This is a genomic window from Saccharothrix tamanrassetensis (assembly GCF_014203665.1).
GTDB classification, from domain to species: Bacteria; Actinomycetota; Actinomycetes; order Mycobacteriales; family Pseudonocardiaceae; genus Actinosynnema; species Actinosynnema tamanrassetense.
This window is the reverse complement of record NZ_JACHJN010000002.1, coordinates 795,719-850,857: the sequence shown is the minus strand read 5'-3', so window position 1 is coordinate 850,857 and position 55,139 is coordinate 795,719. Positions and strand designations below refer to the sequence as shown.

The 55,139-nt window shown below is 71.3% G+C and carries 58 protein-coding genes (2 of these 58 running past the window's edge); 20 read left to right on the top strand and 38 right to left on the bottom strand.

The genetic code is table 11. The annotated features are described in order from the left end of the window. Both FHS29_RS08930 and FHS29_RS08925 read left to right on the top strand, forming a co-directional pair. A protein-coding gene (locus tag FHS29_RS08930) for a multifunctional oxoglutarate decarboxylase/oxoglutarate dehydrogenase thiamine pyrophosphate-binding subunit/dihydrolipoyllysine-residue succinyltransferase subunit (protein WP_184689904.1) crosses the window boundary here: on the top strand, positions 1–1,454 show its 3' end. It extends 2,233 nt beyond the left edge of the window; only the last 1,454 of its 3,687 coding nucleotides appear in the window; its start codon lies beyond the left edge, outside the window; it ends in the stop codon at positions 1,452–1,454. A 3-nt stretch (positions 1,455–1,457) separates the two neighbouring features. Then, a complete protein-coding gene (locus FHS29_RS08925) occupies positions 1,458–1,640 on the top strand; it encodes a DUF6104 family protein (RefSeq protein WP_121009100.1) in 183 nt (60 codons plus the stop codon). Between the two features lie 103 nt (positions 1,641–1,743). On the opposite strand, the gene FHS29_RS08920 is transcribed toward FHS29_RS08925, so the two are convergent. The 10 genes from FHS29_RS08920 to FHS29_RS08875 all read right to left on the bottom strand — a co-directional run bounded on the left by FHS29_RS08920 (position 1,744) and on the right by FHS29_RS08875 (position 12,022). Continuing rightward, a complete protein-coding gene (locus FHS29_RS08920) occupies positions 1,744–2,283 on the bottom strand; it encodes an AAA family ATPase (RefSeq protein ID WP_221455507.1) in 540 nt (179 codons plus the stop codon). Between the two features lie 99 nt (positions 2,284–2,382). Then, positions 2,383–2,904: an RICIN domain-containing protein gene (locus FHS29_RS08915; protein WP_184689901.1), complete on the bottom strand. Its 522-nt coding sequence runs from the start codon at positions 2,902–2,904 to the stop codon at positions 2,383–2,385. Between the two features lie 118 nt (positions 2,905–3,022). Beyond that, positions 3,023–3,679, bottom strand: coding sequence for a maleylpyruvate isomerase N-terminal domain-containing protein (locus tag FHS29_RS08910; RefSeq protein ID WP_184689899.1), 657 nt, complete (start codon positions 3,677–3,679; stop codon positions 3,023–3,025). An 89-nt stretch (positions 3,680–3,768) separates the two neighbouring features. Beyond that, a complete protein-coding gene (gene hutI / locus FHS29_RS08905) occupies positions 3,769–4,914 on the bottom strand; it encodes an imidazolonepropionase (RefSeq protein WP_184689897.1) in 1,146 nt (381 codons plus the stop codon). Further along, positions 4,911–6,179, bottom strand: a complete 1,269-nt coding sequence (locus FHS29_RS08900) for a formimidoylglutamate deiminase (protein ID WP_184689895.1) — start codon at positions 6,177–6,179, stop codon at positions 4,911–4,913. The genes hutI and FHS29_RS08900 overlap by 4 nt, the downstream gene beginning before the upstream one ends. Further along, a complete protein-coding gene (locus FHS29_RS08895) occupies positions 6,176–7,351 on the bottom strand; it encodes an allantoate amidohydrolase (RefSeq protein WP_184689893.1) in 1,176 nt (391 codons plus the stop codon). Before FHS29_RS08895 ends, FHS29_RS08900 begins: the two co-directional genes overlap by 4 nt. After that, positions 7,344–8,987 carry a urocanate hydratase gene (gene hutU / locus FHS29_RS08890; RefSeq protein WP_184689890.1) on the bottom strand — a complete coding sequence of 548 codons (1,644 nt, stop codon included), beginning with the start codon at positions 8,985–8,987 and terminating at the stop codon, positions 7,344–7,346. The genes FHS29_RS08895 and hutU overlap by 8 nt, the downstream gene beginning before the upstream one ends. After that, positions 8,987–10,492, bottom strand: a complete 1,506-nt coding sequence (gene hutH, locus FHS29_RS08885; protein ID WP_184689888.1) for a histidine ammonia-lyase — start codon at positions 10,490–10,492, stop codon at positions 8,987–8,989. The genes hutU and hutH overlap by 1 nt, the downstream gene beginning before the upstream one ends. Positions 10,493–10,556: 64 nt before the next feature. Continuing rightward, positions 10,557–11,546, bottom strand: a complete 990-nt coding sequence (locus FHS29_RS08880) for a hypothetical protein (RefSeq protein WP_184689886.1) — start codon at positions 11,544–11,546, stop codon at positions 10,557–10,559. Then, the gene (locus FHS29_RS08875) at positions 11,543–12,022 is read right to left on the bottom strand and encodes a SigE family RNA polymerase sigma factor (RefSeq protein WP_184689884.1); all 480 of its coding nucleotides are present in this window, start codon (positions 12,020–12,022) and stop codon (positions 11,543–11,545) included. Before FHS29_RS08875 ends, FHS29_RS08880 begins: the two co-directional genes overlap by 4 nt. Before the next feature lie 44 nt (positions 12,023–12,066). Here FHS29_RS08875 and FHS29_RS08870 point away from each other — a divergent pair, with 44 nt between their 5' ends. Next, positions 12,067–12,855: an IclR family transcriptional regulator gene (locus FHS29_RS08870; RefSeq protein WP_184689882.1), complete on the top strand. Its 789-nt coding sequence runs from the start codon at positions 12,067–12,069 to the stop codon at positions 12,853–12,855. A 307-nt stretch (positions 12,856–13,162) separates the two neighbouring features. Here the strand turns inward: FHS29_RS08870 and FHS29_RS08865 are convergent, their stop codons facing one another. From FHS29_RS08865 to FHS29_RS08850, 4 genes are all read right to left on the bottom strand, one after another. Continuing rightward, on the bottom strand, positions 13,163–14,047 hold the full coding sequence (locus tag FHS29_RS08865; RefSeq protein ID WP_184689880.1) for an ABC transporter substrate-binding protein: 885 nt from the start codon (positions 14,045–14,047) through the stop codon (positions 13,163–13,165). Positions 14,048–14,192: 145 nt separating this feature from the next. Further along, the gene (locus tag FHS29_RS08860; RefSeq protein WP_184689879.1) at positions 14,193–14,915 is read right to left on the bottom strand and encodes an ABC transporter permease; all 723 of its coding nucleotides are present in this window, start codon (positions 14,913–14,915) and stop codon (positions 14,193–14,195) included. Next, complete coding sequence (locus tag FHS29_RS08855; RefSeq protein WP_184690120.1) at positions 14,912–15,514, bottom strand: ABC transporter permease; 603 nt, start codon at positions 15,512–15,514, stop codon at positions 14,912–14,914. Before FHS29_RS08855 ends, FHS29_RS08860 begins: the two co-directional genes overlap by 4 nt. Before the next feature lie 49 nt (positions 15,515–15,563). Next, positions 15,564–16,604, bottom strand: a complete 1,041-nt coding sequence (locus FHS29_RS08850; RefSeq protein ID WP_184689877.1) for an ABC transporter ATP-binding protein — start codon at positions 16,602–16,604, stop codon at positions 15,564–15,566. Between the two features lie 104 nt (positions 16,605–16,708). Here FHS29_RS08850 and FHS29_RS08845 point away from each other — a divergent pair, with 104 nt between their 5' ends. Continuing rightward, positions 16,709–18,286, top strand: coding sequence for a bis-aminopropyl spermidine synthase family protein (locus FHS29_RS08845; protein ID WP_184689875.1), 1,578 nt, complete (start codon positions 16,709–16,711; stop codon positions 18,284–18,286). Positions 18,287–18,460: 174 nt separating this feature from the next. Here the strand turns inward: FHS29_RS08845 and FHS29_RS08840 are convergent, their stop codons facing one another. Both FHS29_RS08840 and FHS29_RS08835 read right to left on the bottom strand, forming a co-directional pair. After that, positions 18,461–21,640: a sensor domain-containing protein gene (locus FHS29_RS08840; RefSeq protein WP_184689873.1), complete on the bottom strand. Its 3,180-nt coding sequence runs from the start codon at positions 21,638–21,640 to the stop codon at positions 18,461–18,463. Positions 21,641–21,863: 223 nt separating this feature from the next. Further along, on the bottom strand, positions 21,864–23,012 hold the full coding sequence (locus FHS29_RS08835; protein WP_184690119.1) for an NAD(P)-dependent malic enzyme: 1,149 nt from the start codon (positions 23,010–23,012) through the stop codon (positions 21,864–21,866). Positions 23,013–23,382: 370 nt separating this feature from the next. Between FHS29_RS08835 and FHS29_RS08830 the strand changes: the two genes are divergently transcribed. Beyond that, a complete protein-coding gene (locus FHS29_RS08830) occupies positions 23,383–23,976 on the top strand; it encodes a dTDP-4-dehydrorhamnose 3,5-epimerase family protein (RefSeq protein WP_184689872.1) in 594 nt (197 codons plus the stop codon). A gap of 62 nt (positions 23,977–24,038) precedes the next feature. Here FHS29_RS08830 and FHS29_RS08825 read toward each other — a convergent pair whose 3' ends face one another. Next, on the bottom strand, positions 24,039–24,353 hold the full coding sequence (locus tag FHS29_RS08825) for a S24 family peptidase (protein ID WP_281391542.1): 315 nt from the start codon (positions 24,351–24,353) through the stop codon (positions 24,039–24,041). 78 nt (positions 24,354–24,431) lie between these two features. Between FHS29_RS08825 and sodN the strand changes: the two genes are divergently transcribed. Beyond that, entirely contained in the window at positions 24,432–24,845 is a 414-nt protein-coding gene (gene sodN, locus FHS29_RS08820) for a superoxide dismutase, Ni (RefSeq protein WP_184689870.1), read from the top strand. Positions 24,846–25,102: 257 nt separating this feature from the next. Further along, positions 25,103–25,645 carry a hypothetical protein gene (locus tag FHS29_RS08815; protein WP_184689868.1) on the top strand — a complete coding sequence of 181 codons (543 nt, stop codon included), beginning with the start codon at positions 25,103–25,105 and terminating at the stop codon, positions 25,643–25,645. A gap of 55 nt (positions 25,646–25,700) precedes the next feature. Here the strand turns inward: FHS29_RS08815 and FHS29_RS08810 are convergent, their stop codons facing one another. Beyond that, on the bottom strand, positions 25,701–26,564 hold the full coding sequence (locus FHS29_RS08810; RefSeq protein ID WP_312864828.1) for an aminoglycoside phosphotransferase family protein: 864 nt from the start codon (positions 26,562–26,564) through the stop codon (positions 25,701–25,703). Positions 26,565–26,693: 129 nt separating this feature from the next. Here FHS29_RS08810 and FHS29_RS08805 point away from each other — a divergent pair, with 129 nt between their 5' ends. From FHS29_RS08805 to FHS29_RS08795, 3 genes are all read left to right on the top strand, one after another. Next, positions 26,694–27,296, top strand: a complete 603-nt coding sequence (locus FHS29_RS08805) for a histidine phosphatase family protein (RefSeq protein WP_184689866.1) — start codon at positions 26,694–26,696, stop codon at positions 27,294–27,296. Continuing rightward, positions 27,289–27,777 carry a GNAT family N-acetyltransferase gene (locus FHS29_RS08800; protein ID WP_184689864.1) on the top strand — a complete coding sequence of 163 codons (489 nt, stop codon included), beginning with the start codon at positions 27,289–27,291 and terminating at the stop codon, positions 27,775–27,777. Before FHS29_RS08805 ends, FHS29_RS08800 begins: the two co-directional genes overlap by 8 nt. Positions 27,778–27,917: 140 nt before the next feature. Continuing rightward, the gene (locus tag FHS29_RS08795; RefSeq protein WP_312864827.1) at positions 27,918–28,283 is read left to right on the top strand and encodes a DUF5684 domain-containing protein; all 366 of its coding nucleotides are present in this window, start codon (positions 27,918–27,920) and stop codon (positions 28,281–28,283) included. Here FHS29_RS08795 and FHS29_RS08790 read toward each other — a convergent pair. Beyond that, positions 28,259–28,780 carry a hypothetical protein gene (locus tag FHS29_RS08790; RefSeq protein ID WP_184689862.1) on the bottom strand — a complete coding sequence of 174 codons (522 nt, stop codon included), beginning with the start codon at positions 28,778–28,780 and terminating at the stop codon, positions 28,259–28,261. The genes FHS29_RS08795 and FHS29_RS08790 overlap by 25 nt on opposite strands. Positions 28,781–28,847: 67 nt before the next feature. On the opposite strand from FHS29_RS08790, the gene FHS29_RS08785 reads away from it, so the two are divergent. Further along, the gene (locus FHS29_RS08785; protein ID WP_184689861.1) at positions 28,848–29,288 is read left to right on the top strand and encodes a MarR family transcriptional regulator; all 441 of its coding nucleotides are present in this window, start codon (positions 28,848–28,850) and stop codon (positions 29,286–29,288) included. Between the two features lie 67 nt (positions 29,289–29,355). Here FHS29_RS08785 and FHS29_RS08780 read toward each other — a convergent pair whose 3' ends face one another. From FHS29_RS08780 to FHS29_RS08770, 3 genes are all read right to left on the bottom strand, one after another. Further along, on the bottom strand, positions 29,356–30,156 hold the full coding sequence (locus FHS29_RS08780; RefSeq protein WP_312864826.1) for an SAM-dependent methyltransferase: 801 nt from the start codon (positions 30,154–30,156) through the stop codon (positions 29,356–29,358). Between the two features lie 204 nt (positions 30,157–30,360). Beyond that, on the bottom strand, positions 30,361–31,107 hold the full coding sequence (locus FHS29_RS08775) for a S1 family peptidase (RefSeq protein ID WP_184689857.1): 747 nt from the start codon (positions 31,105–31,107) through the stop codon (positions 30,361–30,363). 190 nt (positions 31,108–31,297) lie between these two features. Then, on the bottom strand, positions 31,298–31,696 hold the full coding sequence (locus FHS29_RS08770; protein WP_312864825.1) for a hypothetical protein: 399 nt from the start codon (positions 31,694–31,696) through the stop codon (positions 31,298–31,300). 255 nt (positions 31,697–31,951) lie between these two features. On the opposite strand from FHS29_RS08770, the gene FHS29_RS08765 reads away from it, so the two are divergent. Both FHS29_RS08765 and FHS29_RS08760 read left to right on the top strand, forming a co-directional pair. Then, positions 31,952–32,896: a diacylglycerol/lipid kinase family protein gene (locus tag FHS29_RS08765; protein ID WP_184689854.1), complete on the top strand. Its 945-nt coding sequence runs from the start codon at positions 31,952–31,954 to the stop codon at positions 32,894–32,896. Positions 32,897–33,259: 363 nt separating this feature from the next. Next, positions 33,260–33,514: a WhiB family transcriptional regulator gene (locus FHS29_RS08760; protein WP_015104912.1), complete on the top strand. Its 255-nt coding sequence runs from the start codon at positions 33,260–33,262 to the stop codon at positions 33,512–33,514. 131 nt (positions 33,515–33,645) lie between these two features. Here the strand turns inward: FHS29_RS08760 and FHS29_RS08755 are convergent, their stop codons facing one another. Both FHS29_RS08755 and FHS29_RS08750 read right to left on the bottom strand, forming a co-directional pair. Then, on the bottom strand, positions 33,646–35,142 hold the full coding sequence (locus FHS29_RS08755) for a PAS domain-containing sensor histidine kinase (protein WP_184690115.1): 1,497 nt from the start codon (positions 35,140–35,142) through the stop codon (positions 33,646–33,648). Further along, positions 35,143–35,358 (bottom strand): biotin/lipoyl-binding carrier protein, encoded by a 216-nt coding sequence (locus FHS29_RS08750; RefSeq protein WP_184689853.1) that lies wholly within the window; start codon positions 35,356–35,358, stop codon positions 35,143–35,145. Between the two features lie 166 nt (positions 35,359–35,524). Here FHS29_RS08750 and FHS29_RS38450 point away from each other — a divergent pair, with 166 nt between their 5' ends. Then, positions 35,525–35,599 (top strand): 50S ribosomal protein bL37, encoded by a 75-nt coding sequence (locus tag FHS29_RS38450; protein WP_096498094.1) that lies wholly within the window; start codon positions 35,525–35,527, stop codon positions 35,597–35,599. Between the two features lie 444 nt (positions 35,600–36,043). On the opposite strand, the gene rsrA is transcribed toward FHS29_RS38450, so the two are convergent. After that, positions 36,044–36,352 (bottom strand): mycothiol system anti-sigma-R factor, encoded by a 309-nt coding sequence (rsrA, locus tag FHS29_RS08745; RefSeq protein ID WP_184689851.1) that lies wholly within the window; start codon positions 36,350–36,352, stop codon positions 36,044–36,046. After that, positions 36,349–36,951, bottom strand: a complete 603-nt coding sequence (locus FHS29_RS08740) for a sigma-70 family RNA polymerase sigma factor (protein ID WP_184690114.1) — start codon at positions 36,949–36,951, stop codon at positions 36,349–36,351. Before FHS29_RS08740 ends, rsrA begins: the two co-directional genes overlap by 4 nt. A 260-nt stretch (positions 36,952–37,211) precedes the next feature. Here FHS29_RS08740 and ybaK point away from each other — a divergent pair, with 260 nt between their 5' ends. After that, a complete protein-coding gene (gene ybaK, locus FHS29_RS08735; RefSeq protein ID WP_184689849.1) occupies positions 37,212–37,691 on the top strand; it encodes a Cys-tRNA(Pro) deacylase in 480 nt (159 codons plus the stop codon). Positions 37,692–37,750: 59 nt separating this feature from the next. On the opposite strand, the gene FHS29_RS08730 is transcribed toward ybaK, so the two are convergent. Further along, a complete protein-coding gene (locus FHS29_RS08730) occupies positions 37,751–38,362 on the bottom strand; it encodes an alpha/beta hydrolase family protein (protein WP_184689847.1) in 612 nt (203 codons plus the stop codon). After that, complete coding sequence (locus FHS29_RS08725) at positions 38,359–39,120, bottom strand: SOS response-associated peptidase (protein WP_184689846.1); 762 nt, start codon at positions 39,118–39,120, stop codon at positions 38,359–38,361. The genes FHS29_RS08730 and FHS29_RS08725 overlap by 4 nt, the downstream gene beginning before the upstream one ends. Positions 39,121–39,204: 84 nt before the next feature. Here FHS29_RS08725 and aroA point away from each other — a divergent pair, with 84 nt between their 5' ends. Beyond that, on the top strand, positions 39,205–40,470 hold the full coding sequence (gene aroA / locus FHS29_RS08720; RefSeq protein ID WP_184689845.1) for a 3-phosphoshikimate 1-carboxyvinyltransferase: 1,266 nt from the start codon (positions 39,205–39,207) through the stop codon (positions 40,468–40,470). A 2-nt stretch (positions 40,471–40,472) separates the two neighbouring features. Next, positions 40,473–41,480, top strand: a complete 1,008-nt coding sequence (rsgA, locus tag FHS29_RS08715) for a ribosome small subunit-dependent GTPase A (protein ID WP_184690113.1) — start codon at positions 40,473–40,475, stop codon at positions 41,478–41,480. On the opposite strand, the gene FHS29_RS08710 is transcribed toward rsgA, so the two are convergent. Continuing rightward, positions 41,477–41,686, bottom strand: a complete 210-nt coding sequence (locus FHS29_RS08710) for a hypothetical protein (protein WP_184689844.1) — start codon at positions 41,684–41,686, stop codon at positions 41,477–41,479. The two genes, rsgA and FHS29_RS08710, sit on opposite strands and share 4 nt — an antisense overlap. Before the next feature lie 91 nt (positions 41,687–41,777). Next, positions 41,778–43,403: an L-glutamate gamma-semialdehyde dehydrogenase gene (gene pruA / locus FHS29_RS08705; RefSeq protein WP_184689843.1), complete on the bottom strand. Its 1,626-nt coding sequence runs from the start codon at positions 43,401–43,403 to the stop codon at positions 41,778–41,780. 37 nt (positions 43,404–43,440) lie between these two features. Between pruA and FHS29_RS08700 the strand changes: the two genes are divergently transcribed. Then, positions 43,441–43,809 carry a VOC family protein gene (locus FHS29_RS08700; RefSeq protein ID WP_312864824.1) on the top strand — a complete coding sequence of 123 codons (369 nt, stop codon included), beginning with the start codon at positions 43,441–43,443 and terminating at the stop codon, positions 43,807–43,809. A 10-nt stretch (positions 43,810–43,819) separates the two neighbouring features. On the opposite strand, the gene FHS29_RS08695 is transcribed toward FHS29_RS08700, so the two are convergent. The 3 genes from FHS29_RS08695 to FHS29_RS08685 are packed head-to-tail and all read right to left on the bottom strand — an operon-like array spanning position 43,820 to position 46,360. Then, positions 43,820–44,311, bottom strand: a complete 492-nt coding sequence (locus FHS29_RS08695; RefSeq protein WP_184689841.1) for a DUF6912 family protein — start codon at positions 44,309–44,311, stop codon at positions 43,820–43,822. Then, entirely contained in the window at positions 44,308–45,693 is a 1,386-nt protein-coding gene (locus tag FHS29_RS08690; protein ID WP_184689840.1) for a WS/DGAT/MGAT family O-acyltransferase, read from the bottom strand. Before FHS29_RS08690 ends, FHS29_RS08695 begins: the two co-directional genes overlap by 4 nt. A 10-nt stretch (positions 45,694–45,703) precedes the next feature. Further along, positions 45,704–46,360, bottom strand: coding sequence for a phosphotransferase (locus FHS29_RS08685; RefSeq protein ID WP_184689839.1), 657 nt, complete (start codon positions 46,358–46,360; stop codon positions 45,704–45,706). Between the two features lie 122 nt (positions 46,361–46,482). On the opposite strand from FHS29_RS08685, the gene FHS29_RS08680 reads away from it, so the two are divergent. Beyond that, complete coding sequence (locus FHS29_RS08680) at positions 46,483–47,232, top strand: TrmH family RNA methyltransferase (protein WP_184689838.1); 750 nt, start codon at positions 46,483–46,485, stop codon at positions 47,230–47,232. Positions 47,233–47,484: 252 nt separating this feature from the next. Here FHS29_RS08680 and FHS29_RS08675 read toward each other — a convergent pair whose 3' ends face one another. Beyond that, positions 47,485–47,931 carry an HAD-IA family hydrolase gene (locus FHS29_RS08675; protein ID WP_312864823.1) on the bottom strand — a complete coding sequence of 149 codons (447 nt, stop codon included), beginning with the start codon at positions 47,929–47,931 and terminating at the stop codon, positions 47,485–47,487. Between the two features lie 57 nt (positions 47,932–47,988). Here FHS29_RS08675 and FHS29_RS08670 point away from each other — a divergent pair, with 57 nt between their 5' ends. Beyond that, positions 47,989–48,336, top strand: a complete 348-nt coding sequence (locus FHS29_RS08670) for an Rv3235 family protein (protein WP_184689837.1) — start codon at positions 47,989–47,991, stop codon at positions 48,334–48,336. A 95-nt stretch (positions 48,337–48,431) separates the two neighbouring features. Here the strand turns inward: FHS29_RS08670 and secA are convergent, their stop codons facing one another. From secA to FHS29_RS08650, 4 genes are all read right to left on the bottom strand, one after another. Then, positions 48,432–51,308, bottom strand: coding sequence for a preprotein translocase subunit SecA (gene secA / locus FHS29_RS08665; protein WP_184689836.1), 2,877 nt, complete (start codon positions 51,306–51,308; stop codon positions 48,432–48,434). Positions 51,309–52,258: 950 nt separating this feature from the next. After that, positions 52,259–52,957: a ribosome hibernation-promoting factor, HPF/YfiA family gene (gene hpf / locus FHS29_RS08660; RefSeq protein ID WP_184689835.1), complete on the bottom strand. Its 699-nt coding sequence runs from the start codon at positions 52,955–52,957 to the stop codon at positions 52,259–52,261. A gap of 428 nt (positions 52,958–53,385) precedes the next feature. Then, positions 53,386–53,916, bottom strand: a complete 531-nt coding sequence (locus tag FHS29_RS08655; RefSeq protein ID WP_312864822.1) for a ComF family protein — start codon at positions 53,914–53,916, stop codon at positions 53,386–53,388. Positions 53,917–54,108: 192 nt separating this feature from the next. Next, on the bottom strand, positions 54,109–55,139 hold the 3' portion of the coding sequence (locus FHS29_RS08650) for an LpqB family beta-propeller domain-containing protein (RefSeq protein ID WP_184689833.1). Its footprint extends 706 nt past the window's final position; only the last 1,031 of its 1,737 coding nucleotides appear in the window; its start codon lies off the right edge, out of view; the stop codon is at positions 54,109–54,111.

Genomic DNA, 55,139 nt, shown 5'->3' with positions numbered 1-55,139 from the left:
AGGACGTCGTGATCGACATGGTCTGCTACCGCCGCCGCGGTCACAACGAGGGCGACGACCCGTCGATGACGCAGCCCGCGATGTACGACGTGATCGACACCAAGCGCTCGGTGCGCAAGACCTACACCGAGTCGCTGATCGGTCGCGGCGACATCTCGGTGGAGGAGGCCGAGAAGGCGCTCCAGGACTTCTCCTCGCAGCTGGAGCACGTCTTCAACGAGGTGCGCGAGCTGGAGAAGCACCCGATCAAGATGTCGCCGTCGATCGAGGAGGAGCAGCAGGTCCCCGCCAAGCTGCCCACCGGCATCGACCGCTCGGTGATCGAGAAGATCGCCGACGCGCACGTCGACCTGCCCGACGGGTTCACCCCGCACCCGCGGGTCAAGCCGGTGCTGGAGCGGCGCGCGAAGATGGCCCGCGAGGGCGGCATCGACTGGGCGTTCGCCGAGCTGCTGGCGTTCGGGTCGCTGGTGCTGGAGGGCCGCACGGTCCGCCTGGCGGGCCAGGACTCGCGGCGCGGCACGTTCGTGCAGCGGCACGCGACGCTGGTGGACCGCAAGAAGTCCGCCGAGTACACGCCGCTGCAGAACCTGTCCGAGGACCAGGGCAAGTTCATGGTCTACGACTCGGTGCTCTCCGAGTTCGCGGCGCTGGGCTTCGAGTACGGCTACTCGGTGGCCAACCCGGAAGCGCTGGTGCTGTGGGAGGCGCAGTTCGGCGACTTCGTCAACGGCGCGCAGCCGATCATCGACGAGTTCATCTCGTCCGGTGAGGCGAAGTGGGGCCAGGTCTCCGACGTCGTGCTGCTGCTGCCGCACGGCCACGAGGGCCAGGGCCCGGACCACACGTCGGGCCGCATCGAGCGCTTCCTCCAGCTGTGCGCGGAGGGCTCGATGACCATCGCGGTGCCGTCGACCCCGGCGAACTACTTCCACCTGCTGCGCCGGCACGCGCTGGACGGCGTGAACCGCCCGCTGGTGGTGTTCACCCCCAAGTCGATGCTGCGCCTGAAGGCGGCCACGTCGCCGGTCGAGCCGTTCGTGGAGGAGCGCTTCCACTCGGTGATCGACGACCCGACCCGGCCGGACGCGCAGGGCGTCACGAAGATCGTGCTGTGCAGCGGCAAGGTGTACTACGAACTCGCCGCCGAGCAGGAGAAGCGCGGCGTGAAGGACACCGCGGTGGTGCGGGTCGAGCAGCTCTACCCGGTGCCGGCCCGGAAGCTGACGGAGGCGCTGGAGCGCTACCCGAACGCGACCGAGGTCCGCTGGGTGCAGGAGGAGCCGGCCAACCAGGGCGCGTGGCCGTTCCTGGGCCTGGCGCTGCCCGAGCTGCTGCCGTCCCGGTTCGCCGTCAAGCGCGTCTCGCGGCGCCCGATGGCCGCCCCGTCGGCCGGTTCGTCCAAGGTGCACGAGGTGGAGCAGCGCGAGCTGATCGCGAAGGCGTTCGAGTAGCCGATGTACTTCACCGACCGCGGCATCGAGGAACTGGAGGCCCGCCGGGGCGAGGAGGAAGTGAGCCTCGCCTGGCTGGCCGACAAGCTCCGGTCGTTCGTGGACGCGAACCCGGAGTTCGAGACGGCCGTCGAGCGCCTGGCCACGTACCTGGCGCGGGACGACGAGGACGACCCCGAGGACTGACCGCACAGCACGGGTAAAGGGGCGCTCACGGGCGCCCCTTTCCCGTGCGGCCGTTTCCACGCCTGTGCCACGCTTCCCGCACGCCCCGGTCCGCACGCGGGTCTCAGGCCAGCCGGCAGGTGCCCTGTTCGACGGCGTGCCGCACGGCGGAGACCGTCTCGGCGGGTTCCTGCCCGCCGGAGTCCAGCGCGTGGTGCTCCAGCGGACCGAGGTCGGCGAACTGGCGGTGCAGCGCGAGGACCGGTTCCGGCGCGGTGAGCGCTTCGGCGCTGCGCGCTGTCGCCCGTGCCACGGTGGTGGACTCGTCCGGCCGCAGCACGACGTAGTGCAGTTCGAGGCCGGTGCGGGCGGCGGCGGCGCGGAACGGGTCGAGGAACCACGGCCCGATCACGCCGTCACAGACGACCTGGTAGCCCCCGGACGCGTAGCCGAACGCGGCCTGGACGACGACGTCCACGACGACCTCGTTCTGGCGGTGCGCCTCCGGCCGGTAGGGCGCGAGCCAGCCCTGTCGGATGTACCGCCAGAAGTCGTCCGAGTGCAGGTGCACGCTCGGTGACAGCACGTCGGCGAGCAGTCGGGACACGGTGCTCTTGCCCGCGCCGGGCGGTCCGCTGAGCACGACGACCTTGCCTGGATCCACGGACACCCATCATAGGAAGACGCCGCGTCGGCCCTCGGGCCGGTCGGCGCGAACCGGGCAGCGGCATCCCGCCCGCTGCCCGGCGCGTCCAGTGTCAGGTCAGGCCGTGTGGAAGTGCCTCCACCGCTGCACGTTGCCGTTCCAGCAGTCCCAGGCCTGGATCGTGGCGCCGGGAGTGGTGCTCCAGTCCTTGACGTCCAGGCAGAGGTTGGGGTTCACGTAGGACGCGATCTGCTGGACGTCACCGCCCATCTGCCGGATCACCCAACGCTGCATCGGCCCGTCCCAGCAGTCCCACTGCTGGAGCGCGACGCCACGCGGCGTGCTCGGGCTGCCGCCCGGCAGGTCCAGGCACTTCTTGCTGTTCTCGTTGACGATGTGGAACACGTTGTTGCCCAGCGGCACGTACCGCCACTTCGTCGGAGCACCGCCGTAGCAGTAGTACTGCTGGATCCTGCCCCCGTTGGCCACACTCCCGTAGGCCACATCCATGCACATCTTGCTGTGCTCGTTCACGACCACGTACAGGTTGTCCGCCGCCGCGCCGGCCGGCACCGCGGACAGCACGCCGACAGCGAACAAACCGACGACCATCGCGACGAGACGCCTTGCGTAGCGCATCGCTCTCCCCCTTCGGTTGGGTTCCGACTTGATGTCGGTCGACGCGCCGCTGATACACGCCGCTGAACCGAACCGTGCGGGAACGCGCCGGCGCCGGAGGTCGTTCGCAGTCGGACGATCACCCGAGGACGAGCGGCAGCTTCCCGGCCAGGTCGCCCAGTTCGGCCTTCTCCGCGTCGGTCGGGGCACGCCGGCCGGTGCCGACCAGCAGGGCGTCCCTGTCGGAGAACGACTCCGGGAACGCCGCCCCGGCGATCTGCTCCACCATCCAGCGCGTCCGGGCCAGGCCATCGGCGGGCGGTTCCGCCGCGCCGGGCAGGTGCGCGATCAGGTCGAGGTGGTGCAAGGTCCACTCCAGGACGTACGCGGAGAGGTAGTCGCCCGCGGTGAGGACCTCGCCGCGGGTGCCGACGCGGACCGCGGGGTCGGCGAGTTCGGCGGCGCGACCGGCTGCCGAGCCGACGTCGTCGAGGTGGAACTTGAGCAGCCACGGCTCCTGGTACGCGGCGGCCAGCCGGACGATCAGCGCGTCGAGCGGGTCGTCGCCGGTCGGCGGCGTTCCGGCGACTTCCCAGTAGGTGACGGCGTCCCGGGTCGGTTCGGTCCCGGCGGGGGTCACCAGGGTGATCAGGACGTCCTGGGCGTCGATGACCAGGTGGCACACCAGGTCCCGCACGAGCCAGCCGGTGCAGCCGGACGGGCGGGTGAAGTCCTCGTCCGTGAGGTCGGCGACCGCCGTGCGCAACGCCGTCCATGAGCGCGAGAAGAGATCCACCACGGCACGGTAGTGCGGTGCCGGAAAGGCGGACAACCGTATTCGGGCGGGGCGATTCGCGTACTAGGACCGTCGGCCGGGGTGAGCGGCTAGCGGACGCGCTCCCCCTTGCGCCAGACGGCGTGCGTCAACGGCACGCCCGGTCGGTACGCGAGGTGCGTCGTGCTGGGCGCGTCGAGCACGTGGAGATCAGCCCGTGCACCGACCGCCAGGTGGCCGATGTCGTTGCGGTTCAACGCGATCGCGCCTGCCTTGGTGGCCGCGTGGACGGCTTCCTCGATCGTCATGCGCATCTGGAGCACGGCGGTGGTGACGCAGTAGGCCATGGACGTCGTGTACGAGCTGCCCGGGTTGCAGTTGCTGGCCAGTGCGACGGTCGCGCCGGCGTCCAGCAGCGCCCGCGCGGGCGGCAGGGACTGGCGGGTCGAGAGGTCGCAGGCCGGCAGCAGGGTGGCGACGGTGCCGGAGTTCGCGAGGGCGTCGACGTCCGCCGCCGACAGGTAGGTGCAGTGGTCGACGCTGGCCGCTCCGAGTTCCACCGCCAGTCGGACGCCGGGTCCTTCGCCGAGCTGGTTGCCGTGGACGCGGAGGCCCAGCCCCCTGGCGGCGGCGGCTTCCAGCACGGCCCGAGACTGGTCGGCGTCGAACGCGCCCTGTTCGCAGAACACGTCGGCCCAGCGGACGTGCGGCGCTACGGCGTCGAGCATCTCCCCGCACACCAGGGCGACGTAGGCGTCCGCGTCAGCGCCGGGCGGGACGAGGTGGGCACCGAGGAACGTGGTCTCGTCGGCGTGCCGGGCCGCGATCCGGGCGGAACGCAGCTCGTCCGCCGTCGTCAGGCCGTAGCCGGTCTTCGTCTCGATGCACGTGGTGCCCTGGGAGACGGCCTCGGCGATGTGACGCCGGACGGTCGCCGCCAGTTCGGCGTCGGAGGCGGCACGGGTGGCGTCGACGGTGGTGGCGATCCCGCCCGCGGTGTAGGGCTTCCCGGACATGCGGGCTTCGAACTCGGCGGTCCGGTCGCCGGCGAAGACCAGGTGGGTGTGGCTGTCGACCCAGCCCGGCAGGACGGCCCGGCCCGCCGCGTCGAAGCGCTCGTCGGCGGCCGGCGCGTCGGGAGCGGCACCCACCCAGGCGACGCGGCCGTCGTCCACGACCAGGGCGGCGTCGGTGAGGCGGCCCAGTTCGGGGTCGTTGGTGGTCAGTTCGCCGATGTCGGTGATCAGGGTGCTCATGCCATCGCCGCCTTCAGGAGCTCGCCGACGTCGCCCAGGGTCTCGTGGACCCCGTTGCGGGCCACCACTCTGCCGCCGGACACGACCGCGACCACGTCCGAGGCGGTCGCGGTCAGCACCACCTGCTCGACGCCCGAACCGGTGGTGCGGACCGAGTCCATGCCGATGGCGACGAGGTCGGCCGGTGCGCCGACCTCGATCCGCCCCGCCTCCGGCCAGCCGATGGCGGCGTGGTTGGTCAACGCGTCCACCAGTTCGGCCGGGGTGAACCGGCCGCGTTGGCCGGTGCGCAGGCGTTCGCCGTGTTCCAGGCCGCGTGCCTCCAGCAGCGGGTCGATCACGGCGTGCTGGTCGCTGCCGAGCGACAACGGGCTGCCGGCGTCCTTCAGCTCCCGTGCCGGGCCGATCCCGTCCGCCAAGTCCGCCTCCGTGGTGGGGCAGAAGCACGCTCCAACGGACGCGCCACCCAGCATCGTGACGTCCTTTGTGGACAGATGGGTGGCGTGCACGGCCGTGGTCCGGGGCGTCAGGGCGCCCGCCTCGTGCAGGAGGCCGGTCGGGGTGAGGCCGTACGCCTCCAGGCAGGCCTCGTTCTCGGCCGGTTGCTCCGACAGGTGGACGTGCAGCGGCCGATCGGGGAACGCGCCCGCTACCAGCGACAACGTTTCACGTGGCACAGCGCGCACGGAGTGGATCGCCGCGCCGACCCTCGAATTGGCGTCTTCGGGCAGCTCGGCGACCCTGGCGGCCCACCGCTCGGCGGTGCCGTCGGAGAACCGCTCCTGCACCCCGGTCACGGGTCGGCCGATGCCACCGGCCAGGTAGCAAGCGTCCAAGAGGGTGATCCGGATACCGGCGTCGGCCGCGGCCCGGCGCAGCGCCTCGCCCATCTCGTTGCCGCCGTCGTGGAGGTAGTGGAACTCCCCCACGGCGGTCACGCCGGCCACCGCCATCTCCGCGTACACGGCCCTGGCCAGTCGCAGGTAGCTGTCCGGTGTCAGGCTCCCCGCCAGCGCATACATCCGTTCCCGCCACGTCCAGAACGTGCCGCCGTCGGAGTGCGTCCGGCCGCGCAGAGCCCGGTGGAACGCGTGGGAGTGGGCGTTCGCGAACCCCGGGAGCACGATCCCGTACAGGCGCTCGCACCCCAGCGGAATGGTGTCCACAGTGGACACGTGGACGATGGCCCCGCGATCCACCCGCACCAGGACGCGGGGCGCGATGCCGTCCGGCAGCCAAGCCTGTTCACACCAGAAGTTCCTCATCGGGCCAAGTGCTCCAACGTCGTCGCGAGCGCCACCACACCCGCCGCGCAGTCGTCGGCTTCGGCGAACTCGTCAGGGGCGTGGCTGATCCCGGTCGGGTTGCGCACGAACAGCATCGCGGTCGGGACGTGCGCCGCCAAGATGCCCGCGTCGTGCCCCGCACCGGTCGGCAGGGACGGGACGTTCCCGAGCGCGCCGGAGATCTCGTCGGCCAGGCCGCGGTCGAAGTGCACCGTGTCCCCGTACGACTCCTCCGTGACGCGCACCTCGCAGCCCTCCTCCACGGCCGCCGCCCGTGCCGCTTCGGTGATCTCCGCGACCACCTCGCGGGTGCGCCGGTCGTCGTCCGCCCGCGCGTCCAGCCAGACGTCCACCGAAGACGCGATCACGTTGGTGCCGCCGGGGTTCGGCACGATCCGGCCCACCGTCGCCCGCGCCCCGCCGGTAGCGGCCCGGCGAGCGGCCAGCACCAGTTGCGACGCGGGCAGCATCGGGTCGCGCCGGTCCTCGATCAGCGTCGCACCGGCGTGGTTGCCCTCGCCGGTGAAGGTGAACCGCCACCGGCCGTGCGCCAGGATCGAACTGGCCGACCCGACCGGGACGGTCAGCCCTCTGCCCTGCTCCACGTGGAGTTCCACGAACCGGCCGATCGACGCGAGCGCCACGTCGTCCCGGCCCATCCGCAGCGGGTCGAAGCCCGCCCGGTGCGCCGCCTCGCCGAACGAGACGCCGTCCGGGTCGGTCAGCCCGCACGCCGCCTCCGCCGAGATCGCACCGGTCATCAGCCGAGAGCCCAGGCAGGCCACGCCGAACCGCCCGCCCTCCTCCTCCACGAACACCACCACCGCCAACGGCCGGGACGGCTGGAAACCCTTGGCGCGCAACAGGTCGACCGCCTGCAACGCCGACACGACGCCCAGCGGCCCGTCGAACGCGCCACCGCCCGGCACGGAGTCCAGGTGGCTGCCGGTGACCACGGCGTCCGTCCCCGGCCCACCCCACCACGCCCAGATGTTGCCGTTGCGGTCCGGCCGCACGTCGAGCCCGCGCCGCGTCGCCTCCTCCACGAACCACGCGCGCAGCTCCAGCTCGACCCGGTCGAACCCGTGCCGCGAGTAGCCGCCGCGTCGGGCGTCGCGCCCGACGTCGGCGATGTCCGCGAGGTCAGTCATGGTGCGCCATCGGGATGCGGACGCCCTTGTCCGAAGCCACTGCCTGTGCCTCCGGGTACCCGGCGTCGACGTGCCGGATCACGCCCATGCCGGGGTCGTTGGTCAGCACCCGCTCGATCTTCCGCGCGGCCAGCTCGGTGCCGTCCGCGACGGTGACCTGCCCGGCGTGGATGGAACGCCCGATGCCCACCCCGCCGCCGTGGTGGATGGACACCCAGGTCGCCCCGGACGCCGTGTTCACCAGCGCGTTGAGCAGCGGCCAGTCGGCGATCGCGTCCGAACCGTCCGCCATGGCCTCGGTTTCCCGGTACGGGGAGGCGACCGAACCGCAGTCCAGGTGGTCCCGGCCGATCACGATCGGCGCGGACAGCTCGCCACTGGCCACCATCTCGTTGAACCGCAGGCCCGCCAGGTGGCGCTCGCCGTAGCCCAGCCAGCAGATCCGGGCCGGCAGCCCCTGGAACTCGACCCGTTCGCCGGCCATCCTGATCCACCGGGCGAGCTGCTCGTTCTCCGGGAACAGCTCCAGGATCGCCCGGTCGGTCCGGGCGATGTCGGCCGGGTCACCGGACAGCGCCGCCCACCGGAACGGGCCCTTGCCCTCGCAGAACAGCGGGCGGATGTAGGCGGGGACGAAGCCGGGGAAGTCGAACGCCCGGTCGTAGCCGCCGAGCCTGGCCTCGCCGCGGATGGAGTTGCCGTAGTCGAACACCTCCGCGCCCCGGTCCAGGAAGCCGACCATCGCCTCCACGTGGTCCGCCATCGACTCGCGGGAGCGGTCGGTGAACTCGTCCGGCTTCTTGCCCGCGTAGTCCGGCCAGTCGTCCAGGTCGACGCCCTTGGGCAGGTACGCCAGCGGGTCGTGCGCCGAGGTCTGGTCGGTGACGATGTCCACCGGCACCTCGCGGCGCAGCAGTTCCGGCAGCACCTCGGCGGCGTTGCCGATCAGGCCCACGGACAGCGCGCGGCCCTCCTCCTTGGCCCTGAGCACGCGGGAGATCGCGTCGTCGAGGTCGTCCGCGATCTCGTCCAGGTAGCGGGTCTCCACCCGGCGCCGGGCGCGGGCCGGGTCGACCTCGACGCAGAGCGCGACGCCCTCGTTCATGGTGACGGCCAACGGCTGCGCACCGCCCATGCCGCCCAGCCCGGCGGTCACCGTCAACGTGCCCTTCAGCGTCCCGCCGAACCGCTTGGTCGCCACGGCCGCGAACGTCTCGAACGTGCCCTGGAGGATGCCCTGGGTGCCGATGTAGATCCACGAGCCGGCCGTCATCTGGCCGTACATGGTCAGCCCCTCGGCCTCCAGCCGGCGGAACTCGGGCCAGTTCGCCCAGTCCGGCACCAGGTTGGAGTTCGCGATCAGCACCCGCGGCGCCCACTCGTGCGTCCGCATCACGCCCACCGGGCGGCCGGACTGCACGAGCAGGGTCTCGTCGTCCGCCAGCTCCGCCAGTTCGCGGCTGATGGCGTGGAAGCTCGGCCAGTCCCGCGCGGCCTTGCCGGTGCCGCCGTAGACGACCAGGTCCTCGGGCCGTTCGGCGACGTCGGGGTCCAGGTTGTTGTGGAACATCCGCAGGGCGGCCTCGGTCTGCCAGCTGCGGGCGGTCAGGTCGGTGCCTCGGGCTGCTCGCACCATCACAGGGCTCCACTTCGGATCAGGTCTTCGGCGGCGGCGATCTCCGGGGCCAGGTGGCGGTCCGGGCCGGGGCCCTGGACGGTCTCGCGCAGCTTCGCCACGGCCGCGGCGGTCGCCGGTGCCGGCTTCAGGGGTGCGCGCAGGTCCAGCGCGCGGGCGGCGGTGAGGAACTCGACGGCCAGCACGGTGCGCAGGCCGTCCACCGCCTTGCGCAGCTTGCGCGCGGCGGACCAGCCCATCGAGACGTGGTCCTCCTGCATCGCGCTGCTCGGGATCGAGTCGACCGACGCGGGCACCGCCAGCCGCTTGAGCTCGCTGACGATGGCGGCCTGGGTGTACTGGGCGATCATGTGGCCGGAGTCCACGCCGGGGTCGTGGGCCAGGAACGGCGGCAGGCCGTGCGAGCGGCTCACGTCCAGCATCCGGTCGGTGCGGCGCTCGGCGATGCTCGCCACGTCCGCGACCGGGATGGCCAGGAAGTCCAGCACGTACGCGATCGGCGCGCCGTGGAAGTTGCCGTTCGACTCGACCCGGCCGTCCGCCAGCACCACCGGGTTGTCGATCGCGGCGGCCAGCTCGCGGTCGGCGACCACCTCGGCGTACGCGACGGTGTCCCGGGCCGCCCCGTGCACCTGCGGCGAGCAGCGCAGCGAGTACGCGTCCTGCACGCGGGTGCAGTCCGGGCCGCGGTGGCTCGCCATGATCTCCGAGCCCGCCAGCAGCTCCGACATCCGCCGGGCGCTGCGCCCCTGACCCGGGTGCGGGCGCAGGGCGTGCAGGTCGGCGGCGAAGACGCGGTCGGTGCCCAGCAGGGCCTCCACGCTCATCGCGGCGGTGAGGTCGGCCACGTCCAGTAGATGGTGCAGGTCCTTCACCGCGAGCACCAGCATCCCGAGCATCCCGTCGGTGCCGTTGATCAGCGCGAGGCCCTCCTTCTCGGCCAACCGGACGGGCTCGATGCCCGCCTTCGCCAACGCCTCCCCGGCGGGCAGCAGGTTGCCGTCGGCGTCCCGGACCTCACCCTCGCCGGTCAGCGCCAGCGCGGCGGCCGACAGCGGCGCCAGGTCGCCCGAGCAGCCCAGCGAGCCGAACTCGTGCACCACCGGCGTGATGCCCGCGTTGAGCATCGCGGCCATCGCCTCGGCCGTCTCCAGCCGGACCCCGGTGTGCCCACTGGTCAACGTCCTGAGCCGGAGCAGCACGAGGGCGCGGACGACCTCCCGCTCGACCTCGGGCCCCGCGCCGGCGGCGTGCGAGCGGACCAGGGACTGCTGGAGGGCGGCCCGGCGGTCCGGCGGGATGTGCCGGACCGCCAGCGCGCCGAACCCCGTCGACACGCCGTAGGTGGGCTGCTCGGCGGTGGCCAGGCGTTCGATGTGCGCGCGGGCGGCACCGACGGCCTCCCGCGCCACCTCCGTGATCTCCACCGGCGCGTCGCCGCGGGCGACGGCGTGGACGTCCTCGCGGGTCAGGGGTTCCGGACCCAGCTGCACGGGTTGCTGCATGTGCACATCACAACCCGGCAGTTGGATCGGCACGACCCGGGAGCGCGGAAGACCGTCTGGTATCTCAGACGCCGAGCCAGGACAGGTCCACGCCGAGGTCCACCTCCACGAGCGCGGCCACCTCGGTCAGCGTCTCCACGGGCACGGGCTGCTGGAAGCCGGACAGCCCGAGCCCTCCCACGGACAGGAACCGGTCGGGCGCGAGCGGGATGGTCAGCACGCCACCGCCGGCCTCCTCGTACGACGCCTCACGGCCCAGCGCGGTCACCGTGCGGGGCGAACTCCCGACGTGGGCGACGCTGTGCAGCATGGCCATGTAGCGGCCGTCCCGGTACGACACGTCGGTGGACGCGGTCCAGTCGTCCCGCGAGTTCGCGCTGACCGTGAAGCGGGTGGACCCGCCGAACGACACCGGGACCCGGATCTGCCTCCGGTCCGGCCGCACGGACTCGGCGATCCGGCGGATCGTGCCGCGGGCGTCGGGAACGTTGTCCAGGTTCACGGTCAGCACCAGCTTGTCGGCCACCTGCCAGCGCAGGCCGTCGTCGGTGTAGACGCCCGGAGCCCCGTTCACCGTCGTCCGGTTCGCCGGCTCGTCCGCGGATTCGAGCAGCGAGCCGATGCTCCCCCTGGTGATCTCGAAGGTCAGCGCGGGCGCCGACGGGCTGTGGTCCGGGGGGGCCTGCCGCCAGGTCCGCTGCCAACCGTGGTCGAACAGGCTGCGCCGCCACTCGACGAACCCGTCCGGCAACCAGGTCGGCGCGTATTCCAGGCTCACCAGCTTCCCGGACGGCACACCGGTCGGCGACGGACTGCCGGTGACGGTGCTGAACGGCGGCCGGTTCGACCCGGCAGGCGGGGCGTCGGCGGTCGGCCGGGAGAACGTCGTGGCGGCGATCGCGACCACGGCCGCCGTGCCTGCGGTGGCGAGCACCAGGTACAGCGGCTTGCGACGGCGACGCGGCCGGTGCAGCGCGGCCAGCACCGGACCGGGCGGCGGGGCCAGGTCGGCCTGCCGACGCAGCGCGTCACGGATCAGGTCTTCGGTGTTCACAGCGCCTCCTTCACCCGGTCGGCCGCACGCAGCGTGGACAGCGCGCGGGAGATGTGACTGCGGACGGTTCCCTGGGTGCACCCCAGGACCGCGGCGATCTCGGCGTCGTCGTAGCCCTCGTAGAAGCGAAGCACGACGGCGGCCTTCTGCTTGCGCGGCAACCTCGCGATGCGACGCAACATCGCGTCCCGCTCGTCGTAGCGGCCCGCCGGATCGGGAGTCGGCGGGTCGATGCCGGTGAGGGTCGAATGGACCTTGAACCGCCGGCGCCACGACAGGAACTCGTTGGTGACCATCCGCTTCAGGTACGCGCCGGGCGCGTCGAGACCACCGATCCGAGCCCACCGCTGCTGGGCGCGCAGCAGGCACTCCTGCACGACGTCCTGGGCGAGGTGCGGGTCTCCGGTCAGCACCGTGGCGTACCGCAGCAACGGAGTGACCTGGCCCGCGGCGAAGTCCTCGAAGCTGGTCGTCATACCCCTCCAATGCGCGGTGGCGCCGCTTTGTTGAGAATGACGTCGTGGGATCCAGCAGCGACGTGCCGGCGTTGCGCCGAGGACTGGCCGTGCTGCGCCTGCTGGCCGGCCGCCCCGGCCCGCTGACGGCGGCGGCCGTGGCCCGCGAACTCGACCTGCCCCGCTCGACCACCTACCACCTGCTGGCCGAACTGGCGGCAGCGGGCTTCGCCACCCACTTCCCCGAGGAACGACGGTACGGACTGGGGGTGGCGGCGTTCGAACTGGGCTCCGCCTACCTGCGCCACGACCCGCTGGAACGCCTGGCGAGGCCGCTGCTGCGCCGCCTGGTCGACTCGGCCGGCCGCGCCGCCCACCTGGGCGTGCTGCACGGCGCCGAGGCGCTCTACCTGGTCCGCGAACAGCCCAGGCAGCCGTCCACCATCGTCTCCGACGTGGGCGTACGCCTGCCCGCCCACCTGACCGCCTCCGGCCGCGCGATGCTCGCCCACCTGCCCGGCGCCCAGGTCAGAGCCCTGTTCCCGAGCGTGACGAGCTTCGTGGACCGCACCGGACGCGGCCCGCGGAACCTACCCGCGCTCAGACGCCTGCTCACCGCCGAACGCCGACGCGGCTGGTCCGTGGAAGACGGCTACGTGACCGCCGGCTTCGCCTCGGTGGCCGCCCCGGTCTTCGACCACGGCGAACGCCCCATCGCCGCCATCACGGTGACCTTCCGACACGTGTGCGACGAGGAATGCGGCCGAACCTGGCCCGAACTGGCCCGGGAAGCACAAAAAACCGCCGACGCCCTGACAGAGCGCATCGGCGGCCACCGAACCAACCACACCTGACCCCAGCGCAGTGCGCTCCTCACCCGCCGCAGCGCGCCACCCACACCAGCCCGCGCCCCAGCGCGCCCCGCAACCCGTCGCCCACCCAGTCGCAGTGCGCCCCCGCACAGACCCTTGCTCTCGTGTTCTCCCCGTATGGCCTGCCCGCAGGGCTATCGCGCTTGTCCGGGGAGCGCAAGCACGCTGTTCGCTTGCGCTCCCCGGACAAGGGTGATCGTCTTCGACAGGCCATGCGGGGAGAACACGACGCTCTTCCTCCCCCGGAGGCCTGCCCAGCGGCGAGCGCCGCTTCTGCTCTTACCTGAGCCTAGATCTGGACCGTCTTCAAGAAGTCCGCCGCGACGTTCGCGATCGTCTCCTTGTCGATGTCCACCCGCTTCACCAGCTCCGCCAGGTTCTCCGTCGTCAGCGCCGCCGACACCTTGTTCAACGCCGCCTTGCCCTTGTCGTCCAGCGCGTCCGACCGCAGCAGCGGCACGATGTTCTGCGCCGGGTACATGCTCTTCGGGTCGTCCAGCTCCACGAAGTCGTTCGCCTTGATGTCAGCCGAAGTCGTGTACAGGTTGGCCACCTGGGCAGTGCCGTTCTTCAGCGCGTCCACCGTGACCGGCCCGCCGGCGTCCGTGGTCTTGATCTCCTTGAACGAGACGCCGTACAGCTCCTTGATCTTGGACTGCCAGCGCTGCCCCCACTCGCCGGCGGCACCCAGCACGTACTTGCCGTCACCGAGGTCCGCGATGGACTTCACGCCCGAGTCCGCGGTGGCCTTGGTGACCACCAGGACGTCCTTGTCCTCCGCCTCGGCCTTCTCCAGGACCTCCAGCCCGGACGGCGTCTTGGACTTCAACGCCGTGTAGACCTCGTCGGCCGACGTCTTGCTGTTGGCCTGGTCGAAGTAGTTGAGCAGGTTGCCGGTGTACTCCGGCACCACGCCGAGGGACTTGTCCTGCAACGCCTTCACGACCAGCTCACGCGCGCCGATGCCGGGTTTCACCGACACCTTCGCGCCGGTCGCCTTGAGCGCGCCCGCGTAGATCTCGGCCAGGATCTTGTTCTCGGTGAAGTCGGCCGAACCGACCACGACCTCACCCGTCGCGGACTGCCCGCTGCTCCCGCTCAGGTCCTCTTTGGACCCGCACGCGGAGACGACCAGGGCAGCCGCCGCGACGATGACGGTCAACGTGCGCTTCATGCCGTACTTCCTCCCACTCCGGACTCCCACACCACTCCACCGCTCAGTCTCACACCACTCCGACCGCCCGGCCCTGCGGCCACGTCGGTCTCACACCACTCCGACCGCCCGGCCTGCGACCACGTCGAGCTCACACCGCTCGGTCTCACACCACGTCGACCACTTCGGCCTCCTCGACCGGCTTCACACGCCGCCGAGTCTCCGCCGCCAGCCGCAATCCCCTCGGTATGACGAGCTTCCCCGCGAGCGCGAGGAGCAGGTCGAGCCCCACCGCGAGCAGCGCGATCAGCACCGCACCACCGACGACCTGCGCGTAGTCCAGCACCCGCAGGCCGTCCAGCAGCGGCCGGCCCAGCGTCTCGATGCCCACGTACGCGGCGACCGAAGCCGTTGCCACGACCTGCAGGGTCGCGTTCCGCAGCCCACCCACGAGCAGCGGCAGCGCGTTCGGCAGCTCGACCCGCCACAACCGCTGCGAACCGGTCATCCCCATGCCGCGCGCGGCGTCCACCACGCCCCGGTCGACGTCCTGGATGCCCGCGTACGTCCCGGCCAGGATCGGCGGCACCGCCAGCACGACCAGCGCGATCAGCACGCTCACCGTCTGCACGCCGTTCATCACCAGGTACAGGAACGTCACCAGCCCCAGCGTGGGCAGGGCGCGCAACGCGTTGCTGCTGCCGACGAGGAGCACCCCGCCCCGCCCGGTGTGCCCGATGTAGAGCCCGAGCGGCACCGCGATCAGGCTCGCCCCGAGCACCGCGCCCAGGCAGTAGAGCAGGTGCACGCCGACCCGCACCGGGATCGACTTGGCGCCGCTCCAGTTCACCGGGTCCAGCAGCCAGGCGATCGCGTCCGCGAAGATCATGACCGACCCGCCTTCGTCCACGGGGTCAGCGCGTTGCGCAGCACCACCAGGATGAGGTCCACCACGAGTGCCAGCACCATTGTGAGCACGATGCCGACGATGATCGGGGCCAGGTAGCGCTGCCGGAAGCCGTCGGTGAACAGCACGCCCAGGCCTCCGGTGCCGATCAGCGCGCCCACGCTGACCAGGCTGATGTTGCTCACCGAGCCGACCCGCACCCCGGCCGCGAGCACCGGCACGGCCAGCGGCAGCTCCACGGTGAGGAACCGGCGCCACGGCCGGAAGCCCATCGCGGTGGCGGCGGCCCGCACGTGGTCGGGCACCGCCGCCAGCGCCTCGGCGACCGGCCGCACCAGCAGCGTCGTGGTGTAGAGGGTGAGCGCGATGACCACGTTCACCGGGGCGAGCACCGAGGTGCCGATCACCGCCGGAATGATCACGAACAGCGCCAGCGACGGGATCGTGTAGAGCACGTTCGACACGCTGACCAGCACGGTGTTCACCCAGCGGAACCGGTGGCAGGCCAAGCCTAGGACGACCGCCAGCACCACCGAGATCACCAGCGGCACCAGCGACAGGTAGATGTGGTCGAGCAGCATGGTCAGCAACGCCGAGCGGGTGCCCGCGTCGCCGAGGTACTTGGCTATGTCACCCACGGTGGCTCTCGATCACGTCCAGCACCTGGTGCGCCTCGACCACCCCGGCGAACCGCCCGTCGGTGTCCACCACCACGCCCAGGCCCGAGGGCGACGACAGCGCGGCGTCCAGCGCCCCGCGGATCGCACCGCCCTGCTCGTACAGCGAACCGCCCGGCACCACGGTGCCGTCCGGCCCGCTCCAGCCCTGCGGGCGTCGCTCGGCGTCCACCAGCAGCTGCCACCCACCGGACGCCGCGGGCGCCCGCACCGTCTCGGCGGGCAGCACCTCCACCCCCGAAGCGTCCACAAAGGACAGGCTGCGGTAGCCGCGGTCCTTGCCCACGAAGCTCGCCACGAAGTCGTCGGCGGGGCGGACCAGCAGCTCGGCGGGCGGCGCGTACTGGGCCAGGATGCCGCCCTCGCGGAACACCGCCACCTTCTCGCCGATGCGCACCGCCTCGTCGATGTCGTGCGTCACGAAGACGATCGTCTTGTCCAGTTCGGCCTGCAACCGCAGCAGCTCGTCCTGGAGCCCTTCCCGGACCACCGGGTCCACCGCGCTGAACGGCTCGTCCATCAGCAGCACCGGCGGGTCGGCGGCCAACGCGCGCGCCACGCCGACGCGCTGCTGCTGACCGCCGGAGAGCTGCACCGGGTACCGCTTGCCGAGTTCGGCGGGCAACCCCACCAGCTCCAGCAGCTCGGCCGCCCGCGACCGGGCCTTCGCCTTGGACCAGCCGGACAGCAGCGGCACGGTGGCCACGTTGTCCAGCACGGTGCGGTGCGGGAACAGGCCCGCCTGCTGGATCACGTAGCCGATGCCCAGCCGCAGCTTCGGCGGGTCCACGGTGAGCACGTCCTTGCCGTCCACCAGGACCGTGCCCTCGGTCGGGTCGATCATCCGGTTCACCATGCGCAGCGACGTCGTCTTGCCGCACCCGGACGGGCCGACGAAGACCGTGATCGTGCCCGCCTCGACCACCAGGTCCAGGCCGTTCACCGCGATCGTCCCGTCGTCGAACCGCTTGGTCACGCCGCGGAACTCGATCACCCGTGGTCCTCCCCGTCGGTGCGTTTCAGGCGTCGAACGACACTAGCCCGTTCGTCCGACCGTGGCACGGCGTTCCAGGATTCGGTCAGTAGGCTGCTTCGGTTGTGGCCACCGAACTAGTACGCGCGCTGCTGGAGTCCCACGGCGCGCACGCGCGCAAGCTCCGCCGCGTGCTGACCCTGCTGAGTGACGACTGGCACACACTGGCCGATCTGGTGCGACTGCCCGCGGTGCCCCGGCGGACGGTGCAGGACGTGCTGAAGGCGCTGGACGCGGACGTCGAGACGAACGGCGACCGGTTCCGGATCGTGCCGTCGCGGGTGCCGGCCTACGCCGAGTTCCGGGTGCCGGCGCACGCCGAGTCCCGGGTGCCGACCCACACCGGGCCCACCGCCGACGCAGACCTGGCGGACCCGCTGGACGCCCTGGTGTCGCGGAACACGACCCACCTCCGCTCGATCTCCGCCGACATCGCCTCGGTGCCGCCGCCACTGGCCGCCCTGGACCACGTGCAGGCCACCGCCGAGACGGCGCTGAAGCGGGCGCTGTGGCTGGACTCGCAGTACGACCTGGACGGGCGCGTCCTGCTGTGCCTGGGCGACCACGACCTGACGTCGCTCGCGGTGTGCGCGGTGAACCCTTCGGTGTCGGTCGTCGTGGTCGATGTGGACGATCGGCTCCTGGCCTACGTCGAGCAGCGCTCGGGTGGCCGGGTGCGGACGCTGCACGCGGACTTCCGCTTCGGGCTGCCGCCCACCGTGCTGGAGTCGGCGGACCTGGTGTTCAGCGACCCGCCCTACACGCCGGAGGGCATGGCGCTGTTCGCGGGCCGTGCCGTGGAGTGCCTGGCCGACCTCGGGCAGGGCCGGCTGCTGCTGGCCTACGGGTTCAGCGACCGCACCCCCGCGCTGGGCCTGAAGGTGCAGCAGGAGTTGCAGCGGCTGGGGCTGGTGTTCGAGGCGATCCTGCCCGCGTTCCACCGGTTCGACGGCGCGCAGGCCATCGGCAGCGCGGCCGACCTGTACGTGTGCCGCCCCACCACGCGGCGGTCCGTGACGCCCGGCCGGACCACGATCTACACGCACGGTCCGCAGTCCGTGGAGGCGACCGGGCCGGGGTCGAAGGCGTTGGAGGCACTGGTCGACCTCGCGCCGCGGCCGGAGTCCTCGCCGCCGCCCAAGCCGCGGGCGCCGGGGTGGGCGGACCCGATCGGGAGGGGTGCGGCGTCGCTGGCCGTGGACCTGTCCGGCGATCCGGGGCCGTGGCTGCTGCGCACCCTGCTGGCGTGCTCGCCGGGGCGGATGGCGGCCCTGGTGTCCAACAACCACCCGAACGTGTCGTCCGCGGCCGGGCAGGCCGAGTTGACCTCGCTGGTCGACACCCGGTTCGCGCTGCGGTTCCTGCGGTCCACTCCGGACGGCAAGCACTGCGTCGTGGTGGCGGACCAGGTGCTCGCCGGGACGCTGGACGCCGGCGGGCTGGCCGTGCGGGAGGTGTTGATGCGGGCGCACGGCAAGCTCGGCAACGTGTGGCGGGAAGCCCTGACCATCGTGCTGCGGATCACCAAGCGCGAGGCGCGGGAGCGGATCGGCGAGCACGACGACCTGGAGCACCGGCTGATCGACCTGCCCCGGCACCGGATCGCCGCGCTGCTGCCGCTGATCCGGGAGTCGGCCGGTTGAGCGGAACCCGCTCGCCGGGCCGCTCCCGGCGGTAGTTTTCGTCCGACTCGGAGGGGGCGCGCATGAAGACCCCGAACCCCGGTTACGGATTCGGTAACCGGTCAGTGGTAACCGATCAGTGATAACCGGTCACTGCCCACAGACCACCACTGCGAGACCACCACTCACCCCTCGTCACCCAGCGCGCGGGATGTGCAGCGGCCCCAGCGCGAGCACGGCCCGGAACTCCTTGGGCGGCACCGGACGGGAGAACAGCCAGCCCTGGTAGGCGTCCACGCCGACACCGCGCAGCACGTGGAACTGGGTGGCGGTCTCGACGCCTTCCGCCACGCACTTGCGGCCCATGGCGCGCGCCATGTCCACCACGGCCCGTGCCACCGCGAAGTCCGACGAGTCGTTGCCCACGCCGGACACGAACCGGCGGTCCACCTTGATGATCTGCGCGGGCAGGTCCTTCAGGCGCGCCAGCGACGAGTAGCCGGTGCCGAAGTCGTCCACCGCGAACCGGATGCCGCGCCCCACCAGCTCGTCCATCGACTGCCGCACCCGTGACGGCAGGTCGACCAGCGCGGTCTCCACCAGCTCCAGCACCACGCGGTCCCACGGGATGCCGGCCTCCGCGATCGCGTTCGCCACGATGTCCACGAACTCCGGGTCGCCCGGCACCAAGCCCGCCAGGTTCACCGCGACCGACACCGGCTGGTCGTTGGGCGCGGGCCAGGTCGCGGCCTCCTTCAGCGCGGTGCGCAGCACCCAGCGGTCCAGCTCGCGCAGCAGGTCGCCCTGCTCGGCGACGGGCAGGAAGATGTCCGGCGGCAGCAGGCCGCGGTCCGGGTGCGGCCAGCGGACCAGCGCCTCGGCGGTCTGCACCGCGCCGTCCACGCCCACCACGGGCTGGAAGTGCAGGGCCAGGCCGTCGTGCGCCAGCGCGTCCCGCAGCTGGCCCTCCAGGTGCACCTGGCGGTCGGCCGAGGCGATCAGCGCCGCGCTGGCCAGCGACACCCGGCCGGCACCGGCGCGCTTGGCCTCGAACATCGCGGCGTCGGCGAACCGCAGCAGGTCGTTGCCGGTCGCCCGGGAGCCGTTGGGCACCGCCGCGCCGATCGACGCGGACACCCGGACCAGCTGGCCGTGCACCGGAACGGCGGTGCGCAGCAGCCCGGCGACCTTGGTGGCCAACGCGTCCACGCCGCCCACCGTGTCGATGTTCTCGCAGATGATCACGTACTCGTCACCGGACAGCCGGGCGGCCGTGCAGCCGTCCGGCAGGCCGCCTTCCAGCCGCCGGGCCAGCGCCACCAGCAGCTCGTCGCCCGCGTCGTGGCCCAGCGAGTCGTTGACCCGCTTGAAGTTGTCGATGTCGCAGAACAGCACCGCGACCCGCGAGCGGTCCTCGGACTCCAGCAGGTGGGCCAGCATCTCCTTGACCAGCGCCCGGTTGGGCAGGCCGGTCAGCTCGTCGTGCGTGGCCTGGTGGCGCAGCGCCTCGGACGCGCGGCGGCGCTCGGTGATGTCCTGGAACACGGTCAGCCAGAACCGGCGGCCGTCGTCCTGCACGGACAGCGCGATGTGCAGCTCGCAGTAGACCCGCTCGCCGTCCGGCCGCACCAGGATCCGCTGCGGGACCTTGTGCACCCGGTCCGCGCCGAGCTGGGTCATCCGGCTCACCGAGTCGAGCCGGTTCGCCTTGTCGTCCGGGTGGGTCAGCTGGTCGGCGGTCATCCCGCGCAGCTTCTCCAGGTCCATGCCGAGCAGGTCGCACAGCGCGTCGTTGGCGTCCACCAGGCGTTCGGCCTCGTCGAACAGGCCGATGCCGACCGGCGTCAGCGACACCAGGTCGGCGAACCGCTGGCTGGACCGCTTCATCCGGGTCTCGGCGGCCCGCTGCTCGGTGATGTCCTGCGCGGTGCCCACCGCCAGCGGCCGGCCGTCCGGGTCCTTCACCACCACGCCGTGGCTGCGGAACACGCGGCTCTTGCCGTCCCGGCGCTGGATCCGGTACTCGCACTGCACCGGGACCTGGTCGACGGCGAGCTGCTGCCACAGGTCGTCCACCCAGCCCCGGTCCTCCGGGTGCACCAGGTCCAAGTAGGTCTGGTAGCGGGTGTGCTCGTCGCGCGGCACGCCGAACAGGTCGGCCAGCATGTCCGACCACACCACGTCGCCGGTCTGGAGGTTCCACTCCCACACGCCGAGCTGCGCCGCCCGCTGCGCGTCGGCCAGCCGCCGCCGGTCGTCGCGCAGCTGCCGCTCCAGCGCCCGCGCCTCGGTGACGTCCTGGATGGTGCCGTGGAAGCGGTGCAGCTTGCCGCGCTCGAACTCCGGGCGCACCCGGCAGACGTAGACGCGCTCGCCGAACTCGCTGCGCACCTCCGCCTCGAACGTCTCCTCCTCGGTGGCGTTCAGCAGCTGCCGGCGCAGCGACTCCAGCGCGGCGCGGTCGTCCGGGTGCACGCCGCACAACACGTCGGCGTTCGGCGCGATGCCCAGGTCGGCGTACATCTCCAGGAGCACCTCGCTGCGGTGCACCGCCTTGGTCGGCACCTCGTAGCTCCAGCTGCCGATGCGCGCGATGCGCTGCGCCTCCAGCAGCCGGCCGCGCTCGGTCTCCAGGGCCTGGTCCGAGCGCAGCTGCGCGGTGATGTCGCGGATGTAGCCGGTGATGAACTGGGTCCGGCCGTCCGCCCGGAGCTTGGCCTCGGCCACGCCCCGGATCCAGCGGAGTTCGCCGGTGGGCAGGATGATCCGGTAGACGATGTCGATCGGGTTGCCGTCGAGCGCGCGGTTGGCCCAGTAGCTGGCCACCATGTCGTAGTCGTCGGGGTGCACCACGTCCAGCACGGCCTGCGCGCCCGGCACCACCTCGCCCGGCCGCACGCCCATCATCTCGTAGTGCGACTCCGACCAGACCGTGACGCCGGTCGTCGGGTCGTACTCCCAGGAGCCGATCTGGGCGACCCGCTGCACGGTGCGCAGCCGGCGCTGTTCGTCGCGCAGGTCGTCGGCGGCCTTGGCCAGGTCGGACACGTCCACCAGCAGCACCGCGTGCAGCCCGGTGCCGGGCACCTGGTTGCGCGCCACGCGGACCGGCAGCAGACCGCCGTCGGCCTGGCGGAGCCGCAGGTCGGCGGGTTCACCGACGAGCAGGTCGCCTAACGCGCGGCCGACCAGCTCATCGGCGGAATGCGCTTTCGCGAGCGCCGCGACCGCGGCGTTCGCGCGCATCACGACGCCCTTGGGGTCGCACAGCAGCGAGGGGCCCTCGGATAGTGGGATGCCGTCGAGCGCGAGGGGTGTCCCCGTCGGGCGCGCAGCGTCGAGCAGCACTGGAGCGCGTCCAACCCGCTTGGGCACGGTCCCACCTTCCCGTGTTACGGCAGGGATGAACCGGCCCGACCGCACCCGAATACGGCGTCCCTCTCCACGGGCAATATTCACCCGAGGAGAGGGACCGTAGCGCTTCGGTGCGTCATCGCCCACCCCTCTTCGGGCTAACGAAACAAACCCGTTAGGGGATTCGCCAATCCGATGAGCCGAGGGGGCGGATGCGGCCGGAGCTCTCCCGACTCCGACGGGGTCAGGCTACTCCGTCCTGCCGAGCTGCCAAGGCCACGGCGGCGGCGACTTCGGGTCCGACCCGGGGATCCAGCGCGCTGGGCACGATCCGGTCCGCCGCGAGGTCGTCCGAGGCGACCGCGGCGATCGCGTCGGCGGCGGCCAGCTTCATGTTCTCCGTGATGCGCTTCGCGCCCGCGTCCAGCGCGCCGCGGAAGATGCCGGGGAACGCGAGGACGTTGTTGATCTGGTTGGGGAAGTCGCTGCGCCCGGTGGCCACGATCGCCGCGTGCCGGCCGGCCACCTCCGGGTGCACCTCGGGGTCCGGGTTGGACAGCGCGAACACGATCGAGTCGGCCGACATGCTCGCGATCAGCTCCTCCTCCACCTTCGAGGAGGACACGCCGACGAACACGTCCGCGCCCTTGAGCGCCTCGGCGATGCCGCCCCGCAGACCGCTCGCGTTCGTCACCTCGGCCAGCGCGGCCTTCACCGGGTTCAGCCCGTCCCGGCCCGCGAACACGATGCCGCGCGAGTCGACCACGGTGACCTCGCCGACACCGGCCGCGACCAGGATCTTCGCGCACGCCACACCGGCCGCGCCCGCACCGGAGACGACCACGCGCTGGCCGGCGATGTCCTTGCCCAGCACGGTGTTCGCGCCGCGCAGCGCGGCCAGCAGCACCACCGCGGTGCCGTGCTGGTCGTCGTGCATGACCGGCACGTCCAGCGCCTCGATCAGCCGCGCCTCCAGCTCGAAGCAGCGCGGGGCGGCGACGTCCTCCAGGTTCACCGCGCCGAACGACGGGCGCAGCCGGACCAGCGTCTCCACGATCTCGTCGACGTCGGTGGTGTCCAGCACCAGCGGGATGGAGTCCAGCCCGCCGAAGGTCTTGAACAGCGCGGCCTTGCCCTCCATGACCGGCAGCGACGCGCTCGCCCCGATGTCGCCCAGGCCGAGCACGGCGGTCCCGTCGCTGACCACCGCCACCAGCCGGTGCGCCCAGGTGTACTTGGCGGCGAGCGAGGGGTCTTCGGCGATGGCCCGGCTGACCCGCGCCACGCCCGGCGTGTACGCGATGGACAGCGCCCTCGGGTCGGCCAGCGAGGCGGTCGCACCCACGGCCAGCTTGCCGCCCTCGTGCGCGCGGAAGATCTCGTCGTCGGTCAGCTCGGTGGTCAAGGTTTGATCATTCCGGACGCGGTCGACGTGCGCTTGGTCATTCTGGGGGAGGTCGTTCAATGCGGTCACTTCGGGAGTCCCTCCTGCGGTGCGCGAATGCTCCGGCGCACCGGGACCGGCGTTGTCACGCGGGTCTGCGGGGCCTGTCAGCGGGCGTGCCGCGCGGTCTGCGCGACGGGCCCTGGGGGCGGTGCGGGCAAGCATGACAGCGTTCGTGATCGCTGTCTGCGGCGGGGATCACACACTTTTCCGCAGGTCAGAGCCGGTTTTCCAGAACGTACGTCCGGTTTTCTGCACCGACCGGTCGGTTTCCGCAGGCAGGATCGGTCAAGAGCGGGCGGGTTCTAAGGTGGGCGCCATGCAGGTACGTGAGCTGAAAATCCCCGGCACTTTCGAGTTCAGCCCTTCGGTGTTCCCCGACAGCCGAGGGCTGTTCGTGTCCCCGTTCCAGGAACACGCCTTCGTGGAAGCCGTGGGGCACGGGCTGCGGATCGCCCAGACCAACCACAGCGAGTCGAGACGCGGGGTGATCCGCGGGGTGCACTACGCGGAGGTGCCACCGGGCCAGTCGAAGTACGTGAACTGCCCGCGCGGGCGGCTGCTGGACGTGATGGTGGACATCCGGGTCGGGTCGCCGACGTTCGGCGTGTGGGACACGGTGGAGCTGTCGCCGTCGGCGTTCAACTCGGTCTACGTGCCCGAGGGCATCGGACACGCGCTGATGGCGCTGGAGGACGACACGGTCACCTCGTACCTGTGCTCGGAGGGCTACAACCCCAAGGCCGAACGCGCCCTGAACCCGCTGTCCATGGGCATCCCGTGGCCGACCGACGTGACCCCGTTGCTGTCGCCGAAGGACGAGGCGGCCCCGAGCCTGGACGAGGCCTTGGCGACCGGGCTGCTGCCGTCGTACGCCGAGTGCATGGCCTGGTACGCGAAGCTGCGCTCCTGACCGTTCCGCACTTCGCGCTTCGGCGGTCCTCGGCGCTTCGGCGTCTCCGGCGCTACGGCGGTTCAACGAAGGCGACGCGGGCGCGGCCAGAGGCGGAACCGGATCACGCCGAGCACCTCCGCCGCGCCCAACGTGCGCGAGTCCGTGGACGCGAACGGGTTGTCCCCCTCCACGTGCCAGCCCCCATCGACCTCCCGGACGGCCCGCTTCACCGACAACTGCCCGGGCCGGGCCTCCCACCGCACCAGCACGAGATCGTTCTCCCGTGCCGTCCTGGATCTCTCCACGGTCACCACGTCACCGGTCCTGAGGGTCGGGAACATCGACGGCCCGACCACCCGAACCAGCGGCAACGACTCGTCCCGCGAGGGTGCCAACGATCACCTCCACCTGCCCGCCCCGGGCCTCCGGAGTAGGGTTTCGCACGTCGGAGCATCCACTGTCAGGGAGGAACGATGCGACTTCTGTCGCGCATTCTCCGCCGCCCGCTTCCGGAGGCCACCGCGCACTGCGACCTCCCGTGCGGTGTTTACGATCCGGCTCAGGCCCGGATCGAGGCGGAGTCGGTCAAGGCGGTCCAGGAGAAGTACCAGGCCAACGAGGACCCGGAGTTCCGCGCGCGTGCCGTCCTGATCAAGGAGCAGCGCAGCGAGCTCGTCAAGCACCACCTGTGGGTGCTGTGGACCGACTACTTCAAGCCGCCGCACTTCGAGAAGTACCCCGAACTGCACGACCTGTTCAACCGCGCCACCAAGGCCGCCGGCGCCGCCGGCACCAAGGGTTCCATGGACCCGGCGAAGGGACAGGAACTGCTCGACCTGATCGCCCAGATCGACAAGATCTTCTGGGAGACCAAGGCCGCGGCCTGATCACCTGCTCCAACACGACGCTGACCAGCCGGAGATCCTCCGCTTGGTCAGCGTCGTTTTTCATTCCCTGTCGGCGGCGAACGCCCTTCGACGGCTTTCCGAGGACACCCGTCGTAGGCAACGCATCACCGGCTTGTGGACGGTGTCACCGAATCGGGCGGTCGCGGGGGGCGGCGGTTTTCGGGGGCAGCGGCGAGGCACCCACGAAGGGGAGGGTTCCGCCTCCGTCCAATCCAGTCGTCAGGGAGTGAGCAGTCATGCGTCGTGGTTCCATTGCCGGTGCGTTGGCCATCGGCTTGTCACTGGTAACCACTACCGCCATCGCCGTGCCGAGCGGCGCGGGCGCCGGGTCGCCGGCGTCGGTGGCGGCAGAACCCGAGTGGAAGGCGCTGTACGCCTCGTCCGATCGGGAGAAGTTCGAGAAGTTGCGGGTCGCGGTGTGCGCCAGTGCGATCGACCCGTTGAGCGGAAAGGTCACCCTCACCGCGGACGTCCTCCAACCGGACGAGAAGCCGACCGGGAACTGCGTGGTCGGCCCGGTCCCGAAGCTTCCCGCGTCGTCGGCCGATCCGGCTGTCGGACCCGCCGACCCGCCGGCGGACGAGGACTTCGGTGTGCAGGAACTGGGTCTGTACACACCGGCGGAGCTCAAGGAGATCGAGGAGACGCGCATGATGGGCTGCTGGCAGGCACAGCGCATCACGCTGTACATGAGCACGGGGAACATCGCGTTCATCGACTGCACCCAGCCGGTCGAGGGCGAGCACATCGACGTACCCATCGTCAGCGACGGCTCCTGACCTGAGCCAGCTTCGTCACCTGAGCCGGCCTCGTCACGAGACGACCGCCCGACCGCTACACCAACGTCAGCAACTCGTCGATCGCCTGTTCCGGGCCGCCCCACGTGAGGTGCCCGATGACGTAGAGAGGAGCGTTCACCCGACTCCACTCGAACAACCGGTCGGGGTCCAGGCCGTAGGCGGCGGCCACCTGGCGACACCGCACCCCGACCCCCTCTGCGCCCGCCGCCTCCACCACGTAGTCCATGGCGTCGAAGCACGGATCACCGACGCACGTCTTGGGGTCGATCGCCACCAGACCGCGCGCCCCGCCGTCGAGCACGTTGCCGGGGTGCAGGTCGCCGTGCAGCAGCACAACGGTCGTCTGCGTGTCCAGGAGTCGTTCGCAACGCTCGATCGCACGGTCCCAAGCGGCACGGTCCAGGTGGGCGGCGATCTTCGGTTCGGTGAGGCGCCGGCCGATCCGGGCGAAGGCCTCCTCCAAACGGCCGCGCAGGGTGCGTTCGAGGCCGGCGGGCGGCTCGACGCTGTGCAGGGCCGACATCAACCCGGCCCACTGCTCAGGCGTCGGCGTGGCCTCGGTGCCCGGCACCACCGCTTCCAGCACCACGGCGTCCCCGTCGTGCGCGAACACCCGCGGCACCCGGCCGGACGGGGCGAGGCTGCGCAGCATCTCCACCTGAGTTGCCAGGAACGGCGCGTCGGGGGTGAGCTTCAGGACTCCCGGCGTGCCGTCGGACGTGGTGCAGCGGATGGCGAGCGACGAGGCGCCGCCGTCGTAGGGCTCGCCGAGGGTGAGGTCCCAGCGGGCGGCCAGACGTGCGGCCAGCGCGGGGACGTCGGCACACCACGCAGCCACTTCCGGACCGAATCTGAGGGTGAGGCGGGCGGTGAGGGCGCGCAGCTCGTCGGGGGTCACGCGGTCAGTGTCGACGACGACGTGACGACCGCTCCAACCACTATGCCGACCGGTCCGGCCGGCGGGCTCCGCAGCAGGTGTGATCTTCGGCAACGGCACGCCCGCATCGCCGACACTAGGATCGGTCGGGTGACCTCCCACGTTTACCTGCTCCGCCACGGCCAGACCGAGTGGTCCGAGAGTGGCCGGCACACGGGGCGCTCGGACATCCCGCTGACCGACGAGGGTGTGCAGCAGGCCCGGCGGGCCGGGGCTGTGCTGGCCCGGTTGCGGGGTACGGACCGGCCCGCCGCGCTGGTGCTGAGCAGTCCTCGCCAACGGGCTTGGCGGACGGCCGAGCTGGCCGGGTTGGAGGCCGAGCCGACCGAGGAGCTGGCCGAGTGGGACTACGGCGACTACGAGGGCCTGACCACGCCGCACATCCGGGAGACCGTGCCCGGCTGGACGGTGTGGACCCACCCGGTGCCCGGCGGCGAGACCCACGACGACGTGCGCGAGCGGGCCGAGGCCGTGGTGGAGCGGGTCCGGAAGGCCCTGCTGGGCGGGGACGTGGTGCTGGTCGGGCACGGGCACTTCAGCCGGGTGCTGATCGCCACCTGGCTGGACCTGCCGCCGAAGGACGGGGTCCACTTCGGACTGGACCCGGCCGGGCTCGCGGTGCTCGGGGACGAGCGGGGCGATCCGCAGGTGCGCCGGCTCAACGTGCCCGCCTGGGAGGTCGACGTTGACTGACCACCGCATCCGCCGGGTCCGCGAGGAGGACGTGCCGGCGATCGTCGGGCTGGTGGAGGAGCTGGCCGAGTACGAGCGGGCGCGTGACGAGTGCCGGCTGACCGTCGAGCAGTTGCACGACGTGCTGTTCCGACCGTCCCCCGCGCTGTTCGGGCACGTGGCCGAAGTGGACGGTCGGGTGGTCGGGGTGGCGTTGTGGTTCCTCAACTTCTCCACCTGGCGCGGCACCCACGGCATCTACCTCGAAGACCTCTACGTCCAGCCGGACCAGCGCGGCAGCGGGTTGGGCCGGGCGCTGCTCCAAGCCCTCGCGCGGGAGTGCGTCGAGCGCGGTTACGCGCGGCTGGAGTGGTCCGTCCTGGACTGGAACGAGCCCGCCATCGGCTTCTACCGGTCGTTGGGGGCGATCCCGATGGACGAGTGGACTGTGTTCCGGCTCACCGACCAGGCCTTGGAGCTGGTCGGCAAAGTGGACGGTTGATCTCGAAAGGCTCACGAATCGGCGAAGAGACCACGACACTCGATCGGGTGTTGACAGTCTCACGCGCCGTGACCGGCTTCGGGATCCCGATGCGGGGCGACGAGCGCTCCGCCCCCGATGCCGGCCGGAAGGAAAGTCTCGTGAACCAGACGGACGCGTCGATCGGCATCATCCCGGCGATCATCGGATTGGTGATCGGCGTGCTGATGATCGCCGCGATGTGGAAGGTCTTCGCGAAGGCGGGCCGGCCCGGCTGGGCGGCGATCATCCCGTTCTACAACATCTACGTGCTGCTGAAGGTGGCGGGCCGGCCCGGCTGGTGGCTGGTCCTGTTCATCATCCCGGTGGTCAACCTGGTCGTCTCGATCATCGTCTCGCTGGACGTCGCGAAGTCGTTCGGCAAGAGCGGCGCGTTCGGCTTCTTCGGCCTGTGGCTGTTCGGGATCGTCGGCTACCCGGTCCTGGGCTTCGGCGACGCCCGCTACCAGGGCCCGGCGGCGGCCTGATCGTCGCGCCGGACCTCCCGCGACCCCGAGCGGGAGGTCCGGCGCACCAGGCCGACCCACCACACGAACGTGAACGCGATCACCGTCGGGTTCTTCACGAACAGCAGCACCGCCAGGTAGGTCTGCCGGGACGCCGCCGGCAGCAGGCCGCCGACCACGGTCTCCAGCACCACGTCGAACAGCAGGAACGCCACCGACAGCAGCACGCCCTGGAACACCAGGCTGGGCCAGTGCGCCGAGGCGAACCCGGTGAAGTTCCGCCACGACAACCGCTCGCCGCGCAGCGCGAGCCACGCGATCACCGCCACCAGGGCCACCCGCGCCGCCATCACGACCACTTCGGACGCGAGCGCGAGCCCGTCCGGGATGCCCCAGTTCACCGTGACGAGCCGTTGCACGGACGGGATCAGCGACAGCCCGACGATCACCGGCAGGTGGCGCAGGTAGAACCGCCACGCCCAGCGCGGCACCTCCAGCGCGAGCTTCCACTCCGACACTGAACTCTCCCCTCGTCAATATTTTAGTTCAGTGTACTGAAATATCTGGCGCGTTAAAGTGCTCGGCATGAGCGATCTGGGGCGTGAGCTGAGCACCGCCGTGGTCGCGTACCACGAGGCGGTGGGGGCGCACCTCGGGGTCACTGCCGTCGACCAGCGGGCACTGGCCTTGATCGGTCGGCACGGCCCGCTGAGCGCAGGTGACCTGGCCAAGCGCATCGGCCTGACACCCGGTGCGGTCACCGGCGTGATCGACCGGTTGGAACGCGCGGGGCTCGCCCGCCGCGACCCCGACCCGGAGGACCGCAGGCGGGTGGTGGTCACCGCGATCGGTGACGGGTTCGGGCGGGTGTTCGCCGGCCTGAGCGCGGCGATGGGTGAGCTGACCTCGCGCTACTCGCCCGAGCAGCAGGAGGTCATCGCGGACTGGGTGACCCGCGCGATCGACGTGCTCAGGGAGCAGACGCGGCGGCTGACGGAGGGTTCGGAGTCGCCTGGGACGCGGTGACGGACAGCCGGGATAACGGACGACGCGGTTATGTACAGCCGGGGTGACGGACGGCTGCGGTGAAGCTTCAGCTCTTGACGCCCACCGCGCCGTAGTTGATCGTCTCCGCGCCGGTCGAGGCCTCACCCTCGCCGCGCCACCGGGTGGCCAGCACCAGGCCGGGCTCCAGCAGGTCGAAGCCCGCCAGCACGGGCTCGATGTCGGACCGGGACCGGGCCACGACCGGGGTCAGCGCCTCGGCGACCACGGCGACCAGCTTCTCCACCAACTCCGGCTGCACGTCGGCGGTCAGGTGGCTGACCACCAGGTGGCTGCCGGGAGCCATCGCGGCGCGGTAGCGCGCGACCACCTCGGCAGGCCGGTCGTCGTCCGACAGGTACGGCAGGATCCCCACCATCAGCACGCCCACCGGCTCGGACAGGTCGAGCAGCCTGCGCACCTCCGGCGAGCAGAGCACGGCGTCGGGGTCGCGGACGTCCGCCTCCACCATGGCCACGCTCGGGTTGCCGCGCAGCATGGTGCGGCCGTGGGCGACGGTCGCCGGCTCGTTGTCCACGTACACCACGCGGCAGGTCGGGTCGGCCTGCTGGGCGACCTCGTGCACGTTGCCCGCGGTGGGGATGCCGGAGCCGAGGTCGAGGAACTGGCGGATGCCGTTCTCCACGCACACCCGGACCGCGCGGCGCAGGAACGAACGGGTGTGCTGGACCATCTCGGCGGTGGGGACGAGCTTCGTGAACTGCTCGGCGAACGCGCGGTCGACCGCGAAGTTGTGCGCGCCGCCGAGGTAGTAGTCGTACAGCCGGGCCACGTTGGGGCGCTCGGCGTCACCACTCGCCGAAACCCACCTCGGGGGGATTTGCACCACGCACCTCACCCTGAACGCTTCCGGAGCGGCGCGAACGCCAGCCGAACGGTATCCGGCTACTCCGTTCGTGTCCATCCGCCAATCGTGAACACGCAGGGTGATTGTGACTGGTGAACCGGTGGAAATCCAAACCCCGTGGTGCCCGGCCGAGGGGGCGGTGCAGGGAGAAAGGGAGTCAACCCCCTCGGCCGGGAAGTGGTGTCGTCAGACGCCCGCGTAGGAACGGATCCAGTCGCGGTAGCGGGTGACGGCGGTGTAGTTCGACGTGCGGGAGCGGTCGCTGGTGGACGCCACGCCCACCTGGTAGCGCTTGCCGTCGACCGGGCTGGTGGCGAACATCGGGCCGCCCGAGTCGCCGCCGGCGGCGATGCCGTCGACGCGGGTCACCGAGATCGCCACGCCGCCCCGGTAGTCACGCCCGTTGACCGAGGTCACCCGGGTGTTGGCCACCTTGAGGTAGCGGGACTGGCAGTTGATCTCGGGCTGGTTGGTGCAGGTCGCGCCCCAGCCGTAGAGCTGCACGGTCTGGCCGGTCTGCACGGCGCTGGTGGTGCCCAGCGGCGCGTAGGTGGCCGACACCGACCGGTCGAGCTGCGCGAGCGCCAGGTCGACCGACGGGTGCTGGATGATCCGGGTCGCGGTGACCAGGGTGCCGCCGGTGGTCTGGTCGAGGCTGCCGACCCGGAACGTGTAGGTGCCGGAGCTGGCCACGCAGTGCTGCGCGGTCAGGATCCAGGTCGGGGCGATGATGGTGGCCGAGCAGTTCTGCTGGCCGTTGCGGAAGAGACGGGCCGCCCAAGGGGCGTTGCCGGCGGTGCCACCACCGATGATGTACGGCGTGACGTCGGACTCCTGGGCCTGTGCGGCAGGGGCCAGGGTGGTCATCGCGAGTGCGGAGATCAGTGCGGTGGCTGCTCCGACCACCGCGGACAGGGCGCGATTCAATCGCATGTACTTGTCACCTCGACGAACGCAGGGAGTGGTGAAATCACCATCCACAGCGTCACTCGTCAAGGTGAATCCGAACACCCGCCGTTAGTTGGCGTTCAGCCAGCCGATAGTCGGCGTCCGAATGGCCCTACTCGCCGGTTTCGTACCCTTTTGCTATGCCATTCGTTTGCCGCGCCTGGCGTCCGGTGGGTCACTCGTCCGCTTCGTCGACGCCCAGCGCCCACCGGCGCACGGGGGCGGTGAACAGCAGCACGATCACGACCACGACGTACAAGCCGAGCAGGGCGCCGTACAGCTGCTGACCGGATGGTCCGTACGTGTACCAGGCGACACCCAACAGGAGGAGCTGCACGACGATCGCCGGCGTGCGCGCCCAGTGCTTCGCGAGCACCAGGCCGATGCCGGCGGCCAGCACGCCGCCGCCCAGCACCGCGAAGTACGCGGCCTCCCCCAGCACGTCGCCGACGTGGTCCACGGCGAACGCCCGGATCACCAGCGCGACCGCGAAGGCCAGTCCGACGAGGCCCTGCAAGGCGGTCAGCACGCCGGCGGTGCGGACCTCGCGCGGGATCCGCTTCTCCTGTGTCACGCTGGGCCTTTCCTCACGGTGCGTACTCGTCACGCATCGTAGGCCACCCGGTTGGCGAGTCCCGTTCCACCGTCCCAAGAGCGAAGATCAAGGGAGTTCCTTGGCAAGCCGGCGGTCGGGCCGGGGTGCACTTGTCGCGGGGACCTCCGCAGCGGTACGCGGGAAGGGAGATCTGGACCACTTTCGTGCGCCCTGAACCCTCCTCCGGGTGAAGCGCAACCTGTGCCGGGTCACGCGCTGTCCTACCCTTCAGTAGTGCGCGCACTTCTGGTGGTCAACCCGCAGGCGACGGCGACCACGCCTGCCGGCCGGGACGTGCTCGCGCACGCGCTGGCCAGCGATGTGAAGCTCGACATCGTCGAGACGAACTACCGCGGGCACGCGGCGGACGCCGCCGCGCAGGCCGTGGTGGACGCGTACGACCTGGTCGTGGCGCACGGCGGGGACGGCACGGTGAACGAGGTCGTCAACGGCGTGCTGCGCAACGGCAGCGGGCCTGGCGTGCCGATGCTGGGCGTCGTGCCCGGCGGGTCGGCGAACGTCTTCGCGGGCGCCCTGGGGTTGCCCCGCGATCCGGTGGAAGCCACCTACCGCCTGTTGCAGGCCATCGAGCACGGGACCAGCCGGAAGGTCGGGCTCGGCCGGGTGTCCTCGGCAGGCGCGGGTTCGTCGTACGACCGGTGGTTCACGTTCAACGCGGGTGTCGGCTGGGACGCCGACGTGGTCGCGGGTGTGGAGGAGCAGCGCGCCAAGGGGCGCGAGGCCTCACCGGCGCTGTACGTGCGGACCGCGTTCGCCAGTTATGTGACGCAGCGGCGGCACCCGTCGCGGTTGACCGTGCGGATCCCGGACGAGGAGCCGTTCGAGGACGTGCGGCTGGCCTTCGTGTCGAACACGGACCCGTGGACCTACCTGAAGGACAAGGCCATCCGGCTCAACCCGAGCACGTCGTTCGACGGTGATCTCGGGCTGTTCGCCCTGCGTGCGCTGGGTCTGCCGACAATTACCCGCTACGTGACGCATCTTCTGGCCACGGACGGGAACCCCAAGGGCGCGAACCTGCTCAGGCGTGACGACGTCGAGTTCGTCAGGGTGACGAGCCCCGAGCCGGTCAACCTGCAGGTGGACGGCGACCTGCTCGGCGTGTGCACCGAAGTGGAGTTCACGTCGGTGCGGCAGGCGCTCACGGTCGCGGTGTGACCGGGCGGAGGTCGGACGGGCACGGTTCGACCGGCTGAGATCCGACGGGCACGGTTCGACCGGCGGGCTCGGATCCGACGGGCGGGCCGGGGTTCGGGCGGGCCGGCGCCTGGCGGCGAGAAGATCACTGCGGTGTGACCGTGGTGTGACCGGAGCGCTACCCATCCGCGATGTCGTGGCCTGTAGCGACACCGCAGAGTGAAAGCCGGCTGAACCCAGTCGATCTTTCGGGTGAGTTCACTCACCGGGTTAGTGCTAACCCCTTGACATCCCGGCCGTTCGTGAAAGCATTCACAAGCACCCCAAAAACCGACCGCTGACGAGTGGCGTGCCTTGAGCGCGCCTAGCTGAGGAGTAGTTCCAATGGACTGGCGCCACCGCGCGATCTGCCGCGACGAGGACCCCGAACTGTTCTTCCCCGTGGGGAACAGCGGTCCCGCGCTCCTCCAGATCGCCGAGGCGAAGACCGTCTGCCGCCGTTGTCCCGTCGTCTCCGACTGCCTCGCGTGGGCACTGGAGAGCGGCCAGGACGCCGGCGTGTGGGGCGGGATGAGCGAAGACGAGCGCCGCGCGCTCAAGCGTCGCAACGCCCGGACCAGGGCTCGCAGCAACGCCTGAGCGTCGCGCACAACGCAGACGAAAGGCCCGACACCGTGCCAGGTGTCGGGCCTTTCGCTTGTGTTGCACACCCTCCCGCATGACCACGTGACTCCGCTGAGGTAGGTCGTCACGTGTGCACGGGGGTTAGTTTAACGCCGCGCTCTGAGCGGTACGCGCAGGACCGCCTCTGTACCGCCTCGGGGCCTGCGCCGCAAGCTCAGACTGCCCCTGAGTTCGGATTCCACCAGGGTCCGCACGATCTGGAGACCCAGCCGGTCGGTGCGTTCCAGCGAGAAGCCCGGCGGCAGGCCCTTGCCGTCGTCGGAGATCACCACGTCGAGCCATTTGGCGGAACGCTCGGCGTGCACGACCACCTCGCCGCGCTCGCCGGCGGCGTAGGCGTGCTCGAAGGCGTTCTGGACGAGTTCGGTCAGGACCATCACCAGCGGGGTGGCGAGTTCGGCCTGGACGATGCCGAACGGCCCCTCGCGCCTCACCACGACCTGGGACTCGGTGGCCGCCACGTCGGACATCATCGGGATGACCTTGTCCACGACGTCGTCCAGGTCGACCCGCTCGTCGACGGACATGGAGAGCGTCTCGTGCACCAGGGCGATGGACGTCACCCGGCGGACCGACTCGGCGAGGGCCTCGCGAGCCTCTTCGGAGCTGGTGCGCCGGCTCTGCAGGCGCAGGAGCGCGGCCACCGTCTGGAGGTTGTTCTTCACGCGGTGGTGGATCTCGCGGATGGTCGCGTCCTTCGACATGAGGGCGCGGTCCCGGCGGCGGACCTCGGTGACGTCGCGGCAGAGGACGAGCGCACCCGCGGCGCTGCCTCGCGGGCGCAGCGGCAGGGCGCGGAAGAGGACGGCCGCGCCTCGCCGGGATTCGGCTTCGATGCGCATGCTGGGCTGGCCGTCGAGAGCCGACCGGATGCGCTGGGCTACCTCGGTGGCGTCGAACGGGTCGCCGATGAGGGACCGGGTGAGGGGTGCCAGGTGCACACCGACCAGGTCGGAAGCGTGGCCCATGCGGTGGTACGCGCTCAGGGCGTTGGGGCTGGCGAACACCACGGCGCCGGAGGCGTCCAGGCGGATCAGGCCGTCGCCGACGCGGGGGCTGGTGTGCACGTCCGGGGACGGTTCGGTGGTGGGGAACGTGCCGTCGGAGATCATCTGGCAGAGGTCGGCGGCGCTGCCCAGGTAGGAGATCTCCAGGGGGCTCGGCACGCGCGGGACGGCCAGGTTGGTGTTGCGGCTCAGGACCGCGATGACCTCGTCGTGGTGCTTGACCGGGTCGTGGCGCTTCACCGGGATGGCTTCACGGCGGACCGGGACGCCGAGGTGCCAGCGCGGGTCCTCCTCGCGGCAGATGCGCGACTCGGCCATGGCCCGGCGGAGCTGGGGGTGCTCCTCGACGTCGACCGTGCTGCCGACCACGTCCTCGGGGTGCGCGGTCGGGGCGGTGGTGGGGCGGGCTTGGGCGACGCACAGGAAGGTGGTGTCGTCCAGCGGCACCCACAGGAGGAAGTCGGCGAAGCTGAGGTCGGACAGCAGCTGCCACTCCGCGACCACCAGCTGCAGGTGGTCGACGGCCGCACCGGAGAGCTTGGTGTGCTCGGCCAGCAGGTCGGTGAGCGTGGACAGCTACTCCACCACCGCGATCAGATCGCCCTCTTGCACGACGTCGCCCTCTTTGACGGTGATGCGGCTGATCCGGCCGGAGCCCTCGGGGAGGACCGGGATCTCCATCTTCATGCTCTCCAGGATGACGACGGTGGTCTCGTGGGTGACGTCGTCGCCCTCTCTGACGGCGATCTGCGCCACGTTGGCGACGATCTCCGCCCGGATCTCCTCGGCCATCGCTCTCCTTCGCTCGGACGCCATCCAACCACGGTTCAGACCCCGCGCCGGGTGGAGGTCTCGGCGTGACACACTGGTGTGAAGCAATCTGAGCACGAAGCGGATCTGGGCATGTCGCAGATCTGAGCACGGCAAGAAGCAATCTGAGCAGCACTAGGAGAACCCCATGTCGAAGCGTGCCCGCAAGCGCCGCGACCGCAAGAAGGGTGGCGCCAACCACGGGAAGCGCCCCAACGCCTGATCTGTGCAGGTGCGGCTTGGGCCGTCCGGGAGCTGTGGCTCCGGGGCGGCCCTTGTTGTTGGGGCGGGGTGGGGGCGAGGTCGCAGCGGGGATGGTGTGCAGGGCGTCCTCGGCGGACGGGGCCTCGTCCGAAGGGCGTAAGGGCGTCCTCGCCGGACGGGCAGACCGCCAAGGATCTCCACAAGAGCCCTGCGAAGCTCTTTGAGCTTTGAGGGCGGTGGTCTGCGTGTCATCCCCGTATGGCCAGGTCAAAGACAACCACATGCGTCAAGGGCAGATCGATGTGGGTGTTCGGTGGTCGCGGGTTCGATCTGCCCTTGACACATGCGGTTCCCTGCGGGCAGGCCATACGGGGATGACACGCAGAGGCAGAGGTGTGCGCTGGCGCGCGGCCGACTGGCCGGGCGCGCGTGGCGCGGCCCGAACCGCGGGGTGTGGGTGGGGTCAGGCGTTGTCTGCGGTGGTGCGGGCCTCTACCTCTACCTCGATCGTCTCGACCTCGACCGTTGCCTGGTGGATGCGGGCGCGGAGGCGTTGTTTCAGTTCCTCCGGGGCGTGTTCGCCGCCGCACTTCTTGGCCAGGAGCGCCTTGAGGTGCTCGTCGAGGCCGTACTGCTCCAGGCACGGGTGGCACTCGTCGAGGTGGGTCTGGAGCAGTTGCTTGCGACGTTCGTCGCATTCGTGGTCGAGGTAGAGCCAGACCTCGGAGAGGACTTCCGAGCAGTCGGTCTCGTGGGGTTCGCCGCAGCTCATCGGCCCGCCACCTCCGATTGACCGTTGCGGAGGAAGCCGCGTTCGCGGGCGACGTCGGCCAACTGTTCGCGTAGCTGCCTGCGGCCCCGGTGCAACCGGGACATCACGGTGCCGATGGGGGTGCCCATGATGTCTGCGATCTCCTTGTAGGCGAAGCCTTCGACGTCCGCCAGGTATACCGCGATCCGGAATTCCTCGGGGAGGCGCTGGAGGGCTTCCTTGACGTCCGAGTCGGGCAGCCGGTCCATCGCGTCCATCTCGGCCGAGCGCAGACCGGTCGACGTGTGGCTCTCCGCCTGGGCCAACTGCCAGTCGGTGATCTCGTCGGTCGGCTGCTGCAGCGGCTGGCGCTGCTTCTTGCGGTAACCGTTGATGTACGTGTTCGTCAGGATGCGGTACAGCCAGGCCTTGAGGTTCGTGCCCTCCGAGAAGGACGCGAAAGCCGCGTACGCCTTGAGGTAGGTCTCCTGGACCAGGTCCTCGGCGTCGGCCGGGTTGCGGGTCATCCGCAGGGCAGCCGAGTAGAGCTGGTCGAGCATCGGCATCGCGTCGCGTTCGAAGCGCGCGACGCGTTCGGCCGTTGTCTCGTCCGTCGGCATGTCCTGCGTTCGCGTGGCTGGCACCGCGCTCCCTTCCCACCGGCTGCTGGGCGCGGTGGCTGAAGCTGTCTGGGACGTATTCGAGGATACGCGCCGGTCGCCCGGTCGGCAGGGAGCCGAACCACGCGGCGGTCTCGTCGCGCTCGGCCTGCTGACCTGCTGTTCCATCACCTCGGTTGCCACGTCGACCAGTAACGCGAACGCCTCGCCGGGCATTCCCGCGTGCTGCGGCTGCGGTGGGGGCACTAGGGTTCGCGCCCATGGCTGGACGTGGGACGCCTGCCACGGCGTTGCTGTACAAGCAGAAGGTGGCGCACGAGCTGCACGCCTACGAGCACGACCCCCGGCACGAGTCTTACGGGCTGGAGGCGGCCGAGGCGCTCGGGATCTCACCCGATCGGGTGTTCAAGACACTCGTGGCGGAGGTGGACGGGAAGTTGGCGGTGGGGGTGGTCCCGGTCACCGCGCAGTTGGACCTGAAGGCGCTGGCCTCGGCGGTGGGCGGGAAGAAGGCGAGGATGGCCGAGATCGCGGCTGCCGAGCGTGCCACCGGGTACGTGGCGGGCGGGATCTCGCCGCTGGGGCAGAAGAAGAGGCTGCCGCTGGTGCTCGACGTCTCGGCGGAGGGCTTCGGGACGATCTTCTGCTCGGCGGGGCGGCGGGGGCTCGAGGTCGAGATCGCGCCGGATCAGTTGGTCAAGCTCACGCAGGCGGTTGTGGCGGCGATTGCGAGCCGTTGACGACCGGAGCGCACCCGGGTCGGTGTGTCCGGCGGGGCAGGCGGGGTCTGCGCTGAGGGCTAGTCGAGGGGGCGCAGGATGCGGTCGAGCCACTCGCCCACGGCTCGTTGGAGGCCTTCCAGGTCGGCTTTGAGGTTGTGGTCGCCGGGCAGCAGGACCACCTCGCGGCGGTGCGCCGGGGTCGGGCAGCCGAAGGGGTCGTTCTCGCCTTGGACCACCAGGGCCGGGACTTCCACGGCGTCGAGTTCGGGTAGGCGGGACTTGTCCGGCTTGCCGGGCGGGTGGACCGGGAAGGCCAGGCAGAGGACCGCTACGGCTTGGCCCTCGGTGGACGTCCGGCAGGCGACTCGGGCGCCGGAGGACCTGCCGCCGAACAGCAGGGGCACCTCGTCGAACCAGCGGGCGCCCAGGTCGTCGGCGACGGCCAGCCAGCAGGTGTCGAGCTGTTTCGCGGGGGCGGGGGCCCGGCGGCCGGCCACCCGGTAGGGCTGTTCCACCAGGGCGACGTGCACGCCCGCGTCCACCGCCGCACGGGCCGCCGCCACCAGGTCCGGGGCGGAGATGCCGCCGCCCGCGCCGTGGCCCAGCAGCAGGGCCGCACGACCCTCGGGGGCGCAGTGCAGTTCCGCCCTCGCCGGGCCGTGCGGCGTGTCGACGGTGGTGCGGGTCATGACAGCTCGAACAGGGTCGGTTCGGGCTTCTCGTCGTCGGTGAGGCTCACCGCCGCCATCAGGGACGGGTCGTTGTTCTTGATGCTGTTGACCTTCATCGACACCGGCCGCAGCTCCAGGGCGTCGACCAGGTCCGAGTCCGGGACGAGGAGGTCCTTCGGGTCGGTGCTGTCCGGGTCGAGCCAGGCCGCCCAGCGGTCGGCGGGCAGGACCAGCGGCATCCGGTGGTGGACCTGGGTCATCTCGCCGATGGCGTCGGTGGTGAGCACGGCGCAGGTGATGATCGGTTTGCGCTCGTCGCCCTCCTGCTTCCACCACACCGACCAGATGCCCGCCATGGCCAGGCTGGAGCCGTCGCCGGGGTTGATGAAGTACGGCTGCTTGCGGCCCTCCCCCGGCTGCCACTCGTACCAGCCGTCGGCCGGGATCAGGCAGCGGCGCTTGGCCGCCGAGTCGCGGTAGGCGGGCTTCTCCAGCACGCTCTCGGAACGGGCGTTGATCATCTTCGCGGCGCCGGACAGGTCCTTCGCCCAGTGCGGGACCAGACCCCAGCGCATCACGCGCACGCTGCGCTCCGTGACTCCCGGGTCGGGGTTGCCCTCCTCGTCCCGGGGGTGGCGTTCCACGACCGCGAGCACCGACTTGGTCGGCGCCACGTTGTAGTCCGGGCCGGGTGCTTCGCCCTCGGTGCCGTCCACCGCGTCGAACTCGGCGGCGAGCAGCGCCGGGTTCTTGGTCGAGGCGTACCTCCCGCACAAAACCGATCACCTCCGATTGGTCATCGTCGCACGTCGGAACCACCGGTGCGAGCCACCGACCAAGCGATGCGGAATCATCAGGCCATGACTTCGCAGTGGTCCGCTCCCACCGCCGACGGCCCCGTGCACGCGACGGTACCCGTGCCCGGCTCCAAGTCGATCACCAACCGCGCCCTGGTGCTGGCGGCGCTGGCCGACGGGCCGTCCGCGCTGCACGCCCCGTTGCGCAGTCGGGACACCGAGCTGATGGCGGCGGCACTGGTGGCGCTGGGCACCGGGATCACCGCCGGGCCGGACGGGTCGTGGCTGGTCACACCGCACGCTATGCGCGGGCCGGCGGCGGTGGACTGCGGGCTGGCGGGCACCGTGATGCGGTTCCTGCCGCCCGCCGCGGCGCTGGCCGTGGGCGAAGTGGTGTTCGACGGCGACGAGCACGCGCGGGTGCGGCCGATGGGCACGATCCTGAACGCGTTGCGGGCGTTGGGCGCGGACATCGACGGTGAGGCGCTGCCGTTCACGTTGCACGGCAAGGGCGGGCTGCCGGGCGGGGACGTCACGATCGACGCGTCGGCCTCCTCCCAGTTCGTCTCCGGGCTGCTGCTGTCGGGCGCGCGGTACGAGGGCGGCGTGACCGTGGTCCACGACGGGAAGCCGGTGCCGTCGTTGCCGCACATCGAGATGACGGTGTCGATGCTGCGGGAGGCCGGTGTCGTCGTGGACGACTCGTCGGCCGACCTGTGGCGGGTGGAGCCGGGTGCGATCGCGGGGCGGGACTGGCGGATCGAGCCCGACCTGTCGAACGCCATGCCGTTCCTCGCGGCGGCGGCGGTGACCGGCGGCGAGGTGACCATCCCCGGTTGGCCCGAGGCCACGACCCAGCCCGGCGGCGCGGTGGGCGACCTGCTGGCGCGCCTGGGCTGCGACGTCGTGCTGGACGACCGCGGGCTGACCGTGCGGGGACCGGAGCGGTTGTCCGGGCTGGACGTCGACCTGCGGGACGAGAGCGAGTTGACGCCGACCGTGGCAGCGCTGGCGGCGCTGGCGGACGGGACCTCGCGGATCCGCGGCGTCGCGCACATCCGCGGGCACGAGACGGACCGGATCGCCGCGCTGGTGGCCGAGGTCAACCGGCTGGGCGGTGACGCCGAGGAGACCGAGGACGGGCTGGTCGTCAGGCCCCGGCCGCTGCGCGGCGGGCAGTGGCGGGCCTATGCGGATCACCGGATGGCGACCGCGGGTGCCATCATCGGGCTGGTGGTGCCCGGCGTCTCGGTCGACGACATCGGGTCCACCACCAAGACGATTCCGGACTTCCCAGGGATGTGGGCGACGATGCTCGGAGTGCGCTGACCGTGGGGCAGGACTGGCGGCGGCTGGACGAGTCCGACGTGCGGGTGCGGCCGGGCAAGGGCACCCGGCCGCGCAGCAAACGCCGCCCGGAGCACGCCGACGCGGTGCCGGCGATGGTCGTCGCCGTGGACCGCGGGCGTTGGACGTGTGCGCTGGAGGGCGACCCCGAACGCCTCGTCACCGCGATGCGGGCGCGGGAGCTGGGGCGCACGCCGGTCGTGGTCGGCGACCGGGTCGGGTTGGTCGGCGACACGTCCGGGCAGCCGGACACGTTGGCGCGCATCGTGAAGGTGGACGACCGCCGGTCGGTGCTGCGGCGGACCGCCGACGACACCGACCCGTTCGAGCGGGTGGTCGTGGCCAACGCCGAGCAGCTGGTGATCGTGTCGGCGTTGGCCGATCCCCAGCCGCGCCGGGGTTTCATCGACCGGTGCCTGGTCGCGGCGTACGCGGGCGGGCTGGAACCGCTGCTGTGCCTGACGAAGTCCGACCTCGCCCCGCCCGACGAGCTGCTGGCCGCGTACGCCGAGCTGGACCTGCCGGTGGTGGTGACGCGGTCGGACGTCGACCCCGACGAGCTGCGGGGACGGTTGGCGAACCGGCTCTCCGCGCTGATCGGGCACTCGGGCGTGGGCAAGTCGACCCTGGTCAACAAACTCGTGCCGGACGCGAACCGGGCGGTGGGCGTGGTGAGCGGGGTCGGCAAGGGGCGGCACACGTCCACCCAGGTGGTCGCGCTGCCGTTGCCGGAGGGCGGGTGGGCGGTCGACACGCCGGGCATCCGGTCGTTCGGGCTGGCGCACATCACGCCGGACGACATCGTGGCCGCGTTTCCGGACATGAAGGCGATGGCCGAGGAGTGCCCGTCCGGGTGCGGGCACCTGGGCGCGCCGGCAGACCCGGACTGCATGCTGGACGAACTGGTCAAGACCGGTGAGGCGTCACCCGGCCGGCTGGCCTCGCTGAGGCGGCTGCTGGAGTCGCGGGGCAAGTACGACGAGTACGACTAGTCGCCGCGCGCGGGTTCCTCCTCGCGTGCGCGGCGCAGGTCGCCTGCCGAGCGGGCGAACCAGAACGCGAACGGCGCGGCGAGGACGCCGAAGCCCGACATGGACCAGCCGGCCCGTGTGTCTCCGAGGGCGATGTGGTAGATGCCCAGCGCCAGCAACGCCACAGCGGCCAGTGACACCATGAACGCCTGAAAGGGCAACGGCATTCGGCGGTCCAGTGCCTCCAGGGCTTCGCGTCTTCTCCGGTTCACCCCAGGTGGTTTCCCTCCTCCGCCGCGCGCCACACCTGCCGGACCGCTAACCCATGTGCGGGTAGGTGTGGTCCGTCGCCGGGACGAAGGTCTCCTTGATCGAGCGCGGGCTGATCCAGCGTTGCAGGTTGAAGATCGAGCCCGCCTTGTCGTTGGTGCCCGAACCCCGGCTGCCGCCGAACGGCTGCTGCCCCACGACGGCTCCGGTGGGCTTGTCGTTGACGTAGAAGTTCCCTGCGGCGTAACGGAGTGCGCGGCCGGCCTGCTCCACGGCGGCACGGTCGGTGGCGAAGACGGCGCCGGTCAGCGCGTACGGCGTGGAGGTGTCGACCACGTCCAGGATGTCGGCGAAGTCGCCGTCCTCGTAGACGTACACGGACAGGATGGGGCCGAAGTACTCCGTGGTGAAGACGTCGTGTTGCGGGTCGGTGCCGACCAGGACGGTGGGCCGCACGAAGTAGCCCACCTCGTCGTCACACGTGCCGCCGGCCAGCACCTCGACGGTGTCTTCCTGTTGTGCCGCTTCGAGTGCGGCCTTGTGCTTGGCGAACGCGCGGGCGTCGATCACCGCGCCGCCGAAGTGGCTGAAGTCCGTGACGTCGCCGTAGGACAGGGAGTTCGTCACGTCCGCGAGCTGGTCGCGGATCTCCGCCCAGACGGAACGGGCGATGTAGGCGCGGGACGCGGCGGAGCACTTCTGGCCCTGGTACTCGAAAGCGCCGCGGACCAGGGCGGTGACCAGAGCCCCGCGGTCGGCGGACGGGTGGGCGACGACGAAGTCCTTGCCACCGGTCTCGCCGACGATCCGGGGATAGGCGCGGTAGCTGTCCAGGTGGTCGGCCATGGTGCGCCACAGCGCTTTGAACGTCTTGGTGGAGCCGGTGAAGTGCAGTCCGGCGAAGTACGGGTCGGCCATGGCGACCTCGCTGACCGCGTGACCGTCGCCGGTGACGAGGTTGACCACGCCCGGCGGCAGACCGGCTTCCTCCAGCAGGCGCATCGTGTAGTGCGCGGCCAGCTGCTGCGTCGGCGACGGCTTCCAGACGACCGTGTTCCCCATCAGGGCGGGGGCGAGCGGCAGGTTGCCGGCGATGGCGGTGAAGTTGAACGGCGTGATGGCCACCACGAAGCCGTCCAGCGCGCGGTGGTCGAACCGGTTCCACATGCCTGCGCTCGACGCGGGCTGCTCGGCCAGCAGGCGGCGACCGAAGTGCGCGTTGAAGCGCAGGAAGTCGATCAGCTCGCACGCCGAGTCGATCTCGGCCTGCTGGACCGACTTGGACTGGCCGAGGATCGTGGCCGCGTTCAGGGTGTCCCGCCACGGGCCGGCGAGCAGGTCGGCGGCCTTGAGCAGGACGGCGGCGCGCTCGTCGAACGGCAGCTCCTGCCAGCCCGGTGCGGCCCGCTTGGCGGCCCGCACGGCGTCGGCCACGTCCTCGTTCGTGGCCTGCGCCGTGACGCCGAGGACGTGCCGGTGGTCGTGCGGCTGCACGACGTCGACCCGGTCGCCGCCGGCCATCCGCTGCCGGCCGTCGACGGTCATCGTCAGCTCGTGGGCGGTGCCCTCCAGCTCGGCGACCCGGCGTCGCAGGGACTCCCGTTCGGGGCTGCCCGGTGCGTACTCGCGGACGGTTTCGTTGACCGGTTCGGGTACCGAGGTGACGGCGTCCATGCCGCCATCGTGGCACGCGGTAGTACGGTGCGCAGCCGTGGCGAAAGTGACCGGCATCGGCGGGGTGTTCCTGCGCGCCCGCAACCCCGTGCGGTTGGCCGGGTGGTACCGCGAGCACCTCGGCGTGCCGATGAACGACCACGGCGCGGTGACGTTCCACTGGGAGGCGGCGGAGACGACCACGTTCGCGCTGTTCGCGCAGGACACCGACTACTTCGGCGAGCCGGGGCAGCGCGCCATGCTCAACCTGCGCGTCGACGACCTGGCCGCGCTGCTGGGCCGGCTGCGCGAGCGGGGCGTCGAGGTGCTGCCGCAGACCGAGGACTCGGAGTTCGGCCGGTTCGGCTGGGTGGTCGACCCGGAGGGCAACCGGGTCGAGCTCTGGGAGCCCGCCCCCGGCATGTGAGGAGTGGGGGTTACATCAGGTCCAAGGCGAAGGGGAGTTCCTGGACGGCGTACCAGGCCAGCTCGTGGTCCTCGGCCTCGCCGAGCGCGAACTCGGCGTCGGGGTCGCCCAGGTCGGCCGCGTCGATCACCTCCGCGGCGTCCCGGACCGCGTCCTCGGCCTCGGCGGTGTCCAGGTGGATCGCCGCGATGTCCTTCAGCGGCACCGCCCCGACGATCTTGACCACCGAGAAGTCCAGGTCCGGGCGGAGCTTCACGTCCGCCACGTCCACCGACACGACCGCCCGGCGCGGCACCGCCTTGTCCTCCGCCGCCAGCAGCCGCAGCGACGCACGCGCCGCGTCGAGCATCGCCGAGTACTCCAGCTCCTCCGTGTCGCCGGTCGCGTAGGACTCGCGCAGCGCGGGAGTCAGCGCGAAGCCGGTGCCACCGACCGGGGTGAACTCGCCGCGCTCCAGCATGTCGCGCAGCATCGCGACGGTCGCCGGCAGGTACACCCTCATTGAGACACCGTTCCCATCAGTTCCTCCACCGACTCCTCGACCATCGCCGCGAGGACGTCCACATCGGACATCGCGTCCCGGTCGGCGTTCAGGCCGAAGTACACACCACCGTCGTACGAGGTGACGCCGATCGCCAGAGCCTGGCTCTTGGCCAGGGGCACAACCGGGAACATCTCGATCATCTTCGCCCCCGCCGCGTACAGCGGCACCTGGGGACCGGGCACGTTGGTCACCACCACGTTGAACAGCCGCCGGGAGAACGAGCTGGCCGCCCGCGCGCCCAACGCGTGCAGGGTCGGCGGCGCGAAGCCGGAGAACTTCACCAGGGTCTGCGCCGCCACCTGCTGGCCGGACTCCTGGTGGGCGCGCATCGCGTGGCTGACGTGGTGCAGCCGCACGGCCGGGTTGGGTTCGCCGACCGGCAGGTCCACCAGGTACGCCACCACCTGGCTGCCGTTCGCGTCGCCGTCCCGGACGGACATCGGGGCCATCGCGCGCATGGTGGTCTGCGCGGTGACGATCTCGCCCCGCGACAGCAGCCAGTTGCGCAGCGCACCGGCCAGCACGGCCAGCACGCCGTCGTTGACTGTGCCGCCGTGGGTCCGGCGGATGGCGCGGAAGTCGTCCAGGCGGGTCCGGGCCACCGCGAACCGGCGCTGCGGCGAGATGCGGACGTTCAGGGGGCTGCCCGGCGCGGGGGTGGCGGCCGTGCGGACCGCCGACGCGAGCCCGCCCAGCGCACCCGCGACCTTGCGCACCGTGGCGACCGTGTCCATCGCGGCCGACCGGACGTTCTCCACCAGCTCACCGGGCCGCTGCACGACCTCGGCGACCGCGTCCGCGACCAGCTGCAGGCCGCTCGGCTCGGGCTGCGGCATCCACAGCGCCTCCACCGGTCCCCGCGGCGTCGCCGACACGTCCAGCATGACCTGGCCGATCTCCGGCGCGCCGATGCCGTCCACCATCGCCTGGTGGGTCTTGGTGATCACCGCCGACCGGTTCCGGCCCAGGCCCTCCACCAGGTAGACCTCCCACAGCGGGCGGGTGTGGTCGAGCGGGCGGGACATCAGCCGGGCCACCAGGTCGTGCAGCTGCTGGTCGGTGCCCGGCTTGGGCAGCGCGGACCGGCGCACGTGGTAGGTCACGTCGAAGTCCGGGTCGTCCACCCACACCGGGCGGGCCAGCCGGCCGGGCACGTGCACGACCTTCTGCCGGTAGCGCGGCACCAGCGCCAGCCGCTGCTCGATCAGGTCGACCAGCCCGTCGTAGTCGAAACCCGCCTTCGGCCTGCGGAACACCGCCACCCCACCGACGTGCATCGGCGTCGTGGAGTCCTCCAGGTACAGGAACGAGGCGTCCAGCACGGACAGGCGGTCGGGCATGCGGTCCAGGCTAGCCGCTGCAGCTCGCCACGAGCCGGTGCACGGCGCTGACCTCGATCGGGTCGCGGGTGTGCCGGGCCAGCCGGATCTCCGCGGCGGCCGGCATCGCCCTGCGCACCTCGCGGTCCACGCCGGACAGGAAGCCGCGCGTCAGCCGTGACCGGGCGAGCCGCTTGAACGGCCGCAGCGGGGCCACCGCGATCGCCAGCCAGCTCAGCGCGACGTCCACCCTGCGGTCGCCCTTCTGCGCGCAGGCCCAGTCGACCACCACCGGTCCGGCCGGGCCGAGGACGACGTTGCCGGGGTGCAGGTCCAGGTGCAGCAGGCGGCCCTCGCCGGGCAGGAAGTCGGGCGCCTGGACCTCGTCCAGCCTGCGGTGCAGGTCGGCGAGCTCCCGGCCGAGAGCGCCCGCGCGCCACGGCTTGGCGTCCAGCTCCTGCGACATGCGCGGGCCGGGGACGTACTCCATGACCAGGTCCGCCGCCGAGGCGTCGTGCACCCTGGGCACCGGTATGCCGCGCGCGCCGAGGTAGCGCATCAGGCGGGCCTCGGGCTCGGCGTCGCGACCGGTGCGGCTGCGTTTGAGCAGCAGGCCGTCCGGCCGCAGGTAGACGTCCGCCTCCCGGCCGCTGGCCAGCAGACAGTGCGCCTCGTCGCGCGGGGTCATGTGACGATCATCATCATTGACAGCGCGGAAACAAGCCCCCATTGGATGGAGGACGCTGTTCCGCGTGGCCGCGACTGCCGGGCGGCCACGCCGCCACGCGGGGGGCGCGGCAAGATGACGCGGTGGAGATCTCGCCCAAAGACCGCTTCGTCACCGTCTACGGCCGCAAGCCCGTGCTGGAAGCCCTGGACGACCCTCGGCTGGAGGTGGACAAGGTGCTGCTGGCCGAAGGGGCTCGTGGTCCGGCGGCGAAGGAGATCCTGGACGCCGCCGGCCGCCGGGGGGTGAAGGTGCAGCGGGCCACGGCCCAGCGGGTGAAGGTGCTGGCCGGCAACGGGCGGCACGACCAGGGCGTTCTCGCGGACGTGGTGGCACCCCGGATGCTTCCGCTGGCACACGCGCTGGAGCAGCGGCCACGCGGGATCCTGCTGCTGGACGGCATCACGACGCCCGCGAACGTCGGCATGATCCTGCGCACCGCGACCGCCGCCGGCATGGACGGCATCGTCGTGCCCCGTCGGGGCGTCGCCTCGATCGACCCGCTGGTGGTCAAGGCGTCGGCCGGGGTGGCGTTCCGGGCGCCGGTGCTGAAGTGCGCCACGGCCGGTGAGGCGGCGGCCGAGCTGAGCGCCGCCGGGTACCCGATCTACGCGCTGGACGCGAACGCGCGCGACTCCCTCTACACCGCGGACCTGCCCGAGCGGGCCGCGTACGTGCTGGGCAGCGAGACCGCCGGGATCTCCGACGACGTGCGGTCGCACGTGACCGGGTGGCTGTCGATCCCGATGGCGGCGGGCGTCGAGTCGCTGAACGTGGCCAGTGCGGCGGCCGTGCTGTGCTTCGAGGTCGTCCGGCGGCGCGCCGGGCGGTGAGCGGCGAAATACGGCGCGGGCGCCGGAGGGCCACTCCGACACCCGCGCCGCTTCACGACGGGCCGATCCGGCGTCACGAACCACCGACGCGATGGCCGTCGGCGTGCGCCGTCCCGGTCGACCCGCCCCGGCATCGCGCTGCCGACGACTCGTGGCGGGCGTGACCGTGCCGAACGTACGTCGGCGCGCGGATTACCGACAATTCACCGCCAGGGTGGAATACCGCAGCGGAACGTCACCGCTGGGCCGCGCTCAGCCCAGGAGGGGTACCGCCAGCAGGATTTCCAGTTCCGCGAGGGTGGACCGCACCGACCGGTGGTGCACGCCCACCATGCCGGCCGCCGCCGCGCCCCGGACGTTGACCGCGAGGTCGTCGACGAACACGCAGTCCTGCGGCGCGAGACCGAGCCGTTCGGCGGCCAGCAGGTAGCTGCGCCGGTCCGGCTTGGCGAACCCCACCTCCCCGGAGGTCACCACGACGTCGAACAGGTCCTGCCACTCGACCGGCGGGGCCCACAGCCCGTCCGCGTTGGACAGGATCGCCGTGCGCACGCCACGCCGCCGCAGCGACCCCGCCACCTCGGCCAGCGGCGGCAGGGTCGCACCGGGGTCGCCGCCGAAGTCGCCGCCGAAGTCGTCACCGGGGTCGTCGCCGAAGTCCGTGAGCACCCCACCGAAGTCCAACACCAGCCCGCGCACACCTACCTCCAGCAGGTGATCCCGGTACGCCGCCGTGGCGGGTCCGCTCCGTTCAGCATGTCATCCCCGACCCGGAAGCTGCGCGCCCGCAGGCCGTGCGCCGACCGCCAGACCACCACGGTGCGCCGGCTGGTGGCGGCCGTGGTGGAGGCGGTGGACGGTCGCCGGCCGCTCGCGCAGCTGACCGGGGTGCTCACCGCGCCGGCGGCGGCCGAGGTGGGCCGTGCGCGGTCGTCCGGCCAGGGGGTCCGGCTGGACGGCGTCCGGCTGTGCCGGATATCGGGGGAGGTCACCGAACTGGCCGGGGTGGTGGTGACCCGGCGGGGAAGGGTCCGCGCGCTGGCCGCCCGGATCGAGTGGCGCGGCGACTGCTGGCGGTGCACGGAATTCCACCTGCTGCCGTAGCGCTTCGCCGGCACTCCCCCGGAAACGGCGGATGCCGCCGGACCCCGGTGGGTCCGGCGGCATCCGCCGAATCGGAAGAACCGCCGGCGCAGGACCTACTGGCGCGGGCCCTTGCGGTTCGCCTTCTCCTGCGCACGGGCCGCCGCACGGCGTTCCTTGCGGGAGGCGCCACCGCCACCACCGCGCTGCGCGGGGTTGTCGCTGGTCTCCGCGTCACCGCTCTCCGACGGACCGCTGTAGGTCAGGCCCTGCTGACCACCCCGCTGGTCCAGGCCCTTGCCGCGCAGCGCGGGCGGGATGGCGTTGCCGCTGGCCAGCTGGGCCAGCGCCGGACCGGCCGGGGCCTCGGGGGCCGGGGCCTCCTGCTGGGCCGCCGCCGCGGCAGCCGCCCGGGCACGGGCCCGGCTGCCGGTCAGCGGACCGGCACCGGCCGCGATCGACACCTGCACCGGGGGCTCCTGGGCGGGCTCCGGCTCGGCGGCCTCCACCTGGAGGTTGAACAGGAAGCCGACCGTCTCCTCGCGCAGCGCGTCGAGCATGCCGTTGAACATGTCGAAGCCCTCCCGCTGGTACTCGATCAGCGGGTCGCGCTGCGCCATGGCGCGCAGGCCGATGCCTTCCTTGAGGTAGTCCATCTCGTACAGGTGCTCGCGCCACTTGCGGTCCAGCACGGACAGCAGCACGCGGCGCTCCAGCTCGCGCATCGCGCCCGGACCGACCCGGCCGTCGATCTCGGCCTCCCGGGCGTCGTACGCGGCCAGCGCGTCCGCCTGGAGCTTCGCCTTCAAGGACTCCTTGGTGAGGTCCTCGTCGTCGGCCTCCAGCAGCTCCTTGTAGTCCAGCGTGATCGGGTACAGCGTCTTGAGCGCCGTCCACAGCTGGTCCAGGTCCCAGTCCTCGGCGTAGCCGTCGGCGGTCGCGCCGTCCACGTAGTCGCCGACCACGCCGGTGATCATGTGCTCGACCTGCTCCCGCAGGTCCTCGCCGTCGAGCACGCGGCGGCGCTCGGCGTAGATCACCTTGCGCTGCTCGTTCATCACCTCGTCGTACTTGAGGACGTTCTTGCGGATCTCGAAGTTCTGCTGCTCGACCTGGGTCTGCGCGGACCGGATGGCGCGGGTGACCATCTTGTGCTCGATCGGCACGTCGTCCGGCACCTTCAGCCGGGTCATCACGGTCTCCACCATGGCCGCGTTGAACCGGCGCATCAGCTCGTCCTTGAGCGACAGGTAGAACCGCGACTCGCCGGGGTCGCCCTGCCGGCCGGACCGACCGCGCAGCTGGTTGTCGATGCGCCGCGACTCGTGCCGCTCGGTGCCCAGCACGTACAGCCCGCCCGCCTCGCGGACCTCCTCCGCCTCGGCCTTGACCTCGGTGGTGATGTCCTCGATCAGCTTCGACCAGGCGGCCTCGTACTCCTCCGGCGCCTCCACCGGGTCCAGGCCCCGCTCGCGCAGCTCGTGGTCGGCGATGATGTCCGGGTTGCCGCCCAGCACGATGTCGGTACCGCGACCGGCCATGTTGGTGGCGACCGTGACGGCGCCCTTGCGGCCCGCCTTCGCGATGATCAGCGCCTCCCGGTCGTGGTGCTTGGCGTTCAGCACCTCGTGCGGGATGCCGCGCTGCACCAGCAGCTTCGACAGGTACTCGGAGCGCTCGACGCTGGTCGTGCCGACCAGCACCGGCTGGCCCTTCTCGTGCCGTTCGGCGATGTCGTCGGCGACCGCGTCGAACTTCGCCTCCTCCGTCTTGTAGACGAGGTCGGCCTCGTCCTGCCGCTGCATCGGCCGGTTCGTCGGGATCGGCACGACGCCCAGCTTGTAGGTCTGGTGGAACTCGGCCGCCTCGGTCTCGGCGGTACCGGTCATGCCGCCGAGCTTGCCGTAGAGCCGGAAGTAGTTCTGGAGGGTGATCGTGGCGAGCGTCTGGTTCTCCGCCTTGATCTCCACCCCCTCCTTGGCCTCGATGGCCTGGTGCATGCCCTCGTTGTAGCGGCGGCCGGCCAGCACGCGGCCGGTGAACTCGTCGACGATCAGGACCTCGCCGTTGCGGACGATGTAGTCCTTGTCCTTGGTGAACAGCTCCTTGGCCTTGATCGAGTTCTGCAGGTACCCGACCAGCGGCGTGTTGGTCGAGTCGTACAGGTTCTCGATGCCGAGCTGGTCCTCGATGTACTGCACGCCCGCCTCGGACACGCCGATGGTGCGCTTGCGCTCGTCCACCTCGTAGTGGACGTCCTTCTTCATCCGGGTGGACAGCCGGGCGAACTCCACGTACCAGCGGGACGACTGGTCGGCCGGGCCGGAGATGATCAGCGGCGTGCGGGCCTCGTCGATGAGGATCGAGTCGACCTCGTCGACGATCGCGAAGAAGTGGCCGCGCTGGACCATCTCGTCCCGGCTCCACGCCATGTTGTCGCGCAGGTAGTCGAAGCCGAACTCGTTGTTCGTGCCGTAGGTGATGTCGGCGTGGTAGGCGACCCGCCGCTGCTCGGGCGTCATCTCGGAGAGGATCACGCCGACCGTGAGGCCGAGGAAGCGGTGGATGCGGCCCATCCACTCCGCGTCGCGCTTGGCCAGGTAGTCGTTGGTCGTGACGACGTGCACGCCCTCGCCCGCGATCGCGTTGAGGTACGCGGGCAGCACCGAGGTCAGGGTCTTGCCCTCACCGGTCCGCATCTCGGCGATCTGCCCGAGGTGCAGCGCCGCGCCGCCCATCAGCTGCACGTCGAAGTGCCGCTGGCCGAGCGTGCGCTTGGCACCCTCGCGGACCACCGCGAACGCCTCCGGCAGCAGCTCGTCGAGCGTCTCGCCGTCGGCGTAGCGCTTGCGGAACGACTCGGTTTTCGCCCTCAGCTCGGCGTCGGAGAGGTCGACGACGTCGTCTTCGAGGTTGTTGATGTGCGCTGCGATGTTGCGCAGGCGCTTGAGCATCTTGCCTTCGCCGGCGCGGAGCAGTCGGGACAGCACCATCTCTGGTCGACCTCATTACCTCATCGCGACGCGCCTCGGGGGAGGCGCCTTCCACCGGCTCGCCACGGCCATGACGAGCCAACACCACCCGCCATCGTAGGCAAGTCGTGAAGGTGTGTGCACAGACACAGGTAGGAAGGGGTGCGGAACACCGTGCGGCCGGTATTGGAGGGGTGGCGTCGGCCACTGCGTTTCCCCCTGTCGCCGCCCGTGGTGCTGCGCTCCAGGTTGGGCCGGGTCCGCCGGCGCGACGTCGCTCCCCCGGCCCTGTTCGTGCTGGACACCCGCGTCCGGTCCGGGGCTTCGCCGCGGTGCGCGGTGGGCCCGTTCGTGGGCTCCGGGGCGTCGAACCTTCCGCTCGAAGGTGTGACATCCGGGTGAACCCGTAGTGCGGCGACATGCGGGGTAGGCGGGTGCGGCGGGCGCTGGAACGGCCCGGACGTCATCAGTCGGGCTCGCACGCCGTTGACCAGACGCGGCACGGCCGGTCCGCTCGGCACGTTCGGCTCGGTGCGCCTCAATCCGCCCCGGTGCGGCACGGCTCGGCCCGGTGCGGCACGGCCGGGGCGCGGTACTGCTCGTTTCGGCCGGATTCGGGCCGATGTGGCGCGGCCTGGTGCGGCTCGACGTGGCACGGCCCGGCACGGCCCGGTGCGACACGGTCCGATGCGACCGGGGCGCGGCACTGCTCGGTTCGGCCGGGTTCGGACCGGTGCGGCACGGCTCGGTATGGCGGCGAGGGCCACAGCTCGGGGCGTGGGCCGGTGTGGCGGCGCAGGCTGGTTCAGGGCGTGGGGTTGTGCAGCGGCGCGGTAGTCGCCCAGTGGAGCGTCGCGGGGCTCGGCCGTGGCGCTCCCTGGGACGGTGCGGCTCGGTGCGGATGGGGGTCACGACCCCCCGGCGCGCAGAGGTGCGCCGGGGGCCGCGAAGGTTGTCGGGGGCCGGCTCCCTCAGGCCAGCCTGATCACGCCGTAGTCGAATCCCTTTCGGCGGTAGACGACGCTGGGACGTCCGCAGTCGGCGTCCGAGAACAGGTAGAAGTCGTGACCGACCAGTTCCATCTCGTAGAGCGCCTGGTCCACGGTCATCGGCTTCGCGGTGTGCTCCTTCTCGCGCACGATCTGGCCGGGCAGGTTGTCTTCGATGCCCTCGTCCCAGCGTTGCTGCGCGGGCACTTCCGCCATGCCCTCGTGGGCCGGGTCGGGCTCGGCCGCGGCTTCGAGCACCGCGGTGTGCCCCAGCCACATGCCCTGCGCCTGTCCGTCGTGGTCGGTTCGGGCCGGGGGGAGCGTCGCCCCCAGGCCGCTGGTCGCCTCGGCGACCGATGTCGGGCCCCGTCGCCCGTGGTGCACGCGCCTGCGGTCATGCGAGCGGCGCAACCGGTTCTCGAGCTTGGCGACCGCGGCGTCCAGGGCGGCGTAGAAGTCGCCCGCACACGCTTCGGATCGGACTACCGGGCCACGTCCTTTGCCCGTGATCTCGACCCGCTGGCAGTTCTTGGACTGCCTGCGGTTCGGCTCGTGGAACAGTTCCACGTCGAAGCGGATGACCTTGCGGTCGTATCGCTCGAGCCTGGCCAGCTTCTCGCCGACGTGGACCCGGTAGTGATCGGGCACCTCGACGTTGCGGCCCTTAACGACGATGTCCATACACGACCTCCTCGCGTTGTTGCGAGCTATGGCATTGGATCGCTGCGGCACCGGTCTCGCGATCGCCTTCGCGAGTTGTCGCTGAGGGTTGTCCTCAGCGCTCCACCGGCGCCAGGGTCATGGGCTGTTCGCCTCCTCCCCGCGTGCCGGGAACGCTGATAGCGGTGCACGTTAGCCCGGTATTCGCCGCTGCGACAGCCCCCGGGGCGGGGGAACTCCATGATTTTCCGATCGTGACGCTCAGCGACGAAAATCCGGCACCGGCCGTGCCCCAGGCGGGCGCACTGGGACGACGCGTTGACGACGGCTCACCCGTTCGGCCCAGGCACCTGCCGACACCTGTCGGCAAGGCGACTGCGTCGAACGGCCTCCGCTCGCGGGTCATACCCGGCCAACGGCCGAACGCCCCGTCAGGTTCCCGGCCGGAATCACTCGTGTGGGTGGCTTCGGCGGGCCGTTGTCAGCGTCAAAGTCGCGGTTACCCGGAATCCGGCCAGCTGCAACACCGAAGCGCACGCCGATGCCGTCGCACCCGTCGTGACCACGTCGTCCAGCACCACGACGGGCGCTCCGGGCGGCGGCAGACCGCCCCGGACCAGACGCACCCGGCCCGCCAGGTTGGCGCGGCGGGCGGCCTCGTCCAGGCCGACGGAGTCCGCCACGCCGGACGAGAACGCCAACGCGGGCGCCACCGGAAGTCCGGAAGCCCGCGCGAGTCTCAGCAAGTGGGAGCCACCGCGCTGCCGAACGGCTGCACGGCGTGATGGCGCGGGCACCAACCACCAATTCCCGGGTCCGCCCGGATACCGGACCGGGAGCACGGGCACGGCCGCCGCCACGAGCGCACCGAACACCAGTGCGAGGTCGCGCCGCCCGCGCTCTTTGAACGCGAGCACGAGTTCCCTGGCCGCGCCGGCGTAATCCGCCAACGCGAACACCGGCGGGCCTTTCCCCGGCACCGGGACTCGCCTCGGCGCACCGAACGCCGCGAGGCAGCGCGCACAGCACCGCGCGCCCTCGGTTCGACAGCCCGCGCAACAGGGTGGGAACAGCAGGTTGATCAGCACGTGATCGAGGTTGCCGGCGGGGTCTGACAATTCTCGGCGGGTGGCGGGCGAAACTGAGAGGGCTCCTCGGCAGAGTCTCAGGTTTCAGCCCGGATAGAAAGCCTGCGCGCCCGAATCGACCTTCACCGCGCTCGCCCGCCACACGTCGCCGACGTCCGCCGCGCTCCACAGCCCGCTCTGGTCGACGGCCACCACGTTGCGCCCCGGCGCGGCGGTCACCGAGCTGACCGGCACGGTCAGGTTCGACGTGTTGTACCGCTCGATCTTGAGCCCGTCGATGTTCACCTTGGCGATCGGCCAGGCCACCAGCGACGTGCTCGCCACCAGCACGTCCTGCGCCAGCCAGTCCACCGACAGGGTCGCCGTGCCCAGCACGGTCGGCTGGAGGTTGCGCGGCGGGCGCAGCGACACCGACGAGTCCGTCACGCGCGCCACGGCCGCCACCATCAGCCGCCCGCCGGCCACCGCCGCGACCCGCGTGCCGTCCCGCGACAGCCGAAGCTCGGTGATGGCGCCGAACACCGACAGCTCCGAGGCGTTCACCACGTTCGCCGTCCAGCCGGAGTCGGTCTTGACCACCCGCACCACGTCGACCCCGTCGACCACGGTCCACACCTCGGTGCTGGGCTCCCCGGCCCGGCCGCTGAGCAGCCACGTCGGCCTGGTCAGCGTCGACGCGGGCAGGTCCACCGCGGTCAGCGGCTCCTCCAGGTTGCCCACCCGCAGCCGCACCGACTTCCCGTCCACCCGGCTGACCACGGCCAGCTGCGTGCCGTCCAGCGACTGCGCGGCGCTCTGCACCTGGTACTCGCCGGTGCCCGCCGGCCCCTTCACGGCCTCGCCGCCGACCAGCCGGCGCACCTGGCCGCTGCTGACCACCAGGCCGCTCTGGTCGGCGTCCGGCGTGATCAGGGCCTCGCCGGACTGCACGTCGGCGGGCCGCCACTCGATCTGGTCGGACGAGATCGGCGCGCCCTCCACCAGGATGCGGATCCGGCTGCTGGTCACGCCCGCGAGCGACTTCACCACCTGCGCGACGATCAGCTTGCGCGCCTGCGCGGTGAGGTCGCCGACCTTGGTCAGGTCGACCTCCAGCGCGCCGTCGTCGGCCTCGT

Bases quoted from the DNA above. Each gene is read 5' to 3' on its own strand.
- pruA (WP_184689843.1), bottom strand. From the start codon at position 43,403: ATGGACGCCGTCACCTCGGTACCCGAACCGGTCAACGAAACCGTCCGC.
- FHS29_RS08785 (WP_184689861.1), top strand. From the start codon at position 28,848: ATGAGCGATCTGGGGCGTGAGCTGAGCACCGCCGTGGTCGCGTACCAC.
- FHS29_RS08730 (WP_184689847.1), bottom strand. From the start codon at position 38,362: ATGACCCGCACCACCGTCGACACGCCGCACGGCCCGGCGAGGGCGGAA.
- FHS29_RS08695 (WP_184689841.1), bottom strand. From the start codon at position 44,311: ATGAGGGTGTACCTGCCGGCGACCGTCGCGATGCTGCGCGACATGCTG.
- FHS29_RS08900 (WP_184689895.1), bottom strand. From the start codon at position 6,179: ATGAGGAACTTCTGGTGTGAACAGGCTTGGCTGCCGGACGGCATCGCG.
- FHS29_RS08750 (WP_184689853.1), bottom strand. From the start codon at position 35,358: ATGGCCGAGGAGATCCGGGCGGAGATCGTCGCCAACGTGGCGCAGATC.
- FHS29_RS08860 (WP_184689879.1), bottom strand. From the start codon at position 14,915: ATGATCTTCGCGGACGCGATCGCCTGGCTGCTGGACCCGGTGAACTGG.
- FHS29_RS08865 (WP_184689880.1), bottom strand. From the start codon at position 14,047: ATGAAGCGCACGTTGACCGTCATCGTCGCGGCGGCTGCCCTGGTCGTC.
- hpf (WP_184689835.1), bottom strand. From the start codon at position 52,957: ATGGACATCGTCGTTAAGGGCCGCAACGTCGAGGTGCCCGATCACTAC.
- FHS29_RS08670 (WP_184689837.1), top strand. From the start codon at position 47,989: ATGTCATCCCCGACCCGGAAGCTGCGCGCCCGCAGGCCGTGCGCCGAC.
- aroA (WP_184689845.1), top strand. From the start codon at position 39,205: ATGACTTCGCAGTGGTCCGCTCCCACCGCCGACGGCCCCGTGCACGCG.
- rsrA (WP_184689851.1), bottom strand. From the start codon at position 36,352: ATGAGCTGCGGCGAACCCCACGAGACCGACTGCTCGGAAGTCCTCTCC.
- ybaK (WP_184689849.1), top strand. From the start codon at position 37,212: ATGGCTGGACGTGGGACGCCTGCCACGGCGTTGCTGTACAAGCAGAAG.
- hutU (WP_184689890.1), bottom strand. From the start codon at position 8,987: ATGGTGCGAGCAGCCCGAGGCACCGACCTGACCGCCCGCAGCTGGCAG.
- FHS29_RS08710 (WP_184689844.1), bottom strand. From the start codon at position 41,686: ATGCCGTTGCCCTTTCAGGCGTTCATGGTGTCACTGGCCGCTGTGGCG.
- FHS29_RS08895 (WP_184689893.1), bottom strand. From the start codon at position 7,351: ATGACTGACCTCGCGGACATCGCCGACGTCGGGCGCGACGCCCGACGC.
- FHS29_RS08685 (WP_184689839.1), bottom strand. From the start codon at position 46,360: ATGACCCCGCGCGACGAGGCGCACTGTCTGCTGGCCAGCGGCCGGGAG.
- secA (WP_184689836.1), bottom strand. From the start codon at position 51,308: ATGGTGCTGTCCCGACTGCTCCGCGCCGGCGAAGGCAAGATGCTCAAG.
- hutI (WP_184689897.1), bottom strand. From the start codon at position 4,914: ATGAGCACCCTGATCACCGACATCGGCGAACTGACCACCAACGACCCC.
- FHS29_RS08855 (WP_184690120.1), bottom strand. From the start codon at position 15,514: ATGCTGCTCGACCACATCTACCTGTCGCTGGTGCCGCTGGTGATCTCG.
- FHS29_RS08925 (WP_121009100.1), top strand. From the start codon at position 1,458: ATGTACTTCACCGACCGCGGCATCGAGGAACTGGAGGCCCGCCGGGGC.
- FHS29_RS08690 (WP_184689840.1), bottom strand. From the start codon at position 45,693: ATGCCCGACCGCCTGTCCGTGCTGGACGCCTCGTTCCTGTACCTGGAG.
- FHS29_RS08915 (WP_184689901.1), bottom strand. From the start codon at position 2,904: ATGCGCTACGCAAGGCGTCTCGTCGCGATGGTCGTCGGTTTGTTCGCT.
- FHS29_RS08830 (WP_184689872.1), top strand. From the start codon at position 23,383: ATGCAGGTACGTGAGCTGAAAATCCCCGGCACTTTCGAGTTCAGCCCT.
- FHS29_RS08760 (WP_015104912.1), top strand. From the start codon at position 33,260: ATGGACTGGCGCCACCGCGCGATCTGCCGCGACGAGGACCCCGAACTG.
- FHS29_RS08815 (WP_184689868.1), top strand. From the start codon at position 25,103: ATGCGTCGTGGTTCCATTGCCGGTGCGTTGGCCATCGGCTTGTCACTG.
- FHS29_RS08775 (WP_184689857.1), bottom strand. From the start codon at position 31,107: ATGCGATTGAATCGCGCCCTGTCCGCGGTGGTCGGAGCAGCCACCGCA.
- FHS29_RS08875 (WP_184689884.1), bottom strand. From the start codon at position 12,022: ATGACGACCAGCTTCGAGGACTTCGCCGCGGGCCAGGTCACTCCGTTG.
- hutH (WP_184689888.1), bottom strand. From the start codon at position 10,492: ATGCAGCAACCCGTGCAGCTGGGTCCGGAACCCCTGACCCGCGAGGAC.
- FHS29_RS08740 (WP_184690114.1), bottom strand. From the start codon at position 36,951: ATGCCGACGGACGAGACAACGGCCGAACGCGTCGCGCGCTTCGAACGC.
- sodN (WP_184689870.1), top strand. From the start codon at position 24,432: ATGCGACTTCTGTCGCGCATTCTCCGCCGCCCGCTTCCGGAGGCCACC.